This window comes from Cupriavidus sp. 05N38 (assembly GCF_056397345.1).
This window is the reverse complement of sequence record NZ_JBFTNF010000002.1, coordinates 402,849-459,050: the sequence shown is the minus strand read 5'-3', so window position 1 is coordinate 459,050 and position 56,202 is coordinate 402,849. Positions and strand designations below refer to the sequence as shown.

Below are 56,202 nucleotides of genomic sequence, written 5' to 3'. Positions count from 1 at the left end.
CGAGCAGGGTGCGCGGGGCATTCAGGCTCTTGAGGTCGCGGCTGTCGAGCAGGCCCCACACGGCCATCATCATGATGCCTACCGCGCCGCCGAAGTAGCCGCCGTAGACCCCCAGCCCGAACTGGACGGCGAGAACGGCCGCAGGCCGGATGTGGTAGCGGCTCCGCAGCCATTCCCCGGCCCGGCGCCCGAACGACAGCGCCAGGCTGGCCACCAGCAGCAGCCAGGGCAGCACGACGTCGAAGGTCTTTGCCGGCGTCCACAAGAGCAGTACCGCACCGACCACGCCCCCGATGACCGTCGACAGCAGCAATGGCCGCAGCGACACGGCACCGACCGGCCCGAGGTCGCTGCGGTAGGCCCACGCACTCGCGATTCCGCCCGGAAACAAGGCAACCGTGCTCGAAGCATTCGCTTGAACCGATGGCACGCCGGTGGCAATCATGGCTGGCAGGCTGACGAACGAGCCGCCCCCGGCGAGTGCGTTCATGGCGCCTGCAGTCAAGCCGGCCAGGGAGAGCAGCAGAGTATCGTTCATGCCAGCCATGGTAGGTGCGCGAGCTGGCATGGGCAATCTGGCAATTCCAGTGCTAGTCTTCGGAGAAACCGAAAGCAGCTAAGCGAGGACCGACCCCATGCGCTTCGATCTCACCGATATGCGCCTGTTCCTGAGCGTGGTCGAACAGGGCAGCCTCACGGCGGGCGCGCAGGCCGTGAACCTGGCGCTGGCTTCCGCAAGCGAACGCGTGTCCGGCATGGAGGCCGCACTGGGCGCGCCCCTGCTGGAGCGCACCCGGCGCGGCGTGCATACGACCGCGGCCGGCGACGCGCTGGTGCGGCACGCGCGTCTGATCCTGGGGCAGGTGGAACAGATGCGCGGCGAGTTGCGGACCTACGCCACCGGCCTCAAGGGCCGCATCAGGCTGCTTTCGAACACGGCGGCACTGGCCGCGTTCCTGCCGCGCGAGCTGCGCCGCTTCCTGGTGGCTCACCCGGACCTGTCGGTCGACCTTGACGAGCAGCCGAGCGCCGAGATCGTCCGCGCCATTGCGGAGGGGCGCGCCGAGCTGGGCATCGTCGCCGACATTGCCGACCTGGCGGCGCTGCAGACCCGCTTGCTGGCAAGCGACCAGCTTGTCGTGGTGGCGGGCAGCGCGCACCGCATCAGCGGCCAGCCGCGGGTGGCCTTCGCGGACATCATCGGCGAACCCTTTGTCGGCCTGGCGGATGCCGCGCTGGAAAGCCACCTGGGCGAACGCGCGACCCGTCTCGGGCGCCAGATCGGATACCGGGTCCGGCTCAGAAGCGTGGCCAGTGTCGGGGAGATGGTGGAGGCGGGCGTCGGCATCGCCATCCTGTCCGAAGCCTTCGCGGCGGAACTGCGCCGGCCCGGGCTGGCGCTGGTTGCGTTGTCGGAGCCGTGGACGTCGAGGCAGTTGCACCTGTGCGCGCGCGATTTCTCCGCACTGACACCGCATGCGAACCTGCTCGCCCAGCAGCTCATGGCGAGCGGTGCCCGAGCGCCGGGCGAATCGGCCTAGGGCAGGCTGGGCGGGAAGAAAATCGTGCGCCGGGCAGCGGGAAAGTCCCCGGCGCACGAAAAGTGCGTATCACGCACAACACATGGCGCCGGCTTTCCGGCGCCCCCTTCTACTGACCCCTCATTGCTCTTTCATTGCACTGTCACTGCGCGGGCTGCGCTCAGGCGCCCGCCAGCCGGAACGTGCCGACCGCCTTGTGCAGGGCGTCGGCCTGGTCTTCCAGCGAGGCCGCGGCCGCGGCGGCCTGTTCCACCAGCGCGGCGTTCTGCTGCGCCATCTGGTCCATCTGCGTGACGGCCTGGTTGACCTGCTCGATGCCGCCGGTCTGCTCTTCGGTGGCGGCGCGCATCTCGCCCATCAGGTCGGTCACGCGCTTGACGGCCTGCACGATCTCGTCCATGGCCTGGCCCGCGGTTTCCACCAGCGCCGCGCCGTCGTCCACGCGCTGCGCGGAGTTGCCGATCAGGCTCTTGATCTCCTTGGCCGCGGTGGCGCTGCGCTGAGCCAGGCTGCGCACCTCGCCGGCCACCACCGCGAAGCCGCGGCCCTGGTCGCCGGCACGCGCCGCTTCCACGGCGGCATTGAGCGCCAGGATGTTGGTCTGGAAGGCAATGCCTTCGATCACACCGATAATGTCCACCACCTTGCCCGAGGCCGCCTTGATCTCACCCATGGTGTTGACCACCTTGCCGACGATCTCGCCGCCGCGCACCGCGATCTCCGAGGCGCCTTCGGCCAGCCGGCTGGCCTGGCGCGCGTTGTCGGCGCTCTGGCGTACCGTGCCGGTGAGCTGCTCCATGCTGGCCGCGGTCTGCTCCAGCGAAGCCGCCTGTTCCTCGCTGCGGCGCGACAGGTCCGAGTTGCCGGCGGCGATCTCGCGCGCGGCGTTGGCGATCGAATCGGCCGAGCCGCGGATGCTGCCGATGGCGCCGGTCAGCCGGTTCTGCATCTGCTGCATGGCGAACAGCACGCTGTGGCGGTCGTTCTGCGCGAGGCGCACCTCGCTGGCCAGGTCGCCTTCGGCAATCCGCGCGGCAATCTGCGAAGTCAGCGCCGGCTCACCGCCCAGCTGTTTGTGCAGGCCGCCGGCGATGCGCATCACCACCACCGTCATCAGCGTGCCGATACCCAGCAGCAAGGCCAGTGACTTCAGCAGGGACTGGCGGAAGGCGGCGTCGATATCGTCCAGGTAGACCCCGGCGATGAAGTTCCAGTCCCAGGGCTTGAAGTTGGCCACGTAGCTCAGCTTGGGCTGCGGCGCCTCGGAGCCCGGCTTGGCCCACAGGTAATGCACGAATCCGTGGCCCGCGCCCTTGCCGATCTCGGCGATCTCGCGGAACAGGAAGGTCCCGTTGGGATCCTTCATGTCACTCATGTCCTTGCCGTTCATCTCCGCCTTGAACGGGTGCATCACCACCACGGCGTCGGAACGCATCAGGGTGAAATAGCCGTCTTCGCCGAAGCGCATGGCGCGCACGCGGTCCAGCGCCTGCTGCCGGGCTTCGTCCATCGGCAGCTTGCCGCTGCGGCCCAGCGCCTCATATTCCTTCACCATCGATAGCGCGGTATCGGTCACATGCGCCAGGTCCAGCTTGCGCTCGTCCAGGCGCAGTTCGCGCATCTGCCAGGCATCCCACAGCGTCAGGCCCAGCAGGCAGACCCAGCTCAGCAGCAACGGCAACAGTAATTTCTTCCTCAGGCTCAGGCGCTCCAGCATTCTCTCCCCCTTCTTTTAGGTATCGCGATTCATTTCATTGCTGACGCGATAACGGCCGCGACAAAGCCAAACTTGACGGTAGCGGAGTAGGGAGTTTCCTCAAGTGCAGCAAGGGTTGCAGCCGTAGACAGCGTAAGTGTGTACTACTGCACAAACGGATTCGCGGGGCTGGCGCGGCCCGCCAGGCCATGTAATTCCGCGTAATCTTCGCCCCCCGGGCGAGGCATTGCGGTTTCAAATGAGAACCATTATCCTTTCGCCTTATTTGCCTGAAGCGTCACCTCGCGGGGCGCCGTAGCATCAGCGCGCATCGGGCAGGCCGGCCAGCCAGGCGCCATCCATGGCCTCGCACCGCTTGCCGCGCGCCGGAAAACCGATATGACCGAAATCTCGCTGGGAGCCGGCCAGCAGCGCCGCGCCTTCTGGCTCAAGCACCTGCATCAGTGGCACTGGATCAGCTCGGCGCTTTGCCTGATTGGCATGCTGCTGTTTGCCGTGACCGGATTTACGCTCAACCACGCCGGCCAGATCGAGGCCAGGCCGCAAGTGGTCACCCGCACGGAAAGCGCGCCCGCCGCGCTGACCGGTTCGCTGCGCCAGCTCAAGCACGGCGACAAGGGCCCGGTGCCCCCCGTGCTGGCCGAGTGGCTGGCACGCACGCTGGATATCGACGCCGCCGGGCGCGAGGCCGAGTGGTCGGGCGAGGAGATCTATGTTTCGCTGCCGCGCCCGGGGGGCGATGCCTGGGTAAGCCTGGCGCTGGATACCGGCGAAGTGCAGTACGAGAAGACCAGCCGCGGCTGGATTTCCTACCTGAACGACCTCCACAAGGGCCGCAATACCGGCCGCGCGTGGAGCCTGTTCCTCGATGTCTTCGCCGCGGCCTGCCTGATCTTCAGCGTCACGGGGCTGTTCCTGCTCAAGCTGCATGCGGGCGGGCGCATGGCGACATGGCCGCTGGTCGGCCTGGGGCTGGTGGCGCCGCTGCTGCTGGCCCTGCTGTTCATTCACTGAGCGCGCGCTTCGCCGTTCAACCGTTTCACCTTCAGCTGCTAAAAACGAGGTTTCGCTATGCGTCGATTGCTCACCGTCACTCTCACCGGCATGGCCGCGGTACCGTTCGCCAGCCCGGCCGTGGCGGCCGAAATGAACGTCAAGGTCGAGATCCCGCGCCTGAACGTCGCGGAATACCACCGGCCCTATGTCTCGATGTGGATCGAGCGCGCCGACCAGAGCCCGGCCGCCACGCTGGCGGTCTGGTATGACGTCAAGCACAAGGATGGCGAAGGCACCAAGTGGCTCAAGGACATGCGCCAGTGGTGGCGCAAGGCCGGGCGCGACATGCAGATGCCGGCCGACGGCATCTCCGGCGCCACGCGCGCCGCCGGCGAGCAGACGCTCACTTTCAGCGACGGCAAGACGCCGCTGGGCAAGCTGCCCGCCGGCGACTACCAGCTGGTGGTGGAAGCCGCGCGCGAGGTCGGCGGCCGCGAACTGCTGCGCGTGCCGTTTGCATGGCCTCCCAAGGCGGCCGCTTCGGCCAGGGCCAGGGGCGAGCACGAACTGGGCACGGTCTCGGTCGACCTCAAGCCCTGAGCGGCATGCTGCCGTTTCGTCGCCAGCCTTTCCCTTCCACAGCCCGGCTTGTGCAGCCGGAACCCGATTCCTTGCCCGCTTCCCTTAGGAGCATGACGATGAAGACGATCGCCACCAAACTGTCCGTCCGCGCCGCCGCGCTGGCCCTGGCCGCGCTGATGCCGCTGGCCGCCCATGCCCACCGCCAGTGGCTGCTGCCGTCGGCCACCGTGCTCTCGGGCAGCGACCCGTGGGTGACCGTGGACGCCGCCGTGTCCAACGACCTGTTCTACTTCGAGCACGTGCCGCTGCGCCTGGACAACCTGGCCGTGACCGCGCCCGACGGCGCCGCCGCCAAGGTCGAGAACGCCAGCACCGGCCGCTACCGCAGCACCTTCGACGTACACCTGACCCAGCCCGGCACCTACAAGGTGGCGATGGTCAGCCACGGCCTGTTCGCCAGCTACAAGGAAAACGGCCAGACCAAGCGCTGGCGCGGTTCGCCCGAGGCCTTCGCCAAGGAAGTGCCGGCCGGCGCGCAGGACCTGCAGGTGACCCAGGCCGACAGCCGCCTGGAAGCCTTCGTCACGGCCGGCAAGCCGAGCGCCAGGGTGCTGCAGACCACGGGCCGCGGCCTTGAGCTGGCTCCGGTCACGCACCCGAACGACCTGGTCGCCGGCGACGCCGCCAGCTTCCGCCTGTTGCTCGACGGCAAGCCCGCCGGCAATGTGAAGGTGGCCGTGGTGCCGGGCGGCATCCGCTACCGCGACCAGCTGCAGGAGATGTCGCTGACCACCGACGCCGACGGCAAGTTCAGCGTCAAGTGGCCGGCGCCGGGCATGTACTGGATGGAGGCCGAGGTGCGCGACGACAAGGTCGCCACCAAGGAAGCCAAGGTCCGCCGCGCGAGCTATGCCGCGACGGTGGAAGTGCTGCCGCAGTAAGCGCGCTTCCCGCGCGCTTCAAGCGCGGGCGGGCCGCCCCCGGCGCAAGTCCGGCGGCCCGCGCAAGCCATGAGCCCCCAGCGGGCTTTTTGTCTTTGCGGATCGCGTCTCCAGGCTGGCGTCATTTTCTTCAGCCTCTTGTCGTCGTTTCTGACCTATTCCAGCTTTTTCCAACTCCTCCCGCTTGGCCCGCATGCAGCGCGTCCTTATTCCTCTCTCGCTCGGCGCGGCGCCGCCCGCGCCCGATGCGGCCGCGCGCGTGTGCCGGCTGCAGGGCGAGACCATGGGCACCACCTGGTCGGTGGCCTGGGCCGCGCCGCCGGGCAGCCCCGCCGCGGCGGCGCTCGACGCCGGCATCCGCGCGGTCCTGGCCGGCGTGGTCGCGCAGATGAGCAACTGGGAGGCCGGCTCCGATCTCAGCCGCTTCAACCGCGCCGCGCCGGACAGCTGGCAGGTATTGCCGGCGGACTGCTTTGCCGTGCTGCAGGCCGCGTTGCAGGTGGCGCGCGACAGCGGCGGTGCCTACGACCCGAGCGCTGGCCCGCTGGTTGACCTGTGGGGCTTCGGCCCGGCACCGCGTCGCGATGTCGCGCCGCCGCTGGCCGAGATCGAGCAGGCCCGCGCCCTGTGCGGATGGCAGCGCATCGAACTCGATCCCGAAAGCCGCCGCGCGCGCCAGCCCGGCGGCGTGCGCCTGGATTTTTGCGCCATCGCCAAAGGCTTTGGCGTGGACGCGGTGTCGCGCTACCTGGACGCGCAGGGCCTCGCCAGCCACCTGGTGGAGATCGGCGGCGAACTGCGCGGCCACGGTGTCAAGCCCGACGGCATGCCGTGGTGGGTCGCGCTGGAGACGCCGCCCGCCGCCGCGGGAGCCGCCGGCGCCGACACGCTCGTCGCGCTGCATGGCCTGGCCGTGGCCACCTCGGGCGACTACCGGCGCTACTTCGACAGCGGCGGGCGCCGCTACGCCCACACGCTGGACCCGCGCACCGGCTACCCGGCCAGCCACGCGCTGGCCTCGGTCACGGTGCTGCATCCCCAATGCATGATGGCCGACGCGCTCTCCACCGCGCTGACCGTGCTCGGCCCCGAAGCCGGCATGGTGTTCGCGCGCCGCCATGCGCTTGCCGCCCGCTTCCTGGTCCGCCACAGCGGCGGTTTCGACGAACGCCTGTCGCCGGCCTGCGAGGCCATGTTGTCATGAACACGCCATGAACACGCCATGAACACGCCCGAGAGCGCATCCTCCCTGCCGATCGACCTGCCCGCCCCCGCGGCCGAGCCGCCGCGCGCCCACGCCGGCCAGGCCGCCCGGCGCAGCCGCATGCACCAGGCCGTGACCGCGCTGGGCGTGCTTGCCGGGCTGGCCGGCGTCGCCCTGGGCTTGCTCGCCCCCAGCCGCGCGGGCATGGCCGCCGGCGTGGTGGTCGCCTACCTTGGTTTTTGCGCGGCCGTGATCGCGCGGCACCGCCGCCGGCACGCGCGCCCGGCCCAGCTGGCACAGCCGCGCGAAGGCGCCACGCTGGTTGCCTATGCCAGCCAGAGCGGGTTTGCCGAGCAGGTCGCGCTGCACACCGCGCAGGCGCTGCAGGACGCCGGCGTGCCCGCGCAATGCCTGGCCTTCGATCAGCTCGAAGCGGGGCGCCTGGCGCATTGCCGGCAGGTCCTGTTCGTGGTCAGCACCACGGGCGAGGGCGATGCCCCCGACAGCGCCTCCGGCTACGCGCGGCGCCTCACGGCAGCGGCCGGCACGGGCGGCCTGCGCGAACTGCGCTACGGCATCCTCGCCCTTGGCGATCGCAGCTACGCCAACTTCTGCGCCTTCGGCCGCGCGCTCTCGGCGTGGCTGCAACGCCAGCAGGCGCAGGCACTGTTCGACATGGTGGAAGTCGACAACGGCGACGCCGGCGCGCTGCGCCACTGGCAGAACCACCTCAGCGCGCTGGGCGGCGGGGTCGAGATCGCCGACTGGGACAAGCCCCGCTACACCGACTGGCACCTGGCCGAGCGCCGCCTGCTCAATTCCGGCAGCCCCGGCGCGCCCGCCTTCCACCTGGCCCTGCTGCCGCCCGCAGGCGCACCCGCCTGGCAGGCCGGCGACATCGCCGAGATCGGCCCGCGGCTCGCGCCGGCCGAGGTCGGCCGCATGCTGGACAAGCTCAAGCTCGACGGCATCACGCCCGTGCGCTGCGACGGTGCCGCCACCACGCTGGCGCAGGCGCTGGCCACCCGCATCATGCTGCCCGAGCCGCATCTCGTCGCGCTGGCCGGCGTGGCGCCGCAGCGCCTGGTCGACACGCTGCCGCCGCTGCCGCACCGCGAATATTCGATTGCCTCGCTGCCTGCCGAGGGCCGGCTCGAACTGCTGGTGCGCCAGACCCGCCACGACGACGGCCGCCTTGGCCTCGCCTCCGGCTGGCTGACCGCCCACGCGGCGCAGGGCGCCGCCATCGCGCTGCGCATCCGCACCAACCGCGGCTTCCATCCGCCCGCCGACGAGCGCGCGCTGATCCTGATCGGCAACGGCACCGGCCTGGCCGGGCTGCGCGCCCACCTCAAGGCACGCGCCGTCGCCGGCCACCATCGCAACTGGCTGCTGTTCGGCGAGCGCACCGCGCAACACGACGCCTTCCACCGCGACGAACTCGCGGCGTGGCAAAGCGAAGGCGTGCTGCAGCGCATGGACCTGGTCTACTCGCGCGACGGCGGCCCGCTGCGCTATGTGCAGGACGCCGTGCGCGCCGCCGCCGGCATGCTGCGCGAATGGGTCGAAGACGGCGCGGCCATCTATGTGTGCGGCAGCCTGCAAGGCATGGCCGGCGGCGTCGACGCGGCGCTCACCGAGGTGCTGGGCGAAGAAGCGCTGCTGCGCCTGGGCGAAGCCGGGCGTTACCGGCGCGACGTCTATTGAGGCGGCCGACCGCCGCGGCGCTATGCCGCGGCCACCTCCATCAATCCGTCCACCACCACCGCCCCGTCCGCGCCCGCCATCACCGGATTGAGATCGATCGAGCGGATTGCGCCACCGGCCTCGTGCATCAGCCGGCCCACGCGTACCGCGATCCGGCACAGCGCGGCCACGTCCACGGCCGGCTCGCCGCGCACGCCCGCCAGCAACGGTGCGATGCGCAGTCCGGCCACGGCGCGCGCCACCGCGGCCTCGCTGCACGGGGCCAGCAGCACGGCGGTGTCGCACAGCACTTCGACGTACTTGCCGCCGTCGCCGACCAGCACCACCGGCCCGAACACCGGGTCCCAGTGCGCGCCCACCATGCATTCGCGCTCGCCGCGTTCCATGCGCGCCACCACCACGCCTTCGCAGGCGGCGTCCATCCTTTGCAGGATGTCGGTCTGCACGATGTAGGCATGCGCGACGGCATGCTCGTCGTTGCAGTTGAGCGCCACCAGGCCATGCTCGCTCTTGTGCGGCACCTGCGGCGAACTGGCCTTGACGGCCACCGGGCCCTTCAGTTCGCGCCAGGCCGCCACGGCTTCGTCCGCGCTGCGGCACAGCTTGTGGGCAACCACGGGAATGCCGGCCGCCGCCAGCCGGGCCAGGCTGGCGGCCTCGCTCAGGGTTTGCGTGGCGGGTGTCGCGGGCGCGGCGGCCTTGCCGCTTGCGCGCGGCCGGTACGTTGCCGGCAGAGCGTCTTCGTGCGCGATCTCGCGCAACTGCTGCTGGTGCGTGACGAGTTGCGCGAAGGCGGCCAGTGCGTCGGCCGCGCTGTCATAGGTGGGCACCCCGGCGGCGCGGAACGCCGCCGCAACCGGCGGCTGCCATGCGGCCACCGCGATGGGCTTGCCGGCGCTGGCGGCAAAGGCCGCGGCGTCGCGCGCGAAGCGCGGCAGCTCGTAGCCCATGCCGGCCACCGGGATGTCGAGCAGCAGCAAGTCGGCGGCCGGGTCGGCGGCCACCACTGGCAGCACGTCGCCGAACAGGCCGCTGTTGGTCAGCAGCGCCGCGGTCACGTCGACCGGATTCGCGGTGGCGGCGAAGCCGGGCAGGCGTTCGGCCAGCGCCGCCTGCGTGGCGCTGGCCAGCGGCGCCAGCGTGAGTCCGAGCGTTTCTGCCGCATCGGCGGCCATCACGCAGCTCGCGCCCGAGTTGCTCACCACCACCAGGCGCCGCCCGCCGGCCTGCCAGCCGCGCAGGTAAAGCGGCGCGCAGCGCGCCAGCGCGTGCGCATCGTCGACGCGGCAGATGCCGTGGCGCGCCAGGAAGGCGCTCACCGCGCGGTCCTCGTTGGCGATGGCGCCGGTGTGCGACGCCGCCGCGCGCTGGCCCGCGCTGGAGCGGCCGGCCTTCACGGCGACCATCGGCACGCCGCGCCGGCGTGCCACCGCCGCGGCTTCGGCCAGCACCGCCGGGTCGGTCAGGCTCTCCAGGTACAGCAGGATCAGCTTCACGTCCGGGTCGTGCGCCACGGCCAGCGCCAGTTCGCTGACCGTGATGTCGGCCTCGTTGCCGGTGGCGTGCATGTGGCGCACGCCGATGCCCTGGCCGCGCAGCAGGCCGTAGACCATGGCACTGACGCCGCCGCTCTGGCTGACCACGGCCACCGGCCCGTCCTGCGGCGGTACTTCGATGAACATGGTGGAGAAGCTGGCGATGGTGCCGGTGCCGAAGTTGGCGAGGCCCTGGCTGTTGGGCCCCACCAGGCGCAGCCCCGCGGCGCCTGCCACGCGCACCATCTCGTCCTGCTGGCGGCGGCCTTCCTCGCCCGCCTCGCCGAAGCCGGAGGCGATGACGATGGCCGCGGCCACGCCCAGCCGCGCGCAGTCGCGCACGGTCGCGACCGCCGCCTCGCCGCTCACCACGATGATGGCCAGCTCCGGCACCTCGGGCAGCGCATCGAGCGAGGCAAAGGCGGGCAGGCCCTGGATGGTGTCGCGCTGCGGGTTGACCGGGTAGAGCTTGCCGGCGTAGCCGTGCTCGCGCATGTAGTGGATGGGCCGGCCGCCGATCTTGTGGATATGGTCGGAGGCGCCGATCACCGCGATCGAGCGCGGCGCCAGCAAGGCTTGCAGGGTCTGGTTCATGATGAATTGCAGCGTGAAGGCGAAAGGATGAGTGTGAGAGAGAGAGGGCGGGAGTCAGTCGATGGTGGCGCCGGAGGCCTTGACCACCTTGCCCCACTTGTCGATCTCGCGCGCGAGGAACTGACCGGTGGCGGCCGGCGCGGTCCATTCCGCGGCGAAACCCTGCGTAGCGAACCTGGCGCGCACGTCGTCCTGCCCGAGCACGGCCTTGAGCGCGGCGCTCAGCGTGCCGATCACGGCGGGCGGCGTGCCGGCCGGCGCCAGCAGCGCGTTCCAGGCGGTGGCCTCGTAGCCGGGCAGCCCGGCTTGCGCCACGGTGGGCACGTCGGGCGCGGCGGGCGAGCGCGCCGCGCCGGTGATCGCCAGCGCCTTGAGCCGGCCCTCGCGCACGAAGGGCATGGCCGAGAGCATGGTGTCGAACATCACGGTGGCCTGCCCGCCCATCACGTCGGTGAGCGCTGGCGCGCTGCCCTTGTACGGCACGTGGGTCATGTGCGTGCCCGCCATGCTGTTGAACAGTTCGGCGGCAAGATGCGTGGATTGCCCGTTGCCCGAGCTGGCAAAGCTGACCTGATCCGGCCTGGCCTTGGCCAGCGCGATCAGCTCGGTCACGTTGCTGGCCGGCGTGGCCGGCGCCGTCACCAGCACCAGCGGGCCGCGCGTGAGCAGCGACACCGGCGCGAAGTCCTTCTGGGTGCTGTAGCCGGGCTTGCTGAACAGCGTCATGTTGATCGCGTGCGCGGTGGTCGCCACCAGCAGCGTATAGCCGTCGGGCGGCGACTTGGCCGCCGCCTCCGCGCCGATATTGCCGCCCGCGCCTGGCCGGTTCTCCACCACCACCGGCTGCTTGAGCTGCTCCGCGAGCTTTTGCCCGACCACGCGCGCGACGATGTCGGTGGGGCCGCCGGGCGGGTAGGGCACGACCAGGCGCAGCGGCTTGGCGGGCCAGTCCTGTGCGTGCGCGCGGGGCATGCACAGCAGCGCTGCCGCGACGGCGATGGCGCCCGTCAGCAGGGCGAGCGCGGGCCGCCGAAGCGGCAAGGTTCGGTTCATGTCAGTCTCCTCGGTTTTGGTGAAGCAGGCCGTGCGGCGGCGCGCCGGGTGCCGCCTGCTGCTGCGGCTTGTCGCCGCTGTCTTGCTATTCGCGCCGGAAGCGCAGCAGCGTGAGCTCGCCGTGGCGCAGGAAGCCGGCGCGCACGCGCTCGCCGATCGCCACGCCGGGCTCGGCATGGGCCATCACGCGCGGGCCTTCGTCCAGCGTGGCCAGCACCAGCGTGTAGGGCGCCAGCGCGCGGAACGCATCGGTCGGCGCGCGCGCGACTTCGGTCACGGCGTGGACGGTGGCGCCGCCGCCGGCGTCGCGCCAGCCCAGGCGCGTGCTGCCGCAGGCACGGCAGGCATGGCGCTGCAGCGGCTGCCACGCGCCGCAATCATCGCAGGCCTGGTAGCGCACGATACCGGCGTCGAGGCCGGACTGGTAGGTGTGGCTGGCTTGGTCGGTGGTCATGGCTGGTTCCGCGGGGGCGCTGTGCATTGCTGCTGGTTTGCTCCCCTCTCCCACGCCGTGGGAAAGGGGCCGGGGGAGCGAACCCGGGGGCTGGCGAGGGGCGGCATCATTGCGCCTCCAGCACCAGGCTCACATGCGACGACAGCACGCCGCCGTCCGCATGGAACAGGGCGCGCTTGCGCCGCGGCAGCTGCCGCGTGCCGGCCTTGCCGGCCAGTTGCCGCCCGGCTTCGGCCAGGTGCATCAGGCCACCCGCCACGCCCGAGTGGCCGAAGGCGAGCAGCCCGCCGTGCGTGTTGAGCGGCAGCGCGCCGTCGCGGCCAAAGTCGCCGGCGGCCAGCCGTTGCGGCGAGGCGCCGCGCGGCGCCACGCCGAGTTCCTCGAGCAGCATCGCCAGCGTGATGGTGAAGGAGTCGTAGATCGCCAGGTAGTCGATATCGGCAACGGTGTTGCCGGCCTCGCCGAGCGCGCGGCGCGCGGCATCCGCCGCGCCCGTGGCCAGCACGCTGTCGAGCGTGCACAGGTGCTGGTGACGGTGCGCCTGCCCGGCGCCGGTGATGCGCACGGGCCTGCCGCTGCCGCCGCCATTTCCCGGTTCGGCCGACACCACCACCGCCACCGCGCCGTCGGAGATCGGGCAGCAGTCCGACAGCCGCAGCGGCGAGGCGATGGGCTTGGCGGCGCGCGCCGCGTCGAGCGTCACCGGCTCGCGCAGGTGGGCATCGGGATGCCCGGCCGCATGCTCGCGCATCAGCACCGCGAAGCCGCTCAGGTCGTCGGCATGCATGCCGGTCTCGTGCAGGTAGCGCGACGCCAGCAGCGCGTAGTACGCCGGCACCGAGGCGCCGTTCGGCACCTCCATGTCGGGCTCGCCCACCTGGGCCAGCGTCTGGATCGACTGGTCGCGGCTCTGGCCGCTCAGGCGGTTCTCCCCGGCCACCACCAGCACGTTGCGGCAGCGCCCCGCGCCCACCAGCTCGCGCGCCAGCATGGCCATCACGCCGCCGGTGGCGCCGCCCGATGCCACGCCGTGCGCGTACGCCGGATCGAGCGAGGCGTACTCGCAGAAACGCGTGGCCAGCATCAGGTGCGGCAGCGTGGTGGCATAGCCGCACAGCACGCCGTCGATGTCGGCGCGCGCCAGGCCGGCGTCGGCCAGCGCGGCGTCGGTGGCGGCCGCCATCAGGGTCAGCGGCGTGCTGCCCTCGATGCGGCCGAAGCGCGTATTGCCCGCGCCGCGCAGGTAAGCTGCATTTTGCATATCGTCTCGGTCAGTCCATCGCGTTCATTGCCCGGCGCTCATCGCTTCATCAGCGGGCACTGCGACTTGGCCGGCGGGATGAAGGCCTGGTCGCCCGGCACCGTGGCCAGCAGCTTGTAGTAGTCCCACGGGTACTTCGACTCGGCCGGCGTCTTGACCTCGAACAGGTACATGTCGTGCACCATGCGGCCGTCTTCGCGGATGCGGCCGTTCTTGGCGAAGAAGTCGTTGATCGGCATGGACTTCATCTGCTTCATCACCGCCGCGGTCTCGTCGGTGCCGGCGGCCTGGATGGCCTTCAGGTAGTGCATGACCGAGGAATAGGTGCCGGCCTGGCTCATGTTCGGCATCTTCTTGAGCTTCTCGAAATACCGGCGCGACCACGCGCGCGTGGCATCGTTCATGTCCCAGTAGAAGCCTTCGGTCAGCAGCAGCCCGGACGCGGTCTTCAGGCCGATCGCGTGGATGTCGTTGATGTACAGCAGCAGCCCCGCCATGCGCTGGTTGCCGCCCCTGGTCAGGCCGAACTCGCTGGCCGCCTTGATGGCGTTGACCGCGTCCCCGCCGGCGTTGGCCAGGCCCACCACCTGCGCCTTGCTGGCCTGCGCCTGCAGCAGGTAGGAGGCGAAGTCGCTGGCGCCGATGGGGTGGCGCGCGGCGCCCAGCACCTTGCCGCCGGTCTCGTTGATGACGTTGGTGGCGGATTCCTGCAGCGTGTGGCCGAAGGCGTAATCGGCGGTCAGGAAGAACCAGGTCTTGCCGCCGCGCTGCACCACCGCGCGCGCGGTGGAATTGGCCAGCGAATACGTGTCGTAGGCATAGTGCACCGACACCGGCGTGCACAGGTCATTGGTGATGCGCTCGGTGCCCGGGCCGGAGAACACCACAATGCGGTTCTTCTGCTTGGCCACTTCCAGCACGGCCAGCGCGGGCGCCGACGCGGCCACGTCGAGGATGGCGTCCACATGGCCGGTGTCGAACCATTCGCGTGCCTTGCTGGCGGCGATATCGGCCTTGTTCTGGTGGTCGGTCACCACCAGTTCGATCTTCTTGCCCAGCACCTTGCCGCCGAAGTCGTCGATCGCCATCTGCGCCGCGGTGGCGCTGCCGCGCCCGGTCACGTCGGCGTACAGCCCGCTCATGTCGAGGATCAGGCCGATCTTGACTTCGTCGTCGGAAATGCCGGGCTTGGCACCTTGCGCGCCGGCCTGGCCGGCGCCGCACAGCAGCGCGGCGGCCAGCGCCAGCACGCCCAGCGGGCGGCGCAGCAGCGGATGGTTGCGGTTCATGGTGATCTCCTCCATGGGCCTTGGTGGCCCGCGTTCTTCTTGGTTTCTATGAAACAGCGGGGAACCGGGCGGCGGCTAGACCGTCGCCACCGGCGTGGTGGGCGAGCCCACCGCGCCCGGCAGCCGCAGCGGCGGCGCGGTGAGCATGAAGCGCGAGCGCTGGTTGGCGCGCAGCCATGCCGCCAGTTCCTTCATGTACCAGAGCTCGCCTAGCGGCAGGCCGAGCTTGAACAGGCAGTGGTGGTGCAGCGGCAGCAGCGGGTGGTGCGTCTCGCCGGCCGGCGCGGGGCGCGCGGGATAGCGCTCCACCGCGTAGTTGTCGGCGATCAGCGCGGCGATGCCGGCATCGGTGATCCAGTTCAGGAGCTTGTCGTCGCGGCCGTCGAGCGCGCAGCAGCTGTGGTGCAGCACATTCTCGTCGGGCTCGCGCTGCATCGACAGCACCACCTCGGCAAAGCCGGTGCGCAGCAGCAGCATGTCGCCGCTCTCCACCTCCACGCGGTCGGCTTCGAGCACGCGCATCAGGTCGTCGTAGCCCACGTTGCGGAAGTCCTGCCCGTAGTTGTGCGCCAGGTCCACCAGCACGCCGCGGCCCTGCATGCCCTTCACGGCGAAGTTCTCGATGCCGAGCGCGCGCGCCTCGCTGTGGTCGTGGCCGCAGGCGTGCGCGGCGAAATGGTCGTCCTCGGCGTAGTCCACCGGGCCGACGATATGCTCGTTGGCGCGATAGCCGTTGTAGTAGACGCGCTCGGCGCGGCCGTCGCCGTCGGCGTCGAACAGCGCGCCCACGTGGGCCAGCGAATCCCATTGCGTGGAATACTGCAGCGACAGCAGCACCTGGTCGTCGCTGATCACGTCGGTGGCGGCGGGATCGACCTTGGCCAGCGGGAAATTCACGTAGGGGATGTCGTCGCGGAAGGTGGGGCGCAGCACCGGCGGGTTGCGGCGCGGGTTGAGCTTGTTGCCGCCCGGGTAGTCCAGCGGCAGCGACAGGCAGAACGACAGCCCGGCCTGTATCTCGCGGGCGCCCTTGCGGACCTGCTCCGGGCCGATCAGGTTGACGCGGCCAAGCTGGTCGTCGGGCCCGAAATCGCCCCAGTTGGAACCCTGTGGTCGTTGCTTCCAGCGCATGCTCTATGCCTCCGGTTGTGGGTTTGCGTGCGCGGCGGCCGTCTTGCGTGGCCGCCGTGCAATGGATGATTTTGGCGTGGGGGGGGTCCAGGCCGCGCACACGATCTCGGCTTCGCGCCGCAGCGCGCGCGCCAGCGCCGGCTCGCGCTCGGTGATGCGTTCGTTGAGCGCGGCGATGCTGATGGCGCCGAGCGGATAGCCGTCGGGGTCCGGCAGCGCGATGGCGATGCCGCCCATGCGCTCGACCACCACATCCAGCAGTACCGCATAGCCGCGCGCGCGGGTGGCCTCCACCTCGCGCAGCAGCAGGGCGCTGTCGATGCGCGGGTAGCGCTTGAGCGCGGGCGCGATGCAGCGCACGGCGGCCTCCACCTCGGCATCGGGCAGCGCCGCCAGCAGCGCCAGGCTCCCCGCGCCCACGCCGAGCGGACGCCGGCTGCCCACGTCGAGGTAGTTCGCGCGGATCGGGAAGGTGCCCGGGCGCAACTCCAGGCACACCGATTCGCAGCCGCTCGGCACCGACAGGATGGCGGTGTCCTCGAACGCCTGGGCCAGCCGGATCAGCGCCGGCCGCACGGCGGAGCGCGGGTCGATGCGGCGCACGCTGGTCGCGCGCAGGGCCAGCCATTCGGGGCCGAGCGAGAAGGCCTTGGTGTCGGCATCGCGCGCGATAAAGCCCTCGGCGGCCAGCGTGTCCAGCAGGCGCAGCGCAGAAGCCTTGTCCACGCCCGCCGCGCCGGCGAGGTCGGTCAGGCGCGTATTGCGCGGGTCGGACAGCGCGCGCAGCAGCCTGCAGGCCTTCTGTAGGGAAGTCGTCGGGACCGTCACGCGTGCGCACTCCGGGCAGAGGATTGTTTCAGGGAATGAAACCGGTTTGGTGGTTATAGACGCCTGTACCGGCCTCGTCATTCTGCGCTGCATCAAAGTTTTGCGGGATGAAATTCGTGCGAAGGCCTTGCCGGAACGCGGGGGCGCTTGCCCGGCGGGCGCCGGATTCGACCGCCAGCGCCGTCTTCCGCTATCCTTGGCGGCATTTCGCCGCGCCGGCAGGCGTGGCCAACCCATGCCGTACCCGCCCCTTCCAGGAGATTCCAGATGGTTCGCCGAGCCCGCCGCCTCGCCGCCGTACTTGGCCTGAGCGCCGCCGTGGGCGCCGCCGGCACCGCGCTGGCAGCGCCGCCGGCCGCCAACAACGCCGCCGCGGCGTCCAGCACCGAGCGCTACCAGGTGGCCGGCCTGGAAAAGCCGGCCAGCATCCTGATCGACCGCTGGGGCGTGCCGCATATCTATGCCAATACGCTGTACGACGCTTTCTACGTGCAGGGTTTCATGGCCGCGCGCGACCGCCTCTGGCAGATCGACCTGTGGCGCAAGCGCGGCCTGGGCGAGATGGCCAGGGACTTCGGCGCCGCTTACGTGGAGGGCGACCGCGCGGCGCGCGCCGTGCTGTTCCGCGGCGACATGTACCGCGAGTGGCTGGCCTATGGCTCCGACGCCAAGCGCGTGGCCGAGGCGTTCGTGGCCGGCGTGAATGCCTACGTGGCGCAGACCGAGGCGCGGCCAGACCTGCTGCCGCCGGAGTTTCGCGTGCTGAACTACAAGCCGGCGCGCTGGCGCGCCGAGGACATCGTGCGCATCCGCCACCATGGCCTCACCCTCAACTTCACCGGCGAGATCGACCGCGCGCAGATCTACTGCCACGTGAAGCCCGACGCCGTGCGCGCCGACTGGGTGCGCCGCGAGCTGGACCCGCCCGTCACGCCCAGGCTGCCGGACGGCCTGGACCCGTGCGCGCTGCCCGCCGCCGAGTTGCGCCGCGCCTATGAGCTGGCCACCGCGGCGCCGAGGTTCCCCAAGGAGTGGTGGAGCTCGGCCGCGGCCGGCAACATCCCGCACGAAGCGCTCTACGCCGTGCTCGACAACAACAGCGACACCGCGCGCAGCCTGGGCTCCAACAACTGGGTCATCGCCGGCGCGCGCACCGCCACCGGGCGGCCCATCCTGGCCAACGACCCGCACCGCGCGCACGGCGCGCCCAGCCTGCGCTATATCAGCCACCTGAACGCGCCTGGCCTGTCGGTGATCGGCGCCGGCGAGCCCTTCCTGCCGGGCATCTCGATCGGCCACAACGGCACCGTGGGCTTCGGCCTGACGCGCTTCTACATGGACCAGGAAGACCTCTACGTCTACGAGACCAACCCGGCGCAGCCGCGCGAGTACAAGTACCGCGGCCGCTGGGAGCCGATGGAAGCCGTGACCGAGGAGATTGCCGTCAAGGGCGAGCCCGCGCCGCGCAAGGTCAGCATCGACTTCACGCGCCACGGTCCGGTGCTCTACGCCGACGCCAAGGGCAACCACGCCTATGCGTTGCGCGCGGCCTGGCTGGATCTCGGCATGGCGCCGTACTTCGGCTCGATGGACTATATGCGGGCCCAGAACTGGGACCAGTTCCGCGCCGCCATGAACCGCTGGGGCGCGCCCGGCGAGAACCAGGTCTATGCCGACCGCGACGGCAATATCGGCTGGATTCCCGGCGGCCTGACCGTGATCCGCCCGAACTGGGACGGCCTTACCCCGGTGCCCGGCGACGGACGCTACGAATGGGCCGGCTACCGCAACATGGACGAGCTGCCGTGGGCCTACAACCCTGCCGCCGGCTTCGTGGTGACCGCCAACGAGAACAATATCCCGCCCAAGCATCCCGCTGCGAAGATGGGGGTGGGCTACGAGTGGAGCGACACGGCGCGCGCGCGGCGCCTCAAGAGCCTGGTCGCGGCCAATGCGCATTCGACGGTGGCCGACAGCATGGCCTGGCAGAACGACACCACCTCGCTGCCCGCGCTGCGCGTGGTGGCGCTGCTGGCCAATGTGCGCAGCGACGACGCGCAGGCCCAGCGCGGCCTGGACCTGCTGCGCGGCTGGGACGGCAACGAGCGTGCCGACAGCGCGCCGGCCGCGCTGTTCGAGGTCTGGTTCAGCAAATACCTGCGCCCGGCGGTGGTGCGCGCGGCGCTCTCGGCGGACGGCGCGCGCCTGGCCGGCTACGGCGATGCCAGCCGCGTGCTGGCGGTGCTGGAGCGGCCCGAGCCGTGGATGCCGGCGGAGCGCCGCAACGATGTCATCGTGAGTTCGCTCAAGAGCGCCATGACGGAAGTGGAGCGCAAGCTGGGGCCCGATCCGAAGACGTGGCAATGGGGCAAGCTGCACACCGCCGTGTTCGACCACCCGCTGCACCCGATCCTCGACGCCGCCGCGCGGCAGCGCTACGAAGTCAACGCCGGTCCCATCGGCGGCTCGTCGTTTACGCCGATGAACACCAGCTACCGCAACAGCGACTACCAGCTCACCGCGGGCGCCTCGTTCCGCATGGTGCTGGACGTCGGCAACTGGGATGCCTCGCGCGTGGTCAACACGCCGGGCCAGTCCGGCAATCCGGCCAGCCCGCACTATCGCGACCTCGCGCCGCTGTGGGCCAGGGGCGAGTACTTCCCGCTGCTCTACACGCGCAAGGCCGTGGAGAAGGAGAGCCGCGAGAAGGTCGAGCTGGTGCCGCAGTAACGTGGCTAAGCGGCTAAGCGGCTAAGCGGCTAAGCGAAGGCCACCGGCGCCGCCAGCGCCATCTCCAGGATGCGCGCCACATGCAGCGCCTCGCGCTGCGCGCCATCGTGGATCTGGTGGCGGCAACTGGTGCCGTCCGCCACCAGCAGGGTATCCGCATCCGCCTTGCGGATGGCCGGCAGCAAGGCCTGCTCGGCCATCCGCATCGAGGCGTCGTGGTGCTCCGCCTCATACCCGAAGCTGCCGGCCATGCCGCAGCAGGATGATTCGATCAACTCGGTCTTCAGGCCGGGGATCCATGACAGCACTTCCTGCACGGGGCGCACCGCGTCGAACGCTTTCTGGTGGCAGTGGCCATGCAGCAGCGCCTGGGTCGCGGCGAGCTGCGCGAGGGCTGGCGCGAAGCGCCCGGCCGCGCGCTCGCGCACCAGGAATTCCTCGAACAGGAAGGCGTGCCCGGCAAGCTGGCGGGCGGCGTCGCCATAGCCGTACTGGAGAAACTCGTCGCGCATGGTGAGCAGGCAGGATGGCTCGAGCCCGACCACCGCCACGCCGCGTGCGACATGGGGCAGCAATGCATCGAGCGTGCGCCGTGCCTCGGCCTTGGCCTCGTCCACCAGGCCGGCGGCGAGGAAGGTCCGCCCGCAGCACAGCGCGCGCTGGCCCGGGGCGGTGCCGAGATGCACGGTGTAGCCGGCGGCTTCCAGCACACGCCGCGCGGCGCGCGCGTTGGCGGGCTCCATGTGGTTGTTGAAGGTGTCGACGAACAGCAGAACCTCTTTGCCGCCTTCCGCCTTTGCGGAGGTGCCGCGGGCGTCCGCGCCCTGGAGGAAGGCGGGCTGCCAGCGCGGCAGCGTGCGCCGGGCCGACAGTCCCAGCACGCTTTCGCTCAGCCTGGCCAGCAGCGGCACGCGGTCGCGCAGGTTGAACAGCCATGGCAGGCGGCTGGCCACGCCGGCGTAGCGCGGCATCCAGGCCACCAGGCGGTCGCGCGCGGACAGCCGCCCGGCGCGCGCGTGGGCTGCCCGTACTTCGATCTTCATCTTGGCCATGTCGATGCCGGTAGGGCAGTCGCGCTTGCAGCCCTTGCATGACACGCACAGGTCCAGCGCGTCCTTCACCGCCGGCTCCAGCAGGCCTTGGGGCCCGAGCTGGCCGGACAGCGCCAGGCGCAGCGTATTGGCGCGCCCGCGCGTGAGATGCTGCTCGTCGCGCGTGATGCGGTAGCTCGGGCACATGGTGCCGGCGTCGAACTTGCGGCAGTGGCCGTTGTTGTTGCACATCTCCACCGCGGCGGCGAAGCCGTTGGCGGGATCGAGCCCCGTGCCTGGCGCGCTTTCCGCCTCGGTGACCGGATCGCGCATGACGTTCCACGCGGACCAGTCGAGCGCGCCCGCGAAGGGCTTTACCGTGTAGCCAGGCGGGAAGCGGAACAGCGCCGCTTCATCCATGCGCGGCGTGCGCACGATCTTGCCCGGGTTGCAACGGTGTTCCGGGTCGAACAGCGCCTTCACTTCCTCGAACGCGTGGTTGAGCGCGGGGCCGAACTGCCACGCCACCCATTCGCCGCGGCACAAGCCGTCGCCGTGCTCGCCGGAGTACGCGCCCTTGTATTCGCGCACCATGGCCGCGGCCTCTTCGGCGATGGCGCGCATCTTGGTGGCGCCGTCGCGGCGCATGTCCAGGATGGGGCGCACATGCAGCGTGCCGACGCTGGCGTGCGCGTACCAGGTGCCGCGCGTGCCGTGCTTGTGGAAGACCTCGGTCAGGCGGCTGGTGTACTCGGCCAGGTGCTCGAGCGGCACCGCGCAGTCCTCGATGAAGGAGACCGGCTTGCCGTCGCCCTTCATGCTCATCATGATGTTCAGGCCGGCCTTGCGCACTTCCCACAGCGCCTTCTGCGGCGCGGCTTCCGGCATCTCCACCACGGCGCCGGGCAGGCCCAGGTCGGCCATCAGCTCGACCAGCCGCGCCAGCCCGCGCAGGGTTTCGGCGCGCGCCTCGCCGGCGAACTCGACCAGCAGGATGGCCTCGGGCTCGCCCACCAGCGCGCGTTCGATCACCGGGCGGAAGGCGTCGTTGCGGCGCGCCAGGTCGATCATGGTGCGGTCCACCAGTTCCACCGCGGCGGGGCGCAGCCCGACGATATGGCGCGTCATCTCCATCGCCTGGAAGAAGGAGGGGAAGTTGATCACGCCGAGCGCCTTGTGCACCGGCAGCGGCGCGAGTTGCAGCGTGATGCGCCTGAAGTAGGCCAGCGTGCCTTCGGAACCCACCAGCAGGTGCGCCAGGTTGGCACTGCCGTCGGCCGTGTAGGGACGCTCGCTTTGCGGATGGAAGATATCGAGGTTGTAGCCGCCCACGCGGCGCAGCACCTTGGGGTACATCTGCGCGATGGCGTCGCGCTCGCGCTCGGCAATGCGGCGCACGCCGTCGGCGATATGGCGGTGGGCGGCGCCCTCGCCGGGCCAGCGCGCGTCGAAGCGCACCTCCTCGCCGCCGGCGAGGATGGCGTCGATGCCCAGCACGTTGTGGACCATATTGCCGTACTGGATCGAACGCGAGCCGCAGGAGTTGTTGCCGGTCATGCCGCCGATGGTGCATTGCGCGGCGGTGGACACGTCCACGGGAAACCACAGCCCGTGCGGCCTGAGCCAGGCGTTCAGGTGATCGAGCACGATGCCGGGCTGCACGGTGACGGTACGCGCGTCCTTGTCGAACGCGATGACCTCGTTGAGCCACTTGCTGTTGTCGATCACCAGTGCTTCGCCCACGGTCTGGCCGCACTGGCTGGTGCCGCCGCCGCGCGGCAGCAGCGGCGCCTTCAGGTCGCGCGCGATGTCCAGCGCGAGGCGTGCATCGGCCTCGTCGCGCGGCACCACCACGCCCAGCGGCATGACCTGGTAGATCGACGCATCGGTGGCGTAGCGGCCGCGGCTGGCCGTGTCGAACAGCACATCGCCGCGCAGCTCGGCGGCAAGGCGGCGCTGGAGCGCGGAGCCGGCCCGCGCGGCGCCCTGCATGCCGTGCGCGTCGCGGGGGATGAAGCGCAGTGGCTGGACGGCGGTGTTCTCGGTGGGCAATGCCATGGCTGTCTCTTCCTGGTGTGGGTGCAGGGAACGCAGCCGTGGCGCCGTCCTGCGCCGCATGCCTTGGCTTGCGGCGCGGCGTGCCTCAGGCCGCGTCCAGTCGATCTAGTTCGGCGATCAGCGCATCGCGCTTGTTCTTCAGGTGCTGGCGCAGGATCTCGCGCAGCGTCGCGCCATCGCGCGCGGCCAGCGCATCGAGCATGGCGCCGTGCTCGCGCACGGCCAGGTCCCATTTGTCCTGGTCGAAGTTGGAACGAAAGCGCAGGGCCTGGATGCGCAGGTTGATTCGGCGGTAGGTCTCCTCCAGGATCGGGTTGCGCGCCGCCGCGTTGATCGCGTCATGGATACGGCGGTTCAGGCTGTAGTAGTTCGGCAGGTCGCGCCGCGCGTGGCACGCCAGCATCTCGAAATGCAGCGCGCGGATCTCGGTCAGCTCCGCCGGCGTGATGCGCTGGCAGGCCAGCTCGCCGGACATGGCCTCCAGCCCGCCCATCATCTCGAACAGGTTGTCGATGGTCTCGCGCGAGAGCTGCACCACTTCGGCGCCCCGGTTGGGCAGCAGCGTGATGAGCCCGTCGCTGGCCAGCACCTTGAAGGCCTCCCGCAGCGGCGTGCGCGAAACCTGCAGCTGGTCGCACAGCACGCGCTCGTTGAGCCGAGTGCCCGGCGCGAGCTCGCCTTCGACGATCATCGTGCGCAGGCGCTGCGCCACCGCCACATGCAGGATCTGGCGGTCTACGGCGATGGCTTCGGGGGTCGAGATCATGTTCATGGCTTGACAATATTGTATTCAAAATCTACATTGGGGCAAGCAAGAACTTGCTTCGAGCTTGCCGGGCCGCACCGCGGCCCCGCCGCCGCCCCGCCAAAGCACAGCCAAATTCCCCGATAGGCCTTGAATTTACTGGGGTTTTTCCCTGATTGCAGCACGCGCGGCGGCACTACATTATCCCGTATCGCAGCGCCGCAGTGTGTCATTGTTTTTTGAATACAAAATTCAAAACCACGCCTGAGAGGTGACATGATCCGACTGAACTCCCATCCCAGCGGGCGGCATTTCCTGCAGATTCCCGGCCCCACCAATGTGCCGGACCGCGTGCTGCGCGCCATCGACCATCCCACCATCGACCACCGCGGGCCCGAGTTCCAGCAGCTCGGCAAGAAGGTGCTGGCCGATGTGCGCAAGGTCTTCCAGACCGCGCAGCCGGTGGTGATCTACCCGGCGTCCGGGACCGGCGCATGGGAGGCCGCGCTGGTCAACACGCTGTCTCCCGGCGATCGCGTGCTGATGTTCGAGACCGGGCATTTCGCCTCGCTGTGGAAGAAGATGGCCGACAAGCTCGGCCTGCAGCCGGAGTTCCTGGTGGGCGACTGGCGCCACGGCGTGGACGCCGCCGCCATCGGCGCGTACCTCGGGCAGGACCGTGGCCATGCCATCAAGGCGGTGTGCGTGGTGCACAACGAGACCTCCACCGGCGTGACCTCCGATATCGCCGCCGTGCGCCGCGCCATCGACGCGGCCGGCCATCCGGCGCTGCTGCTGGTCGATACGATTTCCTCGCTCGGCTCGGTGGACTACCGCCACGACGAATGGGGCGTGGACGTGACCGTGTCCGGTTCGCAGAAGGGCCTGATGCTGCCACCCGGCCTGTCCTTCAACGCCGTCAGCCAGAAGGCCATCGCGGCCTCGGCTTCGGCGCGGCTGCCGCGTGCGTTCTGGGGCTGGGACGAGATCATCGAGGCCAACAAGAACGGGTACTGGCCCTACACGCCGGCCACCAACCTGCTCTATGGCCTGTCCGAAGCCTGCGACATGCTGTTCGCCGAAGGGCTCGGCAACGTCTTCGCGCGCCACCAGCGCCACGCCGAGGCCACGCGCCGCGCGGTGCGCGCCTGGGGACTGGAGATCCTGTGCCAGAACCCGGCCGAATACAGCCCGGCGCTGACCGCGGTGCTGCTGCCGCAAGGGCATGACGCCGACGCCTTCCGCCGCATCGTGCTGCAGCACTTCAATATGTCGCTGGGCCAAGGCTTGTCCAGGCTGTCGGGCAAGGTCTTCCGCATCGGCCATCTCGGCGATTTCAACGACCTGACCCTGATGGGCACGCTGGCCGGCGTCGAGATGGGGCTGGCGCTGGCCGGCATCCCGCACCGGGCCGGCGGCGTGCTGGCGGCGATGGACAGCCTGCGCGCGTCCTCGGTGGCATTGGAGGCGGCGGCAAGGTAGGCGCGGTTCGCAGCACGGGCGGGCCCCGCGGTGCCGCCCGGCATGTGCCGATGTGCCGACAGAGCGCACGGCGATCCAACCAAAGGAGACAAGTCATGACCTTGCGTTTGACCTTGCGCGCGCTTGCGTGCGCCTCGCTGCTTGGCGCCGTGGGCACGCCCGCGCTGGCCTGGGAGCCGACCAAGCCGGTGGAGATCGTGGTGCCGTTCAGCGCGGGCGGTGCGTCCGACCAGATGGCGCGCTCCATCCAGGGCATCATCGCCAAGCACAAGCTGATGGCGCAGCCCGTCATCGTGCTCAACAAGGCGGGCGCCTCCGGCGCCGAAGGCCTGATGGACACCAAGGCTTCGCGCGGCGACGCGCACAAGCTGCTGGTCACTTCGTCCGCGCTCTATACCGTGCCGATGATCAGCCAGCTCCCGTTCAACTGGCGCGACCTCACGCCGGTGGCCATGGTCGCGCTCGACGAGTTCGTGCTGTGGACCAATGCCGAGGCGCCGTACAAGACCCCCGCCGACTTCGTCAACGACGCGAAGAAGATGGCCGGAAAAATGAAAATGGGCGGCACCAGCTCCAAGCGCGAGGACCAGATCATCACCGCGCAGGTCGAGCGCAAGACCGGCGCGAAGTTCATCTACATCCCGTACAAGGGCGGCGGCGAGGCCGCCACGCAGCTCTCCGGCAAGCACATCGACGCCAACGTCAACAACCCGTCCGAATCGATCGGCCAGTGGCGTGCCGGCGAGCACCGCGCGCTGTGCGTGTTCGCGCCGGCACGGATGAACTACTCGGCCAAGATCACCGCCACGCAAAGCTGGGGCGACATCCCCACCTGCAAGGAACAGGGCCTCGACGTGCAATACCAGATGCTGCGCGTGTTCATGCTGCCGGGCGGCGTGACGCCCGACCAGCAGAAGTACTACGTCGAGCTGATGCAGAAGGTGGTCGCCACGCCGGAATGGAAGGACTACCTCGAGAAGAACGCCCTCAAGAACGACTTCCTGGCCGGGCAGAAGCTGGTCGATTTCCTCGGCGCGGACGAGACCCGCCACAGGGACATCATCAAGGAAGCGGGATTCGTGGCGGCGCGGTAGGCGCAGGCGCCTCGCCGGGTTTCTTCTGTCTGTGTTTCTCCCCGCTCCCCGCTCTCCTCTGCGCGCTCCCGCTCGCGGGAGCGGGGAACACGGCACCGCACCATCCGCGTACTTGCACATCCTTCAACAGAAGACAGGCGCGGCCCGCGGCCGCAGCCTCGCAAAAGGAGACCCCAGCATGAACGAACATCCCGAAGGCCATGCCGGCGCGGCGGCGATCTCGGTGCGGACCGCCGAGATCGCGGTCGCGCTGCTGATCGCCCTGGGCGCGGTGGTGGTGATGGTGAGCAACTACCGCATCGGTGCCGGCTGGGCGCCCGACGGCCCGGAGGCCGGGTATTTCCCGCTGCGCATCGGCGCCATTATCTTCGTGTCCTGCCTGGCGGTGCTGTGGCAGGCATGGCGCATGGACGGCGGCGGCGCCCCCTTCGTTACCTGGCCGCAGCTGCGCCAGGTCGGCGTGATCGTGGTGCCGCTGACCGTGTACGTCGGGCTGATCGCCGTGCTTGGCATCTATGTGGCGTCGGCCGTCTTCATCGCGGGGTTCATGGTGGCCATCGGCAAGTTCGCCTGGTGGCGGGCGGTGCTGGCCGGCGTGGCGATCAACGTGGTGCTGTTCTGGGTCTTCGAGATGCAGTTCCGCGTGCCGCTGCCCAAGGGCCCGCTCGAAGCGGCGTTCGGTTTCTGAAGAGGCGGCCATGGAAGAACTCAACTCACTGATGGGCGGCTTCGCCGTGGCGATGTCGTGGCACAACGTCGGGCTGATGCTGGTCGGCATCCTGCTCGGCATCGTGGTGGGCGTGCTGCCCGGCCTGGGCGGCCCCAACGGCGTGGCCATCCTGCTGCCGCTGACCTTCAGCATGGAGCCCACCTCGGCCATCATCATGCTGTCGTGCATCTACTGGGGCGCGCTGTTCGGCGGCGCCATCACCTCCATTCTCTTCAATATTCCCGGCGAGGCCTGGTCCGTGGCGACCACTTTCGACGGCTACCCGATGGCGCAGCAGGGCCAGGCCGGGCGTGCGCTGACATCGGCCTTCACCGGCTCCTTCGTCGGTGCGCTGGTGGGCGTGCTGCTGATCACCTTCCTCGCGCCGATGGTGGCGAAGTTCGCGCTGCGCTTCGGCCCGCCTGAGTTCTTCGCGGTCTACTTCCTCACCTTCTGCAGCTTCATCGGCATGGGCAAGGAAAGCAAGCCCAAGATCCTGATCGCGATGTGCGTGGGCTTTGCGCTGGCGGCGGTGGGCATGGACACGGTTTCCGGCACGCTGCGCATGACCTTCGGCTCCACCGAGCTGCTGCGGGGCTTCGATTTCCTGGTGGTGGTGATCGGCCTGTTCGGCATCAGCGAGATCCTGATGACGATGGAAGAAGGCATCGCGTTCCGCGGCAAGCGCGCCAACATCGACCTCAAGGTGGTGCTCAAGACCTGGGCCGAGCTGCCGCGCTACTGGCTGACGCTGCTGCGCTCGTCGGTGATCGGGTGCTGGCTGGGGGTGACGCCCGGCGGCGCCACCGCCGCGTCCTTCATGGGCTACGGCGTGGCCAAGCGCTTCGCGCGCGACCCCGACAGCTTCGGCAAGGGCAATGTGGAGGGCGTGATCGCGCCGGAATCGGCCGCGCACGCGGCCGGCACCAGCGCGCTGCTGCCGATGCTGGCGCTGGGCATTCCCGGCTCCGCCACCGCCGCGGTGCTGCTGGGCGGCCTGATGATCTGGGGGCTGCAGCCGGGGCCGCTCCTGTTCACCGAGCAGAAGACCTTCGTGTGGGGCCTGATCGCCAGCATGTACCTGGGCAATATCGCCGGGCTGCTGGTGGTGCTGTCCACGGTACCGCTGTTCGCCGCCATCCTGCGCATTCCGTTCGCCATCATCGCGCCGCTGATCCTGGTGGTCTGCGCCATCGGCGCCTTCACCGTGCACAACGCCATGTTCGATGTCTGGCTGATGCTGATCTTCGGCGTGGTGGGCTATGTGCTCAAGAAGCTCGACTATCCGCTGGCGCCGCTGGTGCTGGCCCTGGTGCTGGGCGACCGCGCCGAGGACGCATTCCGCCAGACCATGCTGATCTCCTCCGGCAGCATGGAGGTGTTCTGGTCCAACGGGCTGGTCGGCACCATCATGGCGCTGGCGGTGACCAGCCTGGTGTGGCCGCTGATCGGCGGCCTGCGCCAGCGCCGCCGCGCGCTGGCCTGAGCCGAAGAGGGAGACCCCGCATGAACGAAATCCCGAACGCAGCCACCACCGGCGAAGCGCCGCTCCTGCTCGAACGCGACGGCGCCGTCGCCACCGTGGTGCTCAACCGCCCGGCCAAGCTCAATGCGTTGACGCTGGCGATGTGGCAGCAGCTTGGTGACGCCTTTCGCACCCTGTCCGCCGATATGTCGGTGCGCTGCGTGGTGGTGCGCGGCGCCGGCGAGCGCGCCTTCTCGCCCGGCAACGATATCTCCGAGTTCGCCACGGCCCGCTCCAACAAGGCGCAGGCCATTGCTTACGGCCGCGTGATGCACGCCACCGCGCAGGCCATCCTCGACTGCCCGCACCCGGTGGTGGCGCAGATCCACGGCATCTGCGTGGGCGGCGGGCTGGAAGTGGCGGCCATGGCCGATATCCGCATCTGCGGCGCGGGCAGCCGCTTCGGCGCGCCGATCAAGAACCTCGGCCTGGTGATGGCGCATGCCGAGATGGCGCCGCTGATCCGCCTGGTGGGCGAGGCGCGCACGCTGGAGATCCTGTTCGAAGGCCGCATCATCGGCGCCGACGAAGCCCTCGGCATGGGCCTGGTGTCGCGCGTGGTGGCGGACGCCGAGGTGGCCGCCGAGACGCGCGCCACCGCCGCGCGCATCGCCGCCGGAGCGCCGCTGGTGGCGCGCTGGCACAAGAAGTTCGCGCGCCAGCTGGCAGCCGGCAAGACGCTGGACGCGCGCGAGCTGGACGAAGCCTTCGACTGCTTCGATACCGGGGATTTCCGCACCGGCTTCCAGTCCTTCCTCGCCAAGGAAACCCCGCGGTTCAGCGGCAGCTAGGCCCCGACGGAGCGCACCCGCGATGCAGGATACCAACGCATTTCCCCGCCCCGGCGCTCTTTCCGGCATGCGCGTGCTGGAGCTGGCGCAGATCATGGCCGGCCCCACCTGCGGCATGATGCTGGCCGATCTCGGCGCCGAGGTGATCAAGATCGAGAAGACCGACGGCGGCGATGACGCGCGCGGCTACCGCGAGCCGCAGATCAACGGTGTCTCCGCGCCCTTCCTGATGCTCAACCGCAACAAGCGCGCCATTGCGCTGGACCTGAAGCAGCCCGAGGGCCGCGAGGTCTTCCTGCGCATGGTGAAAGATGCCGACGTGGTGATCGAGAACTTCCGCAAGGGCACGATGGAAAAGCTCGGCCTCGGCTACGACACGCTCTCGCGGCATAACCCGGGCCTGATCTACTGCGCCATCTCCGGCTACGGGCGCAGCGGCCCCGCCGCGGACAAGGGCGGCTTCGATCTGATCGCGCAGGGCTTCGCCGGCCTGATGAGCATCACGGGCGAGGAGGGCGGGCCGCCGCTGCGCACCGGCAACTCCATCGCCGATATCAACGCCGGCATCCTGGCCGCCTTCGGCATCCTCGCCGCCTGCCAGCACAAGCAGAAGACCGGACGCGGCCAGGTGGTCGAAACCTCGCTGATCGAGGCCGGCCTGCAGCAGCTCTACTGGCACGCCGCCATCCATTTCGCCACCGGCGAATCGCCGGGGCCGAGCGGCTCGGCGCATATCCTCGCCACGCCTTACCAGGCCTTCCCGACGCAGGACGGCCATATCATCGTCGGCGGCGCCAACGAGAAAAACTGGGAACGCATCGCGCAGGTGCTGGGCAAGCCCGAGTGGCTGGACGACCCGCGCTACCGCCTGAATGCCGACCGCATGCGCCACCGCGACAGCCTGCTGCCTGCCATGGCCGGGATCCTCTGCGGCCGGCCGTCGGCGCACTGGCTGGCCGAGTTCGACCGCGCGGGAGTGCCGGCGGGGCCGGTGCATTCGATCGGCGAGGCGCTCGCCCACCCGCAGACGCTGGCGCGCGGCATGGTGGTCGAGCAGCAGCATGCGGTGGCCGGCGCGATCAAGACGCTGGGGTTGCCGGTGCAGTTGTCGGAGACGCCCGCGCAATACGTGCGGCCCGCGCCAGGCCTGGGCGAACACACGCGCGAGCTGCTGGCCGAATATGGCTACGGCGAAGCCGAGATCGAAAGCATGCGGGAGACGGGCGCCGTGCGGTGAGGATGGCGCCGCCGGCGCCTATCCCACGTACCAGAAAATGCTCGCGAACTGGCAGGCGCTGCCCGCCAGCACGAACAGGTGCCAGATCCCGTGGAAATGGCGCACCTTCTCGTCGAACAGGAAGAAGCCGATGCCCGCCGTGTAGAGCGCGCCGCCGGCCACCAGCCAGTACAGGCCCGCGGCCGGCAGCGCCGCCACCAGCGGCCCGAACGCGAACAGCACCAGCCATCCCATCAGAACGTAGATCAGCAGCGAGAAGATGCGCGTGCGCTTGCCGATCCACAACTCCTGCGCAATGCCGATCAGCGCCAGCCCCCAGTTCACCCCGAACAGCGTCCAGCCCCACGGCCCGCGCAGCGTCACCAGCGCGAACGGCGTGTAGCTGCCGGCGATCAGCAGGTAGATGGCGCAGTAGTCCAGCCGCCGCAGCACGTCCTTGGGGCGGCCGCGCAGGCTGTGGTAGAGCGTGGAGATGGTGTAGAGGAACACCAGCGTGCTGCCGTAGACCACCGAGCTGACGACCTTCCAGGCATCGTGGTACAGGGCGGAGGAGGTAACGAGGACGGCCGTGCCGGCGGCCGCGAGGACGGCGCCGGCGAGGTGGCTGTAACCGTTGAAGCGTTCTCCGTGGTACATGGGCGTGGCTTCTCCTGTGTCTGGCCGCCCGGGTGGCATCGTGAAACGATTTCCCGGGCGATTGCGTCAGGGGACGTTGCCGCCGCAGCGCTGCTGCGGTGCAATAGGCCGTATTCTTGCACGGATCACCGGTCTGCAGAACCCTGCCGGGCCGCAGGGTCTTTCCGGGGCGGCGGCCCGCCCCGGTGATTCAGGCCTGGCTCAGCGCCGTTCGCCTTGTGCGTAGACGCGTTCGCCGGCCACCCACGTCTGCAGCACGCGGGTCTTCCAGATCTCGCCCGGCGCGACCTTGAACAGGTCCTGGTCGACCAGGATGAAATCGGCCCACTTGCCCGGCTCCAGCGAGCCCAGCGTCTTCTCCTGGTGTTCCGCGTAGGCGGCGTCCAGCGTGAAGGCGCGGAAGGCCTGGGTCAGCGTCATCGCTTCTTCCGGGTGCCAGCCCTTGATCGGGCGGCCCTGGTGGTCCGTGCGCGTCACCGCAGCGTGCAGGCCGTAGAAGGGGTTGGCGGATTCCACCGGGAAGTCCGAGCCGCCGGCGATCACCGTGCCTTGCCTGAGCATGGTCTGCCACGCATAGGCGCCCTTGATGCGTTCCTGGCCGATGCGGTCCTCGGCCATGTTCATGTCGCTGGTCGCATGGGTGGGCTGCATCGAGGCGATCAGGTCGAGCTTCTTGAAGCGCGGGATGTCCGGCAGCGACACGACTTGCGCGTGCTCGATGCGGTTGCGCAGTTCGCGGCCGCCGACTTCCTTGTAGGCCACTTCGAGCGCGTCCAGCACCTGGTGGTTGGTGGCATCGCCGATGGCGTGCACATTGACCTGGTAGCCGGCCTTGATGGCGGTCTTGACGGCTGCCTGCATGGCGGCGTCGCTCATGAACAGCAGGCCGCTGTGCACGTGGTCGTCCGAGTAGGGCGCCATCAGGGCCGCGCCGCGGCTGCCCAGCGCGCCGTCGCCGTACAGCTTGACGGCGCGCAGGTAGTAGCGGTCGTTGCCATAGCCCGAGAGCGGGCCCTTGGCCGAGAGCGCCTTGAAGTCGTCGCCGGTGTCGCGGATCATGCCGTAGATGCGCGTGGTCAGCTTGCCCTGGTCGGCGAACTCGCGGTAGATGCGGTCCTCCTGCGCGGTCACGCCAGCGTCGCCCGCCGCGGTCAGGCCGAGCGCGTTCATATGCGCGAGCGCGGCGGCCAGCGCGGCGCGGCGGTCGTCGTCGGAGTAAGGCGGGATCACGTTGTTGACCAGCGCCATCGCCTTGTCGACCAGCACGCCGGTGGGATTGCCGTTGGCGTCGCGCTCGATGCGCCCGCCTGCCGGGTCCTTGGTGTCGCGCGTGATGCCGGCGGCCTGCATCGCCCTGGTATTGAGCCACGCGGCGTGGCCATCCACGCGCACCAGGCGCGCGGGGCGGTCGGAGACGGCGGCGTCCAGTTCGGCCGCGGTGGGAAAGCGGCCCAGCTTCCAGTTGACCTGGTTCCAGCCATAGCCCAGCAACCACTTGCGTTGCGGGTTGCTGACGCCATAGGCGCGGATGATGCCTTGCGCTTCCTGCAGGTCCCTGGTTTCCGACAGCGAGATCTCGGTGGTCTTGAAGCCCAGGCGGAACACATGGCCGTGCGCGTCGATCAGGCCCGGCAGCAAGGTCTTGCCCTGGCCGTCGATGCGCTTCGCATCGGGATACTGCGCACGCAACGCGGCGGCGTCACCGGTGGCCAGCACCTTGCCCTGGTCGAACACAAGGCCGGTGAAGCTGGCGACCTGGTCGTTCTTCAGCGTGTAGCCCTGCACGGATTCGACCAGGCTGGGCGCGGCGTGGGCCGACAGCGCGAGGCCGGCGGCCAGCGCCAGCAGGCTCTTGTGGATTGCGTGTTTCAAATCAACTCTCCTTGTTGTTGTGGTACAGCGCTTTGGTTTTCTTATGGGCTCTCAGGATGACTGCTTGGTGCTCTTTATTCGGCCGTCGCCGCAGCGGGAAGGGCGGGGCCGCCCGCCTCGCTTCGCGCAGGTGGCAGCGGCGGGAATTTCATGTCGGCATAGCGTACGAAATGCGTCTTGCGCACGATGCGATAGCCCAGCCAGATCGCGAGGAAGATCGGGATGCCGATATAGGTGGCGGTCACCGCCACCCAGTCGATCTTGCCGTCGGTGAAGGCCTGGTAGTTCTGCCCCAGCGTGACGACCAGGCACAGCCCGAAGGCGAACAGCGGGCCGTACGGGAAAAATGGCGAGCGATAAGGCAGGCGCGACAGGTCCAGCCCCTGTGCCACGAAGCCGCGGCGGAAGCGGTAGTGGCTCACCGCAATGCCCAGCCAGGCGATGAAGCCCGTCATGCCCGACAGGTTGAGCAGCCACAGGTAGACCGACTTGCTCTCGAACAGCGAGGTCAGGAAGCACAGCGCGCCCACCGCGGTGGTGGCCAGCAGCGCCGCCAGCGGCACGCCGTTGCGCGTGAGCCGCGCGAAGATGCGCGGCGCGCGGCCTTCGGTGGCGAGGTTGTAGAGCATGCGGGTGGAGGCGTACATGCCGGAGTTGCCGGCGGACACCACCGCCGTCAGGATCACCGCATTCATCACCCCGGCGGCGAAGGCGAGGCCCGCATGGCGGAACACCAGCGTGAACGGGCTCACGCCCACCGTTTCCACGTCGTTCTTGAGCAGGCTCGGGTCGGTGTAGGGAATCAGGATGCCGATGATCAGGATCGCCAGCACGTAGAACAGCAGGATGCGCCAGAACACCTGGCGCACGGCGCGCGGGATGTTCTTCGCCGGATCGGCCGATTCGCCCGCGGCCACGCCGATCAGCTCCGTGCCCTGGAACGAGAAGCCGGCGATCATGGCCACGCCGATCATGGCGGGCAGCCCGCCGACGAAGGGCGCATCGCCCGCGGTCAGGTTCTGCAGGCCGACCGGCAGGCCACCGCCGTCGCCGCGCAGGATGCCGAAGATCATCAGCACGCCAATGACGATAAAGGCGATCACCGTCACCACCTTGACCAGCGCGCACCAGTATTCGGCCTCGCCGAAGCCGCGCACCGAGATGGCATTGAGCAGGAACATCACGCCAAGGAACAGCGCGCTCCACAGCAGGCCGGGCGTATCGGGGAACCAGTACAGCATCACCAGTTGCGCCGCCGCCAGCTCCACCGCGATGGTCACCGCCCAGTTGTACCAGTAGTTCCAGCCCAGCGCGAAGCCGAAGCCTTCGTCCACGTAGAGCGCGCCGTAGGTGGCGAACGAGCCCGACACCGGCATATAGGCCGCCAGCTCGCCCAGGCTGGTCATGAGGAAGTACACCATGGCGCCGATCAGCACATACGCCGCCAGCGCGCCGCCCGGGCCCGCCTGCGCGATGGTGGCCCCGGAGGCGACGAACAGGCCGGTGCCGATCGAGCCGCCGATCGCGATCATGGTGAGGTGGCGCGCGCGCAAGGTGCGGCGCAGGGCGGGCGGAGCGGTGCCGGTGGCGGGAGGCTCGATGGTCATGGGCGAGAGGGGTTGGGGCAGGAGGGCCGGGCCTGCCGGCACCGCCCGCATTCGCCGGCGGTGCCGGCGTGCGACCCAGCCCGGCTGGCATGCCGCGTACAGGCATGCAATACATTCACCGGCTGGTACATACGGCGGCATCATAAGAGAAAACGCGGCGCGGCGGAAGCGGTCGCGCACCGCGATGGGGCATGGTTCCGTGCGTGCCGGGTCGCGCGCGGGAAGCCATGTTTTGCGATCGTGCATTGCAGCATGGCTAGAATCGGGGTTTGACTTCGCGCAGGCGCGGCCCTGCCGGCAGCGCTGCCAAGCCGTATTCGGACTAATCCTCATGACCCTGCCCTTCAACGATAGTTATCTGCTGCACATCGGGCTGAGCCTTGCCATCGTGCTCGCCGGCATGGTGGCGGTGAAGTTCGTCAACCGCTTCTTCCAGTCGCGCCAGCTCGCCGACAAGGACAACCGCGGCAGCTACCGCACCTGGACGGTGGCCTCGCGCAACGCGGTCGCGGCGGTGGTGTTCCTGCTGCTGCTCGGCATCTGGGTGTCCGAGCTCAAGAGCGTGGCGATCTCGCTGACCGCCTTCGCGGTGGCGCTGGTGATCGGCGGCAAGGAACTGGTGATGTGTTTCCTGGGCGCCTTCCTGCGCATGATGGCGCGCCCGTTCCAGCTCGGCGACATCGTGGAGATCGGGCCATATTCCGGCGAGGTGGTGGACATGGACGCGCTCACCACCACGCTGGTGGAGATCGCCGGCACGCGGCAGTTCACCGGGTCCACGGTGCAGATCCCCAACAGCACGCTGCTGACCTCGGCCGTGCGCAACCATTCGCAAGCCGGCAAGTACACGCTGGATACCCTGCGACTGCCGTTGCCGGAGAAATGCGACCCGGACCGCGTCGAGGCCGACCTGATCGCCATCACCGAGCAGGTCTGCGCGCCGTTCCTGGCCGAGGCCCGGCACAGCCTGCAGGAGTACGGCGGCTCGCGCTTCCTCGATCTCTCGCAGTTCGAGCCGCGCGTGCTGTTCGAGGCCGTGGCCGCGGACAAGCTCGACGCGCTGGTGCGCTTCCCGGTGCCGGTGGCCTCGCGCCTGTCGGTCGGGCAGCAGATCCTGCGGCAGTATCACCGCCAGCGCGGCGAGGCGGCTGCGGCCGCGGCCGCAGCCGCGACGCCCGCCACAGCGGCAGCGGCGACCCCTGCCGCCTCTGCCACCTGACGAGGGCCGGCCGGACGGCTTCACCGAATCCCGTTTCGGCTGTATGGTAGCCCTTGCTGCGCGAGGCGCCGCATGCGCATTCGAACCCTGTCGGACAACGAGGAGACCCATGAAAGCCGCCGTCATGCATCAACCCAAGACCCCGCTCGTGATCGAAGACGTCGCCATCGGCAAGCCCGGCCCGCGCGAGGTGCTGCTGCGCACGGCCGCGGTGGGCGTGTGCCATTCGGACCTGCATTTCCTGGACGGCGCCTATCCCTTCCCCACGCCGGTGGTGCTGGGCCACGAGGCCGCCGGCATTGTCGAGCAGGTGGGTTCGGAGGTGCGCACGGTCAAGCCCGGCGATCATGTGATCACCTGCCTGTCGGCCTATTGCGGCCATTGCGAGCACTGCCTGACCGGCCACTTGTCGCTATGCGTGGAGCCCGACACCAGGCGCCGCGAGGGCGAGGAGCCGCGCCTGCTGGCCAAAGGCGCGCCGATGAACCAGTTCCTCAACCTGTCGGCCTTCGCCGAGCAGATGCTGATCCATGAGCATGCGCTGGTGGCGATCCGCCCCGAGATGCCGCTGGACCGCGCCGCGCTGATCGGCTGCGCCGTGACCACCGGCGTGGGCGCGGTGGTGCATACCGCGCGCGTGCAGCCCGGCGAGACCGTGGCCGTGATCGGCTGCGGCGGCATCGGCCTGGCCACCATCAACGGGGCGGCCATCGCCGGCGCGGGCCGCATCATCGCAATCGACCGCGTGCCGGGCAAGCTGGAGCTGGCGAAACAGTTCGGCGCGACCGACGTGGTCAACGCGGCGGATACCGATGCGGTGGAAGCCGTGCGCGCGCTCACGCGCGGCGGCGTGCATCACGCCTTCGAGGCCATCGGCCTCAAGCAGACCGCCGAGCAGGCCTTCTCGATGCTGCGCCGGGGCGGCACCGCCACCGTGATCGGCATGATCGCGCCGGGCGTGAAGATCGAGATCAAGGGCACCGATTTCCTGGCCGAGAAGCGCATCCAGGGCTCGATGATGGGTTCCAACCGCTTCCCGGTGGACATGCCGCGGCTGGTGGACTTCTACCTCTCGGGCAAGCTCAGGCTGGACGAACTGATCTCGCGCCGCATGCCGCTGGAGAACATCAACGAAGCCTTCGACGAACTGCGCCGCGGCGAACTCGCGCGCTCGGTGATCATGTTCGAGCACTGAGCGCGGCGCGCCGAACCGGCAAAAGGAAAGGGCGGGCTCCGCCGTCCCGGGCTCGCCTAGCGTTGCGGCTGGCTCGCCGCTGCCGCTTCGGCCGCGCGGCGCACCGCCTGCGGGTAGCGGATGGTGAAGAGCACCGCGCCGCCCATGGCGGCCAGGCTGACCGCCACGTCGACCCACAGCGGGATCGCGCTCACATACTCGGCGGCCGCGTCGGCGGCCACCAGCACGGCCAGGGCCACCGCCCACACCAGCGTGATGTGGCGGTTCACCGCCAGGAAGCGGGGCGAGTCCCACAGCTCCGGCGCGACCCGTTCGCGCGCATATTGCAGCGTGAACGGCTTGCCGATCGCCAGCGAGATCACGATGATGGCCAGCAGGCCGCCATCGACCGCCAGCCGCACCGTGGCTATCGTCCAGCTTGGCGCGGCCACCAGCGTATAGGCCAGCAGCAGCCCGAACAGCACCAGCGTGCCAAGCTCCAGCACCTTGAGCGATTCGCCCCGCCGCCACATGCGTGCGCACAGGAACAGCGAGACCGCGAGGGCGGCGGCCAGTCCCGCCAGTGGCGAGACGCGGCGCGTGGCGATGAAGAAGGCGATGAACGGGGCGAAACCAGTCAGAATTCCCATGCTGTTCTCCTTGGGGATCTTGCGGCCCGATGGTTGCCCGGCCGCGTGGCAATGAAAGTGTCCGCAGGCGCGGCGGCGGTTCAGTCGGCGCCGAGCCAGTTGCCGTGGAAGCCGAACGGGACGCGGTGCGACAACTGCACCGTGGCCACCGGGCCGTCGGCGATGGCGCCGGCCTCGTAGACCACCATGTCGCTGCGGTTCTCCGCGCCGCGGAAGACCGTGGCGATCAGCCAGCCGTCGCCTTCGGCGCTGTCGGCCGCGCGCGGCACGAATACCGGCTCGGAGACCGCGTCGCCCTCGTCGAGCACGTGCACCGTGCGCTTGCCGCTGCGCAGGTCGATATGGGCCAGGCCGTCATAGCTGCCCCGCGCGCTGCTTTCGTGCTGGCGAAACGCGAAGTAGCCGTGGCGGTAGGGCAGGGTGGCGAAGCGCTCGTCGAAGCGCGGGAACTCGCCCGCCATGTCGTCCAGGTATTCGCGCGTGAAGGTGTCCGAGTTGCCGGCCATGTCGAAGGTCCAGCGGCACAAGCGCGCGCGTGCGCCGTCGGCGTTGGGGTTGAACAGCGGTGCGGTGTCGTACTGCATCACGTCGGCGATGATCCTGTTGCCGGATTCCCATGCATTCATCACGTGGAAGACGTAGCACGCTTCGCCGCGGAACCAGCGCATCCTGGCCACGCCGCCCTGGCGCGGCATGATGCCGATATGCGAGCCCTTCTCCGGCTCCCACGCATAGGCCGGTTCGCCGCGCATGGCGCGCTCCATGCTGCCGGTCACCGGCAGGATGGGAAACAGCACGTGGTTCTGCGTCACCATGAAATCGTGGACCATGCTCGGATATGGCGCCTCGAAGCGTTCCAGGCGCTGGAGCTGGCCGGCACGGTCCACCACGCCGTAGCGCAGGGAGGGCGTGAAGGGGCCGTCGGCCGAGTAGGCGAAGAACACCATCTCGCCGGTGACCGGGTCCACCTTGGGGTGCGCGGTCATGGGACCCGTCAGCTTGCCGCCGTAGTCCACGTCGCCGCGCGTGGCCAGCGTCTCGCGGTCCAGCTCCACCGGCAGGTCGGCTTCTTCCAGTGCCAGCAGGCGCGCGCCATGCCACAGGATATTGGTGTTGGCCACGCCGTCGTTCTGGCCCGCCACCGCGGGGTCGGTGGTGGCCGGATTGCCCCAGCTGCCGAACAGGGCGCCGCCGGCGGCCTGTTCGCGCTGGAACTTGTTGGTGCGCACCCAGCGGTTGCGGTAGCGCACGCGCCCGTCCTCGATATGGAAGGCATGCACCATGCCGTCGCCGATGAACCAGTGGTAGAAGGCATCGCGCGGCGCGAACTGCGGGTTGGGTCCGTTGCGGTAGAGCGTGCCGCGCAGCGCGCGCGGCAATTCGCCCAGCACTGGCAGGTCGGGCGCGTCGCACTCCATCAGGATGGGGGCGAAATTGCCGCTGAGATAGGGCGAAGGCGGGAACGGCTTGCTCATGTCGTGCTCCTTTTCCTGGTCTGCTGCCGGGCCGGTTCCGGTTCGGCGGTGGGGGTGGCTTGGGGTTTGGCTTGGGGTTTGGCTTCGGGTTTGGCTTCGGGGGCGGCTTCGGGGGCGGCTTCGGATGTGGCGGCCGGCGTGTGCGCGGCGGGCGCGCTGGCCGGGCCGGCCACCGGCATGCGCATGCCTTGTCCCAGCAGGCGCATCATCTCGGCGTGGATGACGCGGTAGCCGGGTTCGTCCGGCAGCTTGCCGGCCAGGCGCAACATCACCAGGCCGTGGATCGAGGCCCAGATCACGTAGCTCAGCACATGCGGGTCGCCGTGGATCAGGCCGCGCTCGGCCATGCCTTCCAGGTGGGCGCTCATGGTGCGGCGCGCCCGCGACCCGGCGCGCTCCAGTTCCGGATAGCGCGCATCGCCCGGCTGGGTCAGTTCGAACATCAGCCGGTAGGCATTGGGCTCGGCGAAGGCGAAATCCAGGTAAGCCTGGCCTACCGCGCGCGCCCGGTCGCGCGGCTCGGCGGCGCTGGCGCCCGCGCCGGCGGCCTCCAGCGCGGCGGCGAAGCGATCGAATGCCGCGGTGCGCACTGCGGCCAGGATGTCGTCCTTGTCGCGGAAATAGCGGTACGGCGTCATCGGGCTGCAGCCCAGTTCATCCGCGAGCTGGCGCATGCTGACGCTGGCCACGCCGCCTTCGGCGAAGCGCCGTTCGGCCACTGCGCAAAGGCGTGCCTTGAAAGCGTCGATTTCGTCCTGGGTCAGGTTTTTTGCCATGGTTCGGGTGGCGCGGATACGGGGTGGATACGCAGCAAAGCGCGGCAAAGTGATTCACGAGCCTGGCCGGCCGGTGTGCCGGGCAGCGATGATTTACAGTGTATATTTACGTTGTAAATTATCAAGGCATTTTTTGCCGGGGGTGTTTCTTCCCCTCCGCGGACACTGCCCGCCGCCCATGCCATTGTTCGCCCTGTGGGACAATGGCTCCGGCGCCGGCAGGTGCGCGACGAGGCGACAGGAACGACGCATGAAGACGATCGAATGGAAGGACTGGGAGATTTTCTGCCGGGTGGTGGAGGGTGCCGGCTTCACCCGGGGCGCAGAACTGGCCGACGTGCCGAAATCCTCCGCCAGTGCCGCCGTGGCGCGGCTCGAAGTGCAGCTCGGCGTACGCCTGTTCGAGCGCACCACGCGCCGCGTGCGCGTGACCGAGCGCGGCCAGCAGCTCTACGACCGCGTCGCGCCGCTCTTCTCCGAGTTGCGCGAGATCAGCGCCGAGGCCGCATCCGTCAGCGAACAGGTCAGTGGCACGCTGCGCATCTCCACGCCCTACGAAGTGGGCTCGCTGCACCTGTCGCCCGTCATCACGCGGCTGTTGCGCCTGCATCCCGAGCTGCGCGTGGAAGTGGACGTGACCTGGGACCAGCCTGATCTCGTCGAGCGCGGCTACGACCTGGCCTTCGTCATGACCGATACCGGCCTGCACGACAGCTCGTTCGCCAGCAAGCGCGTGGTGCTGATCGAACGGGGCTTCTTTGCGTCGCCCTCGCTGATCCGCGCGCGTGGCCTGCCCCGCACGCCGCAGGACCTGGTCTGCTGGCCCATACTGGGCAATGCCGAAGACCGCCGCTGGGAGTTCCTGCGTGACGGCAGCGAGGTCGCGAGCCTGCCGGTGGAGCCGCGCATGCGCACGCAGAGTGCGGAGCTCCGCCTCAAGGCCGCGCTGGACGGGCTGGGCGTGGCGCGCCTGTCGCCGCGTTACGTACAGGACGAGCTCGATCAGGGGCGGGTGGTGCGGGTGTTGCCCGCCTATACGACATCACCGCTGAAGGTGTTCGTGCTGATGCCGGCGCGCAAGCTGATGCCGGCCAGTGTGCGTGTGTTCCTCGATGTGCTGGAGGATACGCTGGGCCGGATCGATCCCCGGCTGTCGCCGCCCAAGGGGTGAGCCCTCAGTACGGCTGATCTCCGGCGCGGATATCGAGCCCGAGCATTTCCGCCGCGCTCGTCATCTCCTCGTCATCCTCGCCGCGGGCAATCCATCCGGCATAGGCATCCCCATCGGTATTCCAGTTCCACAGCGTGATGCCCGCCATCCGCAATTGCTCGGTCGCCAGCTCCATCAGTTCGGGAACGGTGGCCTTCTCGAGGAAGTCCTCGTCCTCCGGATCCTCGACGCCCCAGTCGATCTCGATGTCCAGCCGTGCGCACAGTTCGTCCAGGCAACTGATAAAGGACGCGCAATCCTTCCAGTCGACATAGAAGCCGGATTCCCAGTCGATCACGTCCTTGAGCAGCCACAGCAGTTCCTGGCCTGCGATCTCGTCCGCGTCGTCGGCGTTGGCGAGCGCCTCGTCGAACAGCTTTTGCTGTTTCTCGGCCATGGCCGCGTCGCCGAGGTTGATCAGTTCGATCAGGCGCCAGAGTGTCTCGCGCGCTTCGTCAGTCAGTCCATCGCTCATCGCATCTACCTCCTTTGCTGCGGTCTTGGTGTGGTCGGAAGAATCATTGGCCCGGTGGCTCGCCGGGGCTCAGCCGGCGATGCGCCAGATCTCGCGCTGGCCCAGCGGTGTCACGCGCAGGGCGCGCGAGGCCGACGTGGGTTCGATCCACCGCTGGTCCATCAGGCTTTGCAGCAGCGCGGCGCCGAGCGCGCCGCCGAGATGGGGCTTGCGCTCGCTCCAGTCGGGGCAGGTGCAGGCGAACTGGCGGCGCTTGCGCCTGGCCATCTCCAGGTCGATGCCAAGTTGCGCCATGCCTTGCGTTCCGCTCGCGGTGAGCTCCACCGCATTGCCGGCCACCGCGATCCAGCTGGCGCGCGCCATGCGCTCGAACAGGGCGACGGCAAGCTCGCCGGCCAGGTGGTCGTAGCAGGTGCGGGCCTGGCGCAGCGCCGCCGGCGCGGTACGCGACGTGGGCACTGCGCGCGCGCGCGTCGGACGGCTGGCCAGCGACGCGCTGGCCAGCGCTTCGATGGCCACGCCGATCTCCGGCGTGGCGAGGCGATAGTAGCGATTGCGCCCGCGCGTCTGCACCGCCAGCAGGCCTCCTTCGCTCAGGCGCGCGAGGTGACCGCTGGTGGACGAAGCCGAGAGGCCGGCAATGGCGGCAAGTTCGCCCGCGGGCCGCGCGCTGCCGTCCATCAGGGCCCACAGCATGGCGGCGCGCCCCGGGTCCGCCAGCAGGCCGGCGAGCTGGCTGATGCTGGGAGCGTATTCCATAGTTCATCCTGCAGTGAAACGACGATCGTAGTATAGGTCGGATTGAGGGTGAGCTGAGCTGCTACTTCTGCGATGAGTAAGCTGGGAATGGCCAGGGCGGAAGTACGAGGTGGCCATCGCCTTCGGCGCACTTCGTCCTGTCTCCGACCTGTCACGCTCGAGTTGACCTGTACCGCAGCGCTACGCCCGTTCGAGAGGGACTGCCTTGACACCCGGATCAGCCACTCGGCCATCGTGTCGGCCAGGCGCAAACACCCACGGCATTGTCGCTTCCGACGCAACTCTGAGTCGAGGCGCGGGCCGTTATTCATTTGCATCGACCGGCCTAGAGTGAGCACGTTCTGGACTACTTCAAATGAGCCAACTCTATGTCTTCTTTGTTCGATCCGTACGATCTTGGACCGTTTCGCCTCAAGAACCGTGTTGTCATGGCACCAATGGAGCGCTCGCGCGCGCGCAACGCGGACTGGGCGCCGCAGCTCGACACGGCCCGCTATTTTGCGCAGCGCGCGGGCGCCGGTCTCATTGTCACTGGCAGCATCTCCATCAGCGAATGGGCTCGCACCTGGGCGTTCGAGCCCGGCCTGTACACCCCGGCCCAGATCAAAGCCTGGCGCCATGTAACCGGAGCGGTTCATGATCATGGCGGGGTGATCTTCGGGCAGATCAGGCATGGTGGCCGCGCAAGTCACGTTTCACATCAGCCGAATCGCCAGCGCACAGTCAGCTCCACCGACACTGGGGCGACGAAAGCGATTTCGATGGCGTTCGACGAAAATGGCCAACCGGCCTTTCTGTTGCAAGGCAGGCCTCGCGCGTTGCGCACTGAGGAGGTGTCCCAGATCGTCGGCGAGTTTGCCCAGGCCTCGCGCAATGCTCGCGAAGGTGGATTCGACGGCATCGAGATCCACGGTGCCAACGGTTATCTTCATGATCAGTTCATCAATGGAGCGCTTAACACCCGCGACGACCGGTACGGCGGCTCGATCGGGAATCGTCTTCGCTTCACGCTTGAGACGGTCGATGCGGTCGTCAACGCCATCGGTGGCGAGCGTACTGGCATCCGCCTGTCGCCCTTTGGCCGCTACAACGAAATGCCGGCTTTCGATGACGAGGCCGAGACGTACCTGACGCTTGCGTCCGAGCTTTCGGCGCGCGGCATCGCCTATGTGCACATCAGCGACCAGACCCGATGGGCCGACGACGTCGCCATTCCCGAACATTTTCTACGGGCGTTCCGCGGCGCCTTTCGGGGACCCGTGATCCTCGCCGGCGGCTATCTGCGGGATAGTGGACAGGCAGCTGTCGATTCGGGAGAGGCTGATCTGATTGCGATCGGAAAGCCCTTCATCGCGAATCCCGACCTGATCAAGCGCCTGCGCAACGGCTGGCCGCTCAATGAATGGGATGAGGATACGTTCTATACGGCGGGAGCCCGGGGCTACACGGACTACGGGGTCTACGAGTAGGACCACGTCGTATCTCCCGCCCTGAAGTTCCTTCCCGCAATCTGGTGAACGCGGCGAGCAGACAGGGATTCGCCGTTGTCCGACCGCTGGAGCGTGGCGTGGCTCGTCAACTTCGGTCACACGAGGTAAGCGGCTTATCGCCCGGGCGCCGCTACCGGAAATTGACGCGCGCGGTCGAGCAGGGCATCGACGATAACGCGAACCTTCGCCGGCAACGCGGGTGTCCGGGCCCACAACAGGTTGATTGGCACCTCGCTGCCCGACATCCTGTCGAGCACGGTGACAAGATGGCCGCTTCTGATGTCATCCTGTGCCATCCATAGCGGGAGCTGACCGAGCCCATGTCCCGACTTGATCGCCGCCAGCACCATCTCGAAGTCGCACACCCTATGCTTGATCGGTACGGTATGCGGAACGACTGAGCCGTCAGGCTGTTTGAGCAACCAGGCCATGCGACGCGGGGAATTCCAGCTGGCAATGCAATCGTGACGGGCAAGGTCGGCCGCATGCTGGGGCGCGCCACGCGCAGCGACATACGCCGGCGATCCACAAATGACTATTTGTTGCACGCCCAGCCTTCGAGCGACCAGATCGGTAGAGTCGCCTGGTTCGCCAATACGCACTGCGAGATCGATGCCCTCATCGATCAGATCGACCAGCCGGTCGGTGAAACTGACGTTGAGTTGCAAGGCAGGACATCGGGCCGCCACCTCGAGCAAGACCGGCATCACGTATAGCCGGCCGAACGCGGTCGGGAGGTCGATTCGAACCTGACCTGCCGGGCTGTTCTGCGCGACCTTCAGAATGTCCTCGCCTCGTTGTAGTTCATCCAGCGCGGCCGCGCAATGTTCTAGCCACGCTTCGCCATGGGACGTCAGCGTAAGACGACGCGTCGTGCGGTGAAGTAACTTCGCATCAAGTCGTGCCTCAAGGCGCGAAACCGCGCGAGCGACTGCGGACTTCGTCAGGCCAAGCTCGTCGGCCGCAGAAGTAAAGGAACCCAGTCGCGCTACCGCCACGAACTCTGCGATGCCATCGAACTGCAGGCTGGTAGGAAAATCAGAAGGCATATATCGTGTCCAAGCCGACGGTGCTTTCGAGCTTCGTATGTTCGGGCAGCAACGGCAGCGTCCGAAGACGTTTCGTAGCCGCAGGCAGTTGAAGTAACAAAGCGTGTGAGGCGAAGCTCGCTCACGACGCTGCGCCGCGATTCTTCAGCGCTCAGAGGCCTTGAGATGGTGAAGTCGTGTTCGCTCCAATGTTACACAATGAGTTCGGGGGCAGGCTCGCTAATCAGCGCATTGCCAGTGAGCGGTTGAAGCCCCAACCCATCTGATACATCCTTGGACCGAATCCTGAAGGTCGGTTTCGAGACGTAAGCGATCATCGGTCTCCTACCCTGTCGCTCGAATCTTGATCATGCGAGGAGTCTCTCGAGGCTCGAAGGTCGAAACTGTCCGACGACGGACTCAGCCAACCCAGTGGTCCGTCGGCGTTTTCGATCCATTCGACAAGTTCGACCCGACAAATCTCCATGTTTTTTTCTCCTCCCAAGGATGCTTGATTTGCCGGAGCGGAAACGGTTGGCGCGCGATTCCGGTTACGGCTGCGTACCAGAGCGGCTTAGTACTTTGTTTCTGGATTCACCTTCTGGCGGGTCTTCTCGTGTGATAGCGACCCCGTGCGGCCAGACTACGACGTCGTCATAGGCGTAGAGGCGGCAATTGGTGAAGCGCATTTCCCGGCAGCGTGCCATGGCTTTGTCGATGGCGTTCGAGTTGTTGGTCCAGAAGGCATAGTGTCCGCCATCGGCCAGCACGAATGCTTTAGGTGCCTTGCGTTCACGATAGGTTGCGTAGCCTTTGCGTGCGCGCATATAGGGCACGGCATCGACATTGGCAGCGTCAGCATAGCCGGTGGCCGCGGGAAGAGAGGCTTCGACGTGCGCTAGTCCACCACCCGTTGTCGGAATGCTGACAATCGAGTTTTCACCCATGCGTACCAGGATGACTTCAGGGTAGTCATAAGCCGCGCCCGAGGCGGTGTCCACGGCGACGCCAATCGCGCCACCTCCACCGAATAGTATGTTCCCGAAGGCCATGGCTTTTGTCGTCGACTTCACTGTGGCCAGGCCCGGCTCTTGCCCGTCCTTGTCGCACCGCACGTTGATATCGCCATAGGCTCTATTGATGGTGACCGTGCCCGGAGTGGTGACGTAGTAAGTCCCCTTGCTATTGGTCAGCTTGCATTTCGCACCGGCATGCGGCTGATCATTGTCACGGGTTTCCACGGAAACCACCTGGTTGGTGCCGCTTACGATGGACGCGCAGCCTGCAAAAAGGCTGCTCGCATAAACAAGAGCGATGGTGATGGCTCGCATGTTTTCCCTGAAATTTTGTTTTTTTAATTTAGATTGATTCGCAATATACCCGCGGAGAATTACAGCATTGATTCCCGGCAACGAATACCCCCCGGATTTCGTAATGTATCTGGCAAAAGACAGGCAGATTAGACGTGAATGTTTGGGGTTTAAAGAGGCTGCTCGGCGGAGCGATTCCATCAAGCTGTTGCGTTGACCGGTTGAATCCGCAACCCACAACGGCATTTCAACATTCGCGTTAGCGGACGGCCACGGCGGCCCGTGCGGGTTCCACCGGTCTGGCGGCGGTGAAGCGGGCAAAAAAACCTGGCGACAATGCGAGCGATCCGGCTCGTAAGCCGCGTGACTATGGAAATGCGAAACAAGCAGTTGGCCGTGCGCGGCATCGTTTTTATACTCAGCACTCACCGGCATTGAGTGCTGATTGCAAACATCGCGGTGTCACCGCGGTGTGCTCATCTGCCGATTCGATTCGATCCGATTCGACCTGTTACCACTCCCTGCATTTCATTTCCCTGGAGCCAGCATGAGCCTTCGTCCCCTGCACGATCGTGTCCTCGTCAAACGGTCCGACAACGAGACCCGCACCGCATCCGGCATCGTGATTCCTGACAGTGCCGCCGAGAAGCCCGACCAGGGCGAAGTCGTCGCCGTCGGCCCCGGCCGCCGCAACGAGGCCGGCGAACGCATCACGCCGGACCTGCGCCTGGGCGATCGCGTGCTGTTCGGCAAGTACGCCGGCCAGGGCGTCAAGGTGGACGGAGAGGAACTGCTGGTGCTGCGCGAGGAAGACGTCGTCGCCGTGGTCGAGCGCTGAAGTACCGCGACACGAACAATCAAGATCAACCAGACAAAGACACAGGACCAATAGCAATGGCAGCAAAAGACGTAGTGTTCAGCGACGTGGCACGGGCCAAGGTGGTGGAGGGCGTCAACATCCTTGCCAACGCAGTGAAGGTGACGTTGGGCCCAAAGGGCCGCAACGTGGTACTGGAGCGCAGCTTTGGCAGCCCCACGGTGACCAAGGACGGCGTGTCCGTGGCCAAGGAAATCGAGTTGCAGGACAGACTGCAGAACGTGGGTGCGCAACTGGTCAAGGAAGTGGCCTCGCGCACTAGCGACAACGCCGGCGATGGCACTACCACCGCCACCGTGCTGGCCCAGGCCATCGTGCGCGAAGGCGTCAAGTATGTGGCGGCGGGGCTGAACCCGCAGGACCTGAAGCGCGGCATCGACAAGGCGGTGGCGGTGGCCATCGAGGAGCTGCGCCGCATCAGCAAGCCCACCACCACCAGCCGCGAGATCGCCCAGGTGGGCACCATCTCGGCCAACGGCGAGAGCGCCATCGGCGAGCGCATCGCCGAAGCCATCGACCGTGTAGGCAAGGAAGGCGTGATCACCGTGGAAGACGGGAAGTCGCTGGCCGACGAGCTGGAAGTGGTGGAGGGCATGCAGTTCGACCGCGGCTACCTGTCGCCATACTTCATCAACAACCCGGAGAAGCAGGTAGTGGTGCTGGAGCAGCCCTTCTTGCTGCTGGTGGACAAGAAGATCTCCAGCATCCGCGACCTGCTGCCGGTGCTGGAGCAGGTGGCCAAGGCCGGCCGCCCGCTGCTGATCATCGCCGAGGACGTGGAAGGCGAGGCGCTGGCCACGCTGGTGGTCAATAACATCCGCGGCATCCTGAAGGCTGCCGCAGTCAAGGCGCCGGGCTTCGGCGACCGCCGCAAGGCGCTGCTGGAGGACATCGCCATCCTCACCAACGGGCAGGTGGTGGCCGAGGAAGTGGGCCTGTCGCTGGAGAAGGTCTCGCTGGAGCAGCTGGGCCAGGCCGCGCGCGTGGAGATCGGCAAGGAGAACACGACCATCATCGACGGTGCAGGTGATGCCGATCAGATCCAGGCGCGCGTCAAGCGCATCCGCACCCAGATCGACGAAGCCACCTCCGACTACGACCGCGAGAAGCTGCAGGAGCGAGTGGCCAAGCTTGCCGGCGGCGTGGCCGTGCTCAAGGTGGGCGGTGCCACCGAGGTCGAGGTCAGGGAAAAGAAGGCCCGTGTGGAAGACGCGCTGCATGCCACCCGCGCCGCGGTTGAGGAAGGCATCGTCGCCGGCGGCGGCGTGGCGCTGATCCGCGCGCGCCAGGCGGTCAAGGACGTGACCGGCGCGAATCCCGACCAGCAGGCCGGCATCAAGATCGTGCTGCGTGCGCTGGAGGAGCCGCTGCGGCAGATCGTCACCAACGCTGGCGAAGAGGCGAGCGTGGTGGTGGCGCGCGTGGCCGAGGGGGCAGGCAACTTCGGCTACAACGCGGCCACCGGCGAATACGGCGATCTGGTGGAAGGCGGCGTGGTCGATCCGACCAAGGTAACCCGCACCGCGCTGCAGAATGCGGCCTCGGTGGCCGGCCTGATCCTGACCACGGATGCGGCGGTGATCGAGCTGCCCAAGGCGGATGCCGCACCGGCGCTGCCGGGCGGGCTGGACTTCTAAGCCCGGCTCGGGGCATGAACGACAAAGGCCGCCAGCAATGCTGGCGGCCTTTGTCGTTCATGCCGGCTTCCTGGGAGGAGCCTTCGACGCCTAGGCGCCCGGTTGTTCCACGAACGCAAAGCGGCCCTCGGCCACCAGGTGCGACAGCGGATGGCGTTGGGTGGGCTGCTCGCGCGCCTGCAATGCTTCAGGCAGCTGCGACTTGTCGCCCTGCTTGCCGATGGCGATCACAGCCTCGATGGCATAGTCGTGCGGCACCGCCAGTGCCTCGCGCAACCGCGCCTTGTCGAAGCCGCCGATGCCATGTGCGTGCCAGCCCGACAGCGTTACCTGGAAGGCCAGGCTGGCCCAGGCCGCGCCGGCGTCGAAGGAATGCGTGGCGATGTCCTGCGGCTCGGTCTTGCCCGGCGGGATCCACACCTTGCGCGACAGAATGGCCACCAGCGCCGACGCGCTCCGTGCCCAGCCTTGGTTGTACTCCGAAAGCGCGTCGAAAATCGGCTGCCAGGCCGGTGTATCGCGCCGCCCGTAGACGAAGCGCCACGGCTGGGCGTTGTAGCCGGACGGCGCCCAACGCGCCGCCTCGAAGAAGCGCAGCAGCGTGGCGGGTTCGATCGCCTCGCCGGTGAAGGCGCGCGGCGACCAGCGCTGCAGGAAAAGCGGATGGATATCGTGCTCGGTGCTGCGGGGCTGCGACATGAGGGTTCCTGGTGATGGATGCGGACAGTATTGGCTCAAGATGCCGGCGGGTGGTGAGCCGTGGCTGGAATCGGAGAGCGCTCCAGGGCTGATTCCAGCATGACTTTCTACGGCTTTCCTACGAGTATTTGCGCAGGTTCTTACTCGGATAGCTGTGTGCACCAGGACCGGCGGATGGCATGCGCCGGGCTCGGGCTCTCACGCCAACGCTGATTCCTGAGCTCGCCTCATTGCCCCGGCGCCCGGCCCGGGGTCGCGCATATCCATATCCGAAACCCTTTCTTGTGGTCGTCAGCGTGATCCAGCAAGATGCCCGCCTCCCTTTCACTTGCTTCGGCGCGTGGTCCGCATGAATTCCGTCTTCCGCTTCTCGTCCTTTGCCCGAATCGTCGCCGCCTTGCTTTGCCTGTCCGCGGGCGTCGCGCATGCGGATGCCACGCTCGACAAGATCAGGCAGCGCGGCAAGCTCGTGGCGGGCGTGGTCCTCTCCGGCCCGCCCTTCGGCACCATCGACCCGGCCACGCAAAAGCACGTGGGCTATAACGTGGAGTTGTCCGAGGGTGTGGCCAGGGGCCTTGGCGTCACGCTGGAAACCATCCAGGTGCAGCCCTCGAACCGCGTGCAGTTCCTGCAGCAGGGCAAGGTCGATATCCTGATCGCCAATATGCAATGGACGCAGGAGCGCAGCGAGATCCTGTCCTTCGTGCCCACGCCATTCGAGGAGGTCGGTGGCGCCGCTATCGCCAGGAAGGGTAGCGGCATCGCCAGGTGGGAAGACGCCAAAGGCAAGCCGGTATGCGTTTCGCAGGGCAGCAACTTCACCAAGCCGCTGGCCGAGCAGTACGGCGCGCAGATCAGGGCCTTCCGCGGCCAGCCCGAGTCGCTGCTGGCGCTCAGGGGCGGCAATTGCGTGGCGGCGGTGCATGTGAGCCCGACGCTGCGCGACCTGGTGGAGAACAACGCCGACTGGAAGGACTACGAGATCGTTTCGCCGCGCGACCTGATCCCGTCCCCATCGGTGATCTGGGTGCGCAAGGGTGAGACCGATACCCAGGCCGTGATCGACCGCATCGTGCAGGACTGGCATCGCACCGGCTGGCTGATCGGCGTAGAGAAGAAGAACGGCATGACGCCCACGCCGCTGCTGCGCCAACTGCACGAGAAGTTTCGCAAGACGCCCGCCTGAGGCGACGCACGCATGGCAGGGAATCGCTACAGGGGACGGGCCGGACAATGGTTAGCCGAAAGCCGAAAGCCGATAGCCCGGTTCCGCGTCCTGTGGTGCCTCCTGTTCTGTCGAACAGCAAAGACCGTTGCCATCCGCGATTTCAAAGCCAATCGCGGGCATCCTGAAAAGCCGCTCTGCCGCAAATGCATGAACGCGCAGGCGCGGCCGGGATGTCTCCTCCACTTCGCTGGATGCGCCGAAAGACATATGCATATCCAGACTTGTTATTTCCCGCGTAACTGGCCAGACAGTAAGCTTTGACGCTCACTCACCGGCCGAGGCAGTCCTGCCTTGCCGCGTTGCCCCGGTTTCAAATTCTACTCGTCGCGGGACGAGCCAGTTTCCATGACATCCAGCGCCTCAAAGCCATTCGACGTGCGGACTGCCGCGCCGCCAGCCGCGAAGGAGAAAGCCCGCGGCCGCGAGCGCAGGCTCGGCAATGCCGGGTTCCTGGCGATCTCGTGGGCCACGCCCGTACTGGTCCTGGTCGTATGGGAATTCCTGTCCCGCGCGGGCTATATCGAACCGCAGGTGCTGCCGGCGCCCAGCAGCGTCGCACGGACGGCATGGGAAATGATCCGTGACGGATCGCTGTTCGTTCACCTCGCATACAGCCTGGCACGGGCGGCGACCGGCTTTGCCATCGGTGGCGCGATTGGCTTTGGCCTGGGCATCCTGGTGGGCTTCTCCCGCCTGGCGGAGGCCGTCCTGGACCGCTCGGTGCAGATGGTGCGGGCGATCCCGTTCCTTGCCCTGCTTCCGTTGGTCATCGTCTGGTTCGGCGTGGAGGAGAGCGGCAAGATCTTCCTCGTCTCGCTGGCCGTGCTATTCCCGATCTATATCAACACGGTGCTGGGCATCCGGCAGGTGGACCCGAAGCTGCTGGAGGTTGGCAAAGTGACGGGCCTGAGCCTGGGCGAGCAGATCTCGAAGATCGTGCTGCCGGGTGCCATGCCGTCCATCCTGACCGGCGTGCGCTATGCGCTCGCCGTGTCGTGGCTGGCGCTGGTCATCGCCGAGACGATCGCCACGACGAAAGGCATCGGCTTCCTCGCCATGGATGCCCGCGAGTTCCTGCAGACCAATGTCATCGTACTCACCCTCCTGATTTACGCCGCCATCGGCGTGCTCGCGGATAGCCTGGCGCGCCTGCTGGAACGCCGCTTGCTGTCCTGGCATCCCAACTACGACGCAAAGGGTTCACGCTGATGTCCGCGCAAACAGCAACCCGCCAGCGCGGCGAAGCGGCGGTCGTCGTCCGTGGATTGCGCCGTCAGTATGGCGAACATGTGGTGGTGGACGATCTCGACCTGCAGATCGACGCCGGCGAATTCGTCGCGCTGCTCGGTGAAAGCGGCTGCGGCAAGACCACGCTGCTGCGCGCGCTGGCTGGTCTGGACCCCATCGACGCCGGCCACGTGGACGGCCCCGCGCAGCCTGCCGTGGTCTTCCAGGAGCATCGGCTGATGCCGTGGTTCCCGCTATGGCGCAATGTCGCGCTGGGCATCCCGGACGACAAGGGCAGGCCGCTCGCCGAGGCGGCTCTGCGCGAGGTTGGCCTCGGCGGGCGTGAAAACGACCTGCCCAGACGACTCTCCGGCGGGCAGGCGCAGCGTGTGGCATTGGCTCGCGCGCTGGTGCGCGAGCCCCGCTTGCTGTTGCTGGACGAGCCGTTCGCCGCGCTCGATGCGCTGACTCGCATCAAGATGCATGTGCTGGTGAAGGAGCTCGTGGCACGTCACCAGCCTGGCGTGCTGCTGGTGACACACGATGTGGACGAGGCCATTGCCATTTCCGACCGCATCCTGGTCATGCGCAAGGGACGCATCGCCGCGTCCTACGGCGTCGGCGCCGACGCCGGGCAGGAAAGGGGCACGCTGCGGGCCCGCCTGCTGCGGGAACTGGGCGTCGATGCCCGGCCCCGGCCAGCCAGCTGAGATCCAGTCTTCCCGTCCCGGCCATGCGCGCCGGTTCTGCCATTCCTTGTGAGGTTCCGATGACACAGCATTCCCCGTTTTCTCCCGCCCGCCGCAAACTGGTCCAGGCCGGCCTGGCGCTCGGCGCCGGCCTGGGGCTGCCGCAAGGCGTCCTGGCCGAGGGTACCCGCAATACCGACAAGGTGCGGGTGGGTTGGGGGCCCGGCGGCTTGCCGCTGATCGCGCGCGAACGCGGCGAATTCGAGAAGAACCTGGCGGCCAAGGGCATCAAGGTGGAATGGGTCGGCCCCTTCCCCAATCACGCGCCGTCGCTGCAGGCGGTGGTGGGCGGCAGTGCCGACTTCGGCTTCTGGGGCAGCACGACGCCAGCGCTGGCGGCGATCATCGCCGGCTCGCCGCTGGTGTTCGCGCAGTTCAATGTCTATAGCCCGCGCAGCACCGCGATCATCGTCAAGAAGACCTCGGGCATCAACTCGGTCAAGGACCTGGCCGGCAGGAAGGTGGCGGTGAACCGCTCCGGCCTGGGAGAGTTCCTGCTGGTGGCGGCGCTGGAAAAGCATGGCGTCGACCGCGCGAAGGTGGAGTTCGTCTACCTGAATCCGCCGGACGCGGCACCCGCCTTCGGGCAGGGCAAGGTCGATGCCTGGTCCATGTGGACGCCCGGCGTGGACATCGCGCGCAGCCAGTACGACGCCAAGGACATCTTTTTCGAAGGCACCGACCTGGACTTCCTGATCGACTATTCCTCGCTGGTCACGCAGCGGCGCTTCGCGGTGGAGAACTCCGCCCTGGTGCGCGCCGTCATCGACGCCTATCGCATCGAGGGAACGTGGTCGGACCAGCATGCTGCCGAGGCCGAGGCCTTCGCCCAGAAGGCAGGCAAATACAGTAATGCCGTGCGTGACCACCTGATCGGTTATCGCCGCCAGAACAAGTTCTACGAGGCCGACGACAAGGCCTTCCTCGGCCAGTTCCAGCGGGCCGCGGACTGGCTGGCCGAGCGCCGCATCCTGCCGAAGCGGGTCAACGTGGCCGAGTACTCCGTGAGAGTGTGAGCCGGGTTTCCTGTCCGGGCGCTTCCGGCGCCCGGGCGCTGTCACGCCATTCCGATACTGCCGCGCCATGGCTGGGGTATCGCAGCAATATGCCGCGATACGCAGCCTCCGTCCCACCGCAAGGACCTTTTCATGTCATCCGCACCTCCCGTTCGCCTGGGCGTCAACGTGCTCGCCTCCGGCCGCCATGACGCCGCCTGGAAGACGCTGCCAGATCCGGCCCGCCTGTCCACCGATATCGACAGCTTCGTCGAGATTGCCCGGATCGCCGAGCGCGGCAAGATCGACGCGCTGTTTCTCGCGGACGGGCCGGGCGGGCTGGTGCCGGAGGCCTTTCACCGGCCGTGGCGCGCGCTCGATCCGCTGGCGCTGCATGCCGCGCTGAGCCAGGCCACCCGGCACATCGGCCTGGTGGTGACGGCATCCAGTCTCTTCGGCCATCCGTATATCGTGGCGCGCCAGATTGCCACGCTCGACCACATCAGCAAAGGGCGCTCCGCCTGGAACATCATCACCAGCCAGGTGCCGGTGGCGCTGGCCGCCTACGGGCTCGACAAGGGCTTCGAGCAGGAGGCGCGCTACCAGCGCGCAACCGAATTCGCGGAGATCGTGGTCCAGTTGTGGGACTCCTTGCCGCAGCACGCCGTGGTGGCCGATGCGCGCAGCCATGTCTACGTGGATCCGGCACGACTGAGGCCGATCCGCTACCGGGGCGAGCATTTCCGCAGCGAGGGCACGCTGTCCACCCCGGCCACCCCGCAGGGCCGCCCCGTCATCTTCCAGGCAGGGCAGTCAGATGACAGCAAGGCCTTCGGCGCGCGCTTCGCCGATGCGCTCTTCACCGGGCAGCGCCGCATCGAAAAGGGGCGGACGTTCTACGCCGACGTGAAGTCCCTGGCGCGCAGCTACGGGCGCAATCCGGACCACCTGCTGGTGATGCCCGGCCTGTTCCCCATCCTGGGCGGCACCGAGGCCGAGGCGCACAGGCGCAAGCGGGAACTGGACGAGCAACTCGATCTCGCATTCTTGCGCGAGGAACTGGCGCACCACCTGGCGCTCGATCCGGACGATCTGCCGCTGGACGAAAAGCTGCCCTTTGACAAGATCGAGCAGGCGGAAAGCCGGGTGCCCGTGGCCTCGCGATGGCATCGGCGGGAAATCCTCAGCGAGGCGCGCGCGAACGACTGGACCGTGCGCCAGACGCTGGTCAGCAATATCACCGGCGGACACCGGATCATCGCAGGCACGCCGGAGCAGGTTGCCGCCGACATCCTGCACTGGGTCGACAGCCGCGCCGCGGACGGTTTCAACCTGAACATCGACGTACAGACGGGCGGTCTCGAAGATGTGGTGGACCACCTGATCCCCGTGTTGCAGAAGGCGGGGCGCTTCCGCACCGAGTACACGGGAACGACACTGCGTGACCACCTGGGACTGCCGGCGTATGCGGACCCGCGCGATCCGGGCGTCGCCGCGCAGGCCGCCAGCCGCGAAGGAGTGACCGATCATGTCTGAGGTTGCATCGGTCGACCTGATCGCGTGGAGCGACGTGACACGGCGGCTCGGCTACGAAGACCTGTTCCGGGAGCTGGCGGCGGGTGCTGCCGAGCGCGACGTGGCGCACCGGCTCCCCTTCGCCGAAACGGCCGCCCTCAAGGCACGCGGCTTCGGCGCCGTGCGGTTGCCGCGTGCCGAGCGCGGGCAGGGCATCACGCTGCCGGAGTTGTTCCTGCTGGCACGCGATCTCGCCACGGCGGACTCCAACATCGCCCACGTGTTCCGCAATCACTTCTTCGCGGTCGAGCAGCACCTGAAGACCAGGGACGGCGCCTTCTCGCGGCATGTTCTGGAATTGGCGGGACAGGGCAAGACCTTCGGCGTCGCTTTCAACGAACTGACCGGCGAGCCGGCCGGCTCCCTCGGCCAGGTGCCGGCCACCCGGCTCGTGCCGGTGCCCGGCGAGCCCGGGTGGCGCATATCGGGCAGGAAAATCTACTCGACCGGCAACCTGTACGCCGACTACCTGTTCTCCACGGCAATCGAGCCGGCCACCGGGCGCACCAAGCAGTTTTTCATCGCATCTTCTGCGTCCGGCGTGAAGCTCGACGACGACTGGGACGGATTCGGGCAACGGCTCACAGGCTCGGGCACCACGGTGTTCGACAACGTGTACGTGAACGAGGCGGACCTGCACGATCTGCCTGCCCGCGCGAATGACGGCCGGCCCGTGCTGTATGGCTTCACCTTCCACCAGGTGTACCTGACCACCGCCATCACCGGCATCGTCAGCAGGATACTGGCGGATGCCGTTGCCCTGGTGCGCGCGCGGCACCGCAACTACTATCACGCGCTGGCGCAGCGGCCGGGTGACGAACCGGAAATCCAGGCGACGATCGGCCGCATCGCGGCCTACCGCAGCGCCCTGCACGCCGTCACCGACCGCGCCGTGCAAGCGCTGGACCTTGCCTGGCGGGAGTCCCATGGCCCGGACGCGCATCGCTTGTCGCTGGCCGCCACGGTGGCGGCTTCCGAGGCCAAGGTGGTCACCGACGAGGTGGCCGCCAATCTGGCCAGCCTGCTGATCGACGTGTCCAGCGGCAGCGGGGTTTCCACCCAGGCAGCGCTCGACCGGCACTGGCGCAACATCAAGGTCATTGCCTCGCACAACCCGCGCCTCTACAAGGAGCGGGTGCTGGGCGACCATTACCTGAACGGCACGTTGCTGCCAACCGGCGCGTTCTTCTAGATGGTCCCGGTGGACATGCGAGAGCAGGCATGGATACCGGTTGCGTTTCAACGCAGATGTCCGGCCCCGGGGGGCCGCCACCCGTACAAGCAGAGGAAACCACCATG

49 protein-coding genes (2 of these 49 running past the window's edge) are annotated in these 56,202 nt (G+C 68.2%); 26 read left to right on the top strand and 23 right to left on the bottom strand.

Annotated features, from left to right (window positions below; genetic code table 11):
- Positions 1-538 carry the 5' portion of a sulfite exporter TauE/SafE family protein gene (locus AC1DK4_RS03035; protein ID WP_441611840.1) on the bottom strand. Its footprint begins 227 nt before the window's first position, so 538 of the gene's 765 nt are visible here — the first part of the coding sequence; it begins with the start codon at positions 536-538; the stop codon falls past the left edge of the window.
- A 97-nt stretch (positions 539-635) separates the two neighbouring features.
- Between AC1DK4_RS03035 and AC1DK4_RS03030 the strand changes: the two genes are divergently transcribed.
- On the top strand, positions 636-1,541 hold the full coding sequence (locus AC1DK4_RS03030) for a LysR substrate-binding domain-containing protein (RefSeq protein WP_441611841.1): 906 nt from the start codon (positions 636-638) through the stop codon (positions 1,539-1,541).
- Between the two features lie 160 nt (positions 1,542-1,701).
- Here the strand turns inward: AC1DK4_RS03030 and AC1DK4_RS03025 are convergent, their stop codons facing one another.
- Positions 1,702-3,258: a methyl-accepting chemotaxis protein gene (locus tag AC1DK4_RS03025; protein ID WP_441611842.1), complete on the bottom strand. Its 1,557-nt coding sequence runs from the start codon at positions 3,256-3,258 to the stop codon at positions 1,702-1,704.
- 378 nt (positions 3,259-3,636) lie between these two features.
- Here AC1DK4_RS03025 and AC1DK4_RS03020 point away from each other — a divergent pair, with 378 nt between their 5' ends.
- The 5 genes from AC1DK4_RS03020 to AC1DK4_RS03000 all read left to right on the top strand — a co-directional run bounded on the left by AC1DK4_RS03020 (position 3,637) and on the right by AC1DK4_RS03000 (position 8,688).
- Positions 3,637-4,272 carry a PepSY-associated TM helix domain-containing protein gene (locus AC1DK4_RS03020; protein WP_441611843.1) on the top strand — a complete coding sequence of 212 codons (636 nt, stop codon included), beginning with the start codon at positions 3,637-3,639 and terminating at the stop codon, positions 4,270-4,272.
- Between the two features lie 57 nt (positions 4,273-4,329).
- Complete coding sequence (locus AC1DK4_RS03015) at positions 4,330-4,854, top strand: DUF2271 domain-containing protein (RefSeq protein ID WP_441611844.1); 525 nt, start codon at positions 4,330-4,332, stop codon at positions 4,852-4,854.
- A gap of 98 nt (positions 4,855-4,952) precedes the next feature.
- Positions 4,953-5,777, top strand: a complete 825-nt coding sequence (locus AC1DK4_RS03010) for a DUF4198 domain-containing protein (RefSeq protein ID WP_441611845.1) — start codon at positions 4,953-4,955, stop codon at positions 5,775-5,777.
- Between the two features lie 193 nt (positions 5,778-5,970).
- Positions 5,971-6,981 carry an FAD:protein FMN transferase gene (locus tag AC1DK4_RS03005; RefSeq protein ID WP_477131380.1) on the top strand — a complete coding sequence of 337 codons (1,011 nt, stop codon included), beginning with the start codon at positions 5,971-5,973 and terminating at the stop codon, positions 6,979-6,981.
- Between the two features lie 120 nt (positions 6,982-7,101).
- Entirely contained in the window at positions 7,102-8,688 is a 1,587-nt protein-coding gene (locus tag AC1DK4_RS03000) for a sulfite reductase subunit alpha (protein WP_441643135.1), read from the top strand.
- A 20-nt stretch (positions 8,689-8,708) separates the two neighbouring features.
- On the opposite strand, the gene AC1DK4_RS02995 is transcribed toward AC1DK4_RS03000, so the two are convergent.
- The 7 genes from AC1DK4_RS02995 to AC1DK4_RS02965 form a co-directional block, all read right to left on the bottom strand.
- Positions 8,709-10,817 (bottom strand): acetate--CoA ligase family protein, encoded by a 2,109-nt coding sequence (locus AC1DK4_RS02995; RefSeq protein WP_441611847.1) that lies wholly within the window; start codon positions 10,815-10,817, stop codon positions 8,709-8,711.
- Between the two features lie 54 nt (positions 10,818-10,871).
- On the bottom strand, positions 10,872-11,870 hold the full coding sequence (locus AC1DK4_RS02990) for a tripartite tricarboxylate transporter substrate binding protein (protein WP_441611848.1): 999 nt from the start codon (positions 11,868-11,870) through the stop codon (positions 10,872-10,874).
- Between the two features lie 85 nt (positions 11,871-11,955).
- Positions 11,956-12,324, bottom strand: coding sequence for a Zn-ribbon domain-containing OB-fold protein (locus AC1DK4_RS02985; RefSeq protein WP_441611849.1), 369 nt, complete (start codon positions 12,322-12,324; stop codon positions 11,956-11,958).
- A gap of 106 nt (positions 12,325-12,430) precedes the next feature.
- Entirely contained in the window at positions 12,431-13,585 is a 1,155-nt protein-coding gene (locus AC1DK4_RS02980) for a thiolase family protein (RefSeq protein WP_441643112.1), read from the bottom strand.
- A 38-nt stretch (positions 13,586-13,623) separates the two neighbouring features.
- A complete protein-coding gene (locus AC1DK4_RS02975) occupies positions 13,624-14,874 on the bottom strand; it encodes an ABC transporter substrate-binding protein (RefSeq protein WP_441611851.1) in 1,251 nt (416 codons plus the stop codon).
- A gap of 75 nt (positions 14,875-14,949) precedes the next feature.
- Positions 14,950-16,005: a cyclase family protein gene (locus AC1DK4_RS02970; RefSeq protein ID WP_441611852.1), complete on the bottom strand. Its 1,056-nt coding sequence runs from the start codon at positions 16,003-16,005 to the stop codon at positions 14,950-14,952.
- 3 nt (positions 16,006-16,008) lie between these two features.
- Positions 16,009-16,833: an IclR family transcriptional regulator gene (locus tag AC1DK4_RS02965; RefSeq protein WP_441611853.1), complete on the bottom strand. Its 825-nt coding sequence runs from the start codon at positions 16,831-16,833 to the stop codon at positions 16,009-16,011.
- Positions 16,834-17,100: 267 nt separating this feature from the next.
- Here AC1DK4_RS02965 and AC1DK4_RS02960 point away from each other — a divergent pair, with 267 nt between their 5' ends.
- Positions 17,101-19,563, top strand: a complete 2,463-nt coding sequence (locus AC1DK4_RS02960; protein WP_441611854.1) for a penicillin acylase family protein — start codon at positions 17,101-17,103, stop codon at positions 19,561-19,563.
- A 29-nt stretch (positions 19,564-19,592) separates the two neighbouring features.
- Here the strand turns inward: AC1DK4_RS02960 and AC1DK4_RS02955 are convergent, their stop codons facing one another.
- Together AC1DK4_RS02955 and AC1DK4_RS02950 are read right to left on the bottom strand one after the other, a co-directional pair.
- Positions 19,593-22,652: an FAD-binding and (Fe-S)-binding domain-containing protein gene (locus AC1DK4_RS02955; RefSeq protein ID WP_441611855.1), complete on the bottom strand. Its 3,060-nt coding sequence runs from the start codon at positions 22,650-22,652 to the stop codon at positions 19,593-19,595.
- Positions 22,653-22,737: 85 nt separating this feature from the next.
- On the bottom strand, positions 22,738-23,424 hold the full coding sequence (locus tag AC1DK4_RS02950; protein ID WP_477131379.1) for a GntR family transcriptional regulator: 687 nt from the start codon (positions 23,422-23,424) through the stop codon (positions 22,738-22,740).
- Positions 23,425-23,673: 249 nt separating this feature from the next.
- On the opposite strand from AC1DK4_RS02950, the gene AC1DK4_RS02945 reads away from it, so the two are divergent.
- From AC1DK4_RS02945 to AC1DK4_RS02920, 6 genes are all read left to right on the top strand, one after another.
- A complete protein-coding gene (locus AC1DK4_RS02945) occupies positions 23,674-24,879 on the top strand; it encodes a pyridoxal-phosphate-dependent aminotransferase family protein (RefSeq protein WP_441611857.1) in 1,206 nt (401 codons plus the stop codon).
- A 95-nt stretch (positions 24,880-24,974) separates the two neighbouring features.
- Complete coding sequence (locus AC1DK4_RS02940) at positions 24,975-25,973, top strand: Bug family tripartite tricarboxylate transporter substrate binding protein (RefSeq protein ID WP_441611858.1); 999 nt, start codon at positions 24,975-24,977, stop codon at positions 25,971-25,973.
- Between the two features lie 178 nt (positions 25,974-26,151).
- Entirely contained in the window at positions 26,152-26,661 is a 510-nt protein-coding gene (locus AC1DK4_RS02935; RefSeq protein WP_441611859.1) for a tripartite tricarboxylate transporter TctB family protein, read from the top strand.
- 10 nt (positions 26,662-26,671) lie between these two features.
- Positions 26,672-28,168 carry a tripartite tricarboxylate transporter permease gene (locus tag AC1DK4_RS02930; RefSeq protein ID WP_441611860.1) on the top strand — a complete coding sequence of 499 codons (1,497 nt, stop codon included), beginning with the start codon at positions 26,672-26,674 and terminating at the stop codon, positions 28,166-28,168.
- A gap of 20 nt (positions 28,169-28,188) precedes the next feature.
- A complete protein-coding gene (locus AC1DK4_RS02925) occupies positions 28,189-28,998 on the top strand; it encodes an enoyl-CoA hydratase/isomerase family protein (protein ID WP_441611861.1) in 810 nt (269 codons plus the stop codon).
- A gap of 22 nt (positions 28,999-29,020) precedes the next feature.
- Positions 29,021-30,235, top strand: coding sequence for a CaiB/BaiF CoA transferase family protein (locus tag AC1DK4_RS02920; RefSeq protein WP_441611862.1), 1,215 nt, complete (start codon positions 29,021-29,023; stop codon positions 30,233-30,235).
- Between the two features lie 18 nt (positions 30,236-30,253).
- Here the strand turns inward: AC1DK4_RS02920 and trhA are convergent, their stop codons facing one another.
- The 3 genes from trhA to AC1DK4_RS02905 form a co-directional block, all read right to left on the bottom strand.
- Positions 30,254-30,871 (bottom strand): PAQR family membrane homeostasis protein TrhA, encoded by a 618-nt coding sequence (trhA, locus tag AC1DK4_RS02915; RefSeq protein ID WP_441611863.1) that lies wholly within the window; start codon positions 30,869-30,871, stop codon positions 30,254-30,256.
- A 201-nt stretch (positions 30,872-31,072) separates the two neighbouring features.
- Entirely contained in the window at positions 31,073-32,743 is a 1,671-nt protein-coding gene (locus AC1DK4_RS02910) for an amidohydrolase (protein ID WP_441611865.1), read from the bottom strand.
- A 74-nt stretch (positions 32,744-32,817) separates the two neighbouring features.
- Positions 32,818-34,350, bottom strand: a complete 1,533-nt coding sequence (locus AC1DK4_RS02905; protein WP_441611866.1) for an amino acid permease — start codon at positions 34,348-34,350, stop codon at positions 32,818-32,820.
- A gap of 331 nt (positions 34,351-34,681) precedes the next feature.
- Here AC1DK4_RS02905 and AC1DK4_RS02900 point away from each other — a divergent pair, with 331 nt between their 5' ends.
- Complete coding sequence (locus AC1DK4_RS02900; protein ID WP_441611867.1) at positions 34,682-35,569, top strand: mechanosensitive ion channel family protein; 888 nt, start codon at positions 34,682-34,684, stop codon at positions 35,567-35,569.
- Between the two features lie 109 nt (positions 35,570-35,678).
- A complete protein-coding gene (locus tag AC1DK4_RS02895) occupies positions 35,679-36,764 on the top strand; it encodes a Zn-dependent alcohol dehydrogenase (RefSeq protein ID WP_441611868.1) in 1,086 nt (361 codons plus the stop codon).
- Positions 36,765-36,820: 56 nt separating this feature from the next.
- Here the strand turns inward: AC1DK4_RS02895 and AC1DK4_RS02890 are convergent, their stop codons facing one another.
- From AC1DK4_RS02890 to AC1DK4_RS02880, 3 genes are all read right to left on the bottom strand, one after another.
- The gene (locus AC1DK4_RS02890) at positions 36,821-37,393 is read right to left on the bottom strand and encodes a hypothetical protein (RefSeq protein WP_441611869.1); all 573 of its coding nucleotides are present in this window, start codon (positions 37,391-37,393) and stop codon (positions 36,821-36,823) included.
- 80 nt (positions 37,394-37,473) lie between these two features.
- Positions 37,474-38,868, bottom strand: a complete 1,395-nt coding sequence (locus tag AC1DK4_RS02885) for a carotenoid oxygenase family protein (RefSeq protein WP_441611870.1) — start codon at positions 38,866-38,868, stop codon at positions 37,474-37,476.
- A complete protein-coding gene (locus AC1DK4_RS02880) occupies positions 38,865-39,644 on the bottom strand; it encodes a TetR/AcrR family transcriptional regulator (RefSeq protein WP_441611871.1) in 780 nt (259 codons plus the stop codon). The genes AC1DK4_RS02885 and AC1DK4_RS02880 overlap by 4 nt, the downstream gene beginning before the upstream one ends.
- A gap of 250 nt (positions 39,645-39,894) precedes the next feature.
- Between AC1DK4_RS02880 and AC1DK4_RS02875 the strand changes: the two genes are divergently transcribed.
- The gene (locus tag AC1DK4_RS02875; RefSeq protein ID WP_441611872.1) at positions 39,895-40,815 is read left to right on the top strand and encodes a LysR family transcriptional regulator; all 921 of its coding nucleotides are present in this window, start codon (positions 39,895-39,897) and stop codon (positions 40,813-40,815) included.
- A 4-nt stretch (positions 40,816-40,819) separates the two neighbouring features.
- Here the strand turns inward: AC1DK4_RS02875 and AC1DK4_RS02870 are convergent, their stop codons facing one another.
- Complete coding sequence (locus AC1DK4_RS02870) at positions 40,820-41,329, bottom strand: DUF6630 family protein (protein ID WP_441611873.1); 510 nt, start codon at positions 41,327-41,329, stop codon at positions 40,820-40,822.
- A gap of 69 nt (positions 41,330-41,398) precedes the next feature.
- Positions 41,399-42,088, bottom strand: a complete 690-nt coding sequence (locus AC1DK4_RS02865) for an ArsR/SmtB family transcription factor (protein WP_441611874.1) — start codon at positions 42,086-42,088, stop codon at positions 41,399-41,401.
- Between the two features lie 368 nt (positions 42,089-42,456).
- On the opposite strand from AC1DK4_RS02865, the gene AC1DK4_RS02860 reads away from it, so the two are divergent.
- Entirely contained in the window at positions 42,457-43,557 is a 1,101-nt protein-coding gene (locus AC1DK4_RS02860) for an alkene reductase (protein ID WP_441611875.1), read from the top strand.
- A 134-nt stretch (positions 43,558-43,691) separates the two neighbouring features.
- Here the strand turns inward: AC1DK4_RS02860 and AC1DK4_RS02855 are convergent, their stop codons facing one another.
- Both AC1DK4_RS02855 and AC1DK4_RS02850 read right to left on the bottom strand, forming a co-directional pair.
- Positions 43,692-44,627: a LysR family transcriptional regulator gene (locus tag AC1DK4_RS02855; RefSeq protein WP_441611876.1), complete on the bottom strand. Its 936-nt coding sequence runs from the start codon at positions 44,625-44,627 to the stop codon at positions 43,692-43,694.
- A 530-nt stretch (positions 44,628-45,157) separates the two neighbouring features.
- The gene (locus AC1DK4_RS02850; RefSeq protein ID WP_441611877.1) at positions 45,158-46,351 is read right to left on the bottom strand and encodes a hypothetical protein; all 1,194 of its coding nucleotides are present in this window, start codon (positions 46,349-46,351) and stop codon (positions 45,158-45,160) included.
- A gap of 112 nt (positions 46,352-46,463) precedes the next feature.
- On the opposite strand from AC1DK4_RS02850, the gene AC1DK4_RS02845 reads away from it, so the two are divergent.
- Both AC1DK4_RS02845 and groL read left to right on the top strand, forming a co-directional pair.
- Positions 46,464-46,754: a co-chaperone GroES gene (locus AC1DK4_RS02845; RefSeq protein WP_441611878.1), complete on the top strand. Its 291-nt coding sequence runs from the start codon at positions 46,464-46,466 to the stop codon at positions 46,752-46,754.
- A gap of 56 nt (positions 46,755-46,810) precedes the next feature.
- Positions 46,811-48,430 carry a chaperonin GroEL gene (groL, locus tag AC1DK4_RS02840; protein WP_441611879.1) on the top strand — a complete coding sequence of 540 codons (1,620 nt, stop codon included), beginning with the start codon at positions 46,811-46,813 and terminating at the stop codon, positions 48,428-48,430.
- Positions 48,431-48,520: 90 nt separating this feature from the next.
- On the opposite strand, the gene AC1DK4_RS02835 is transcribed toward groL, so the two are convergent.
- A complete protein-coding gene (locus AC1DK4_RS02835) occupies positions 48,521-49,129 on the bottom strand; it encodes a nitroreductase family protein (protein WP_441611880.1) in 609 nt (202 codons plus the stop codon).
- A gap of 349 nt (positions 49,130-49,478) precedes the next feature.
- Here AC1DK4_RS02835 and AC1DK4_RS02830 point away from each other — a divergent pair, with 349 nt between their 5' ends.
- Positions 49,479-50,315, top strand: a complete 837-nt coding sequence (locus AC1DK4_RS02830; RefSeq protein WP_441611881.1) for a transporter substrate-binding domain-containing protein — start codon at positions 49,479-49,481, stop codon at positions 50,313-50,315.
- A gap of 51 nt (positions 50,316-50,366) precedes the next feature.
- On the opposite strand, the gene AC1DK4_RS02825 is transcribed toward AC1DK4_RS02830, so the two are convergent.
- Positions 50,367-50,564, bottom strand: a complete 198-nt coding sequence (locus tag AC1DK4_RS02825) for a hypothetical protein (protein ID WP_441611882.1) — start codon at positions 50,562-50,564, stop codon at positions 50,367-50,369.
- Positions 50,565-50,702: 138 nt separating this feature from the next.
- Between AC1DK4_RS02825 and AC1DK4_RS02820 the strand changes: the two genes are divergently transcribed.
- The 6 genes from AC1DK4_RS02820 to AC1DK4_RS02795 all read left to right on the top strand — a co-directional run.
- Positions 50,703-51,566, top strand: a complete 864-nt coding sequence (locus tag AC1DK4_RS02820; RefSeq protein ID WP_441611883.1) for an ABC transporter permease subunit — start codon at positions 50,703-50,705, stop codon at positions 51,564-51,566.
- The gene (locus AC1DK4_RS02815) at positions 51,566-52,294 is read left to right on the top strand and encodes an ABC transporter ATP-binding protein (RefSeq protein WP_441611884.1); all 729 of its coding nucleotides are present in this window, start codon (positions 51,566-51,568) and stop codon (positions 52,292-52,294) included. The genes AC1DK4_RS02820 and AC1DK4_RS02815 overlap by 1 nt, the downstream gene beginning before the upstream one ends.
- Before the next feature lie 59 nt (positions 52,295-52,353).
- Positions 52,354-53,349: an NrtA/SsuA/CpmA family ABC transporter substrate-binding protein gene (locus AC1DK4_RS02810; RefSeq protein ID WP_441611885.1), complete on the top strand. Its 996-nt coding sequence runs from the start codon at positions 52,354-52,356 to the stop codon at positions 53,347-53,349.
- Positions 53,350-53,481: 132 nt separating this feature from the next.
- A complete protein-coding gene (locus AC1DK4_RS02805; RefSeq protein WP_441611887.1) occupies positions 53,482-54,864 on the top strand; it encodes an NtaA/DmoA family FMN-dependent monooxygenase in 1,383 nt (460 codons plus the stop codon).
- On the top strand, positions 54,857-56,095 hold the full coding sequence (locus AC1DK4_RS02800; RefSeq protein WP_441611888.1) for an acyl-CoA dehydrogenase family protein: 1,239 nt from the start codon (positions 54,857-54,859) through the stop codon (positions 56,093-56,095). Before AC1DK4_RS02805 ends, AC1DK4_RS02800 begins: the two co-directional genes overlap by 8 nt.
- A gap of 104 nt (positions 56,096-56,199) precedes the next feature.
- On the top strand, positions 56,200-56,202 hold the start of the coding sequence (locus AC1DK4_RS02795; RefSeq protein ID WP_441611889.1) for a RidA family protein. It continues 459 nt past the right edge of the window; only the first 3 of its 462 coding nucleotides appear in the window; the start codon lies at positions 56,200-56,202; the stop codon falls past the right edge of the window.

Coding starts and splice junctions, on each gene's coding strand:
- AC1DK4_RS02825 (WP_441611882.1), bottom strand. CDS start 50,564: ATGTCTTTCGGCGCATCCAGCGAAGTGGAGGAGACATCCCGGCCGCGC.
- AC1DK4_RS02815 (WP_441611884.1), top strand. CDS start 51,566: ATGTCCGCGCAAACAGCAACCCGCCAGCGCGGCGAAGCGGCGGTCGTC.
- AC1DK4_RS03015 (WP_441611844.1), top strand. CDS start 4,330: ATGCGTCGATTGCTCACCGTCACTCTCACCGGCATGGCCGCGGTACCG.
- groL (WP_441611879.1), top strand. CDS start 46,811: ATGGCAGCAAAAGACGTAGTGTTCAGCGACGTGGCACGGGCCAAGGTG.
- AC1DK4_RS02975 (WP_441611851.1), bottom strand. CDS start 14,874: ATGAACCGCAACCATCCGCTGCTGCGCCGCCCGCTGGGCGTGCTGGCG.
- AC1DK4_RS02865 (WP_441611874.1), bottom strand. CDS start 42,088: ATGGAATACGCTCCCAGCATCAGCCAGCTCGCCGGCCTGCTGGCGGAC.
- AC1DK4_RS02945 (WP_441611857.1), top strand. CDS start 23,674: ATGATCCGACTGAACTCCCATCCCAGCGGGCGGCATTTCCTGCAGATT.
- AC1DK4_RS02900 (WP_441611867.1), top strand. CDS start 34,682: ATGACCCTGCCCTTCAACGATAGTTATCTGCTGCACATCGGGCTGAGC.
- trhA (WP_441611863.1), bottom strand. CDS start 30,871: ATGTACCACGGAGAACGCTTCAACGGTTACAGCCACCTCGCCGGCGCC.
- AC1DK4_RS02845 (WP_441611878.1), top strand. CDS start 46,464: ATGAGCCTTCGTCCCCTGCACGATCGTGTCCTCGTCAAACGGTCCGAC.
- AC1DK4_RS02990 (WP_441611848.1), bottom strand. CDS start 11,870: ATGAACCGAACCTTGCCGCTTCGGCGGCCCGCGCTCGCCCTGCTGACG.
- AC1DK4_RS02835 (WP_441611880.1), bottom strand. CDS start 49,129: ATGTCGCAGCCCCGCAGCACCGAGCACGATATCCATCCGCTTTTCCTG.
- AC1DK4_RS02860 (WP_441611875.1), top strand. CDS start 42,457: ATGTCTTCTTTGTTCGATCCGTACGATCTTGGACCGTTTCGCCTCAAG.
- AC1DK4_RS02805 (WP_441611887.1), top strand. CDS start 53,482: ATGTCATCCGCACCTCCCGTTCGCCTGGGCGTCAACGTGCTCGCCTCC.
- AC1DK4_RS02970 (WP_441611852.1), bottom strand. CDS start 16,005: ATGCGCTGGAAGCAACGACCACAGGGTTCCAACTGGGGCGATTTCGGG.
- AC1DK4_RS02850 (WP_441611877.1), bottom strand. CDS start 46,351: ATGCCGGTGAGTGCTGAGTATAAAAACGATGCCGCGCACGGCCAACTG.
- AC1DK4_RS02855 (WP_441611876.1), bottom strand. CDS start 44,627: ATGCCTTCTGATTTTCCTACCAGCCTGCAGTTCGATGGCATCGCAGAG.
- AC1DK4_RS03005 (WP_477131380.1), top strand. CDS start 5,971: ATGCAGCGCGTCCTTATTCCTCTCTCGCTCGGCGCGGCGCCGCCCGCG.
- AC1DK4_RS02890 (WP_441611869.1), bottom strand. CDS start 37,393: ATGGGAATTCTGACTGGTTTCGCCCCGTTCATCGCCTTCTTCATCGCC.
- AC1DK4_RS03020 (WP_441611843.1), top strand. CDS start 3,637: ATGACCGAAATCTCGCTGGGAGCCGGCCAGCAGCGCCGCGCCTTCTGG.
- AC1DK4_RS02875 (WP_441611872.1), top strand. CDS start 39,895: ATGAAGACGATCGAATGGAAGGACTGGGAGATTTTCTGCCGGGTGGTG.
- AC1DK4_RS02935 (WP_441611859.1), top strand. CDS start 26,152: ATGAACGAACATCCCGAAGGCCATGCCGGCGCGGCGGCGATCTCGGTG.
- AC1DK4_RS02800 (WP_441611888.1), top strand. CDS start 54,857: ATGTCTGAGGTTGCATCGGTCGACCTGATCGCGTGGAGCGACGTGACA.
- AC1DK4_RS02885 (WP_441611870.1), bottom strand. CDS start 38,868: ATGAGCAAGCCGTTCCCGCCTTCGCCCTATCTCAGCGGCAATTTCGCC.
- AC1DK4_RS02820 (WP_441611883.1), top strand. CDS start 50,703: ATGACATCCAGCGCCTCAAAGCCATTCGACGTGCGGACTGCCGCGCCG.
- AC1DK4_RS03010 (WP_441611845.1), top strand. CDS start 4,953: ATGAAGACGATCGCCACCAAACTGTCCGTCCGCGCCGCCGCGCTGGCC.
- AC1DK4_RS02880 (WP_441611871.1), bottom strand. CDS start 39,644: ATGGCAAAAAACCTGACCCAGGACGAAATCGACGCTTTCAAGGCACGC.
- AC1DK4_RS03025 (WP_441611842.1), bottom strand. CDS start 3,258: ATGCTGGAGCGCCTGAGCCTGAGGAAGAAATTACTGTTGCCGTTGCTG.
- AC1DK4_RS02980 (WP_441643112.1), bottom strand. CDS start 13,585: ATGCAAAATGCAGCTTACCTGCGCGGCGCGGGCAATACGCGCTTCGGC.
- AC1DK4_RS03030 (WP_441611841.1), top strand. CDS start 636: ATGCGCTTCGATCTCACCGATATGCGCCTGTTCCTGAGCGTGGTCGAA.
- AC1DK4_RS03000 (WP_441643135.1), top strand. CDS start 7,102: ATGCACCAGGCCGTGACCGCGCTGGGCGTGCTTGCCGGGCTGGCCGGC.
- AC1DK4_RS02960 (WP_441611854.1), top strand. CDS start 17,101: ATGGTTCGCCGAGCCCGCCGCCTCGCCGCCGTACTTGGCCTGAGCGCC.
- AC1DK4_RS02870 (WP_441611873.1), bottom strand. CDS start 41,329: ATGAGCGATGGACTGACTGACGAAGCGCGCGAGACACTCTGGCGCCTG.
- AC1DK4_RS02950 (WP_477131379.1), bottom strand. CDS start 23,424: ATGAACATGATCTCGACCCCCGAAGCCATCGCCGTAGACCGCCAGATC.
- AC1DK4_RS02905 (WP_441611866.1), bottom strand. CDS start 34,350: ATGACCATCGAGCCTCCCGCCACCGGCACCGCTCCGCCCGCCCTGCGC.
- AC1DK4_RS02895 (WP_441611868.1), top strand. CDS start 35,679: ATGAAAGCCGCCGTCATGCATCAACCCAAGACCCCGCTCGTGATCGAA.
- AC1DK4_RS02810 (WP_441611885.1), top strand. CDS start 52,354: ATGACACAGCATTCCCCGTTTTCTCCCGCCCGCCGCAAACTGGTCCAG.
- AC1DK4_RS02940 (WP_441611858.1), top strand. CDS start 24,975: ATGACCTTGCGTTTGACCTTGCGCGCGCTTGCGTGCGCCTCGCTGCTT.
- AC1DK4_RS02930 (WP_441611860.1), top strand. CDS start 26,672: ATGGAAGAACTCAACTCACTGATGGGCGGCTTCGCCGTGGCGATGTCG.
- AC1DK4_RS02920 (WP_441611862.1), top strand. CDS start 29,021: ATGCAGGATACCAACGCATTTCCCCGCCCCGGCGCTCTTTCCGGCATG.
- AC1DK4_RS02925 (WP_441611861.1), top strand. CDS start 28,189: ATGAACGAAATCCCGAACGCAGCCACCACCGGCGAAGCGCCGCTCCTG.
- AC1DK4_RS02955 (WP_441611855.1), bottom strand. CDS start 22,652: ATGGCATTGCCCACCGAGAACACCGCCGTCCAGCCACTGCGCTTCATC.
- AC1DK4_RS02830 (WP_441611881.1), top strand. CDS start 49,479: ATGAATTCCGTCTTCCGCTTCTCGTCCTTTGCCCGAATCGTCGCCGCC.
- AC1DK4_RS02985 (WP_441611849.1), bottom strand. CDS start 12,324: ATGACCACCGACCAAGCCAGCCACACCTACCAGTCCGGCCTCGACGCC.
- AC1DK4_RS02995 (WP_441611847.1), bottom strand. CDS start 10,817: ATGAACCAGACCCTGCAAGCCTTGCTGGCGCCGCGCTCGATCGCGGTG.